The organism is Psychrobacillus lasiicapitis (genome assembly GCF_006861795.1).
Taxonomy (GTDB): domain Bacteria; phylum Bacillota; class Bacilli; order Bacillales_A; family Planococcaceae; genus Psychrobacillus; species Psychrobacillus lasiicapitis.
This window is the reverse complement of the sequence record NZ_VDGH01000005.1, coordinates 57672-115342: the sequence shown is the minus strand read 5'-3', so window position 1 is coordinate 115342 and position 57671 is coordinate 57672. Positions and strand designations below refer to the sequence as shown.

At 35.5% G+C, this 57671-nt stretch carries 52 protein-coding genes and 2 tRNA genes (3 of these 54 running past the window's edge); 49 read left to right on the top strand and 5 right to left on the bottom strand.

The window, feature by feature from the left end:
- A protein-coding gene (locus tag FG382_RS09710) for an aspartate kinase (RefSeq protein WP_142538707.1) crosses the window boundary here: on the top strand, positions 1–1119 show its 3' portion. The gene continues 102 nt to the left of window position 1, outside the view; the window shows 1119 of its 1221 coding nt (coding positions 103–1221); its start codon lies off the left edge, out of view; the stop codon is at positions 1117–1119.
- Positions 1120–1630: 511 nt separating this feature from the next.
- Here FG382_RS09710 and FG382_RS09705 read toward each other — a convergent pair.
- Positions 1631–2044: a YslB family protein gene (locus tag FG382_RS09705; RefSeq protein ID WP_142538706.1), complete on the bottom strand. Its 414-nt coding sequence runs from the start codon at positions 2042–2044 to the stop codon at positions 1631–1633.
- 289 nt (positions 2045–2333) lie between these two features.
- Between FG382_RS09705 and FG382_RS09700 the strand changes: the two genes are divergently transcribed.
- The 16 genes from FG382_RS09700 (at position 2334) to FG382_RS09630 (ending at position 14923) form a co-directional block, all read left to right on the top strand.
- A complete protein-coding gene (locus FG382_RS09700) occupies positions 2334–2945 on the top strand; it encodes a succinate dehydrogenase cytochrome b558 subunit (protein ID WP_142538705.1) in 612 nt (203 codons plus the stop codon).
- Positions 2946–2993: 48 nt separating this feature from the next.
- The gene (sdhA, locus tag FG382_RS09695) at positions 2994–4751 is read left to right on the top strand and encodes a succinate dehydrogenase flavoprotein subunit (RefSeq protein WP_142538704.1); all 1758 of its coding nucleotides are present in this window, start codon (positions 2994–2996) and stop codon (positions 4749–4751) included.
- A gap of 2 nt (positions 4752–4753) precedes the next feature.
- Positions 4754–5530, top strand: coding sequence for a succinate dehydrogenase iron-sulfur subunit (gene sdhB / locus FG382_RS09690; protein WP_142538703.1), 777 nt, complete (start codon positions 4754–4756; stop codon positions 5528–5530).
- A gap of 102 nt (positions 5531–5632) precedes the next feature.
- Positions 5633–6082: an acyl-CoA thioesterase gene (locus tag FG382_RS09685; protein ID WP_142538702.1), complete on the top strand. Its 450-nt coding sequence runs from the start codon at positions 5633–5635 to the stop codon at positions 6080–6082.
- A gap of 65 nt (positions 6083–6147) precedes the next feature.
- Positions 6148–6372: a helix-turn-helix domain-containing protein gene (locus FG382_RS09680; protein WP_093266715.1), complete on the top strand. Its 225-nt coding sequence runs from the start codon at positions 6148–6150 to the stop codon at positions 6370–6372.
- Between the two features lie 77 nt (positions 6373–6449).
- A complete protein-coding gene (locus FG382_RS09675; protein ID WP_142538701.1) occupies positions 6450–6908 on the top strand; it encodes a MarR family winged helix-turn-helix transcriptional regulator in 459 nt (152 codons plus the stop codon).
- Between the two features lie 9 nt (positions 6909–6917).
- Positions 6918–7715: a glutamate racemase gene (gene racE / locus FG382_RS09670; RefSeq protein ID WP_142538700.1), complete on the top strand. Its 798-nt coding sequence runs from the start codon at positions 6918–6920 to the stop codon at positions 7713–7715.
- Positions 7716–7787: 72 nt separating this feature from the next.
- Entirely contained in the window at positions 7788–8549 is a 762-nt protein-coding gene (gene rph / locus FG382_RS09665; RefSeq protein WP_142538699.1) for a ribonuclease PH, read from the top strand.
- Positions 8546–9148: an XTP/dITP diphosphatase gene (locus FG382_RS09660; RefSeq protein ID WP_142538698.1), complete on the top strand. Its 603-nt coding sequence runs from the start codon at positions 8546–8548 to the stop codon at positions 9146–9148. The genes rph and FG382_RS09660 overlap by 4 nt, the downstream gene beginning before the upstream one ends.
- Before the next feature lie 8 nt (positions 9149–9156).
- Positions 9157–9651 carry a metallophosphoesterase family protein gene (locus FG382_RS09655; RefSeq protein WP_142538697.1) on the top strand — a complete coding sequence of 165 codons (495 nt, stop codon included), beginning with the start codon at positions 9157–9159 and terminating at the stop codon, positions 9649–9651.
- Positions 9652–9822: 171 nt separating this feature from the next.
- A tRNA-Arg gene (locus FG382_RS09650) sits at positions 9823–9896 on the top strand.
- 166 nt (positions 9897–10062) lie between these two features.
- On the top strand, positions 10063–11037 hold the full coding sequence (locus tag FG382_RS09645) for a tyrosine-type recombinase/integrase (RefSeq protein WP_142538696.1): 975 nt from the start codon (positions 10063–10065) through the stop codon (positions 11035–11037).
- Positions 11038–11286: 249 nt separating this feature from the next.
- A complete protein-coding gene (locus tag FG382_RS22955; RefSeq protein WP_211356385.1) occupies positions 11287–11448 on the top strand; it encodes a hypothetical protein in 162 nt (53 codons plus the stop codon).
- A 20-nt stretch (positions 11449–11468) separates the two neighbouring features.
- Entirely contained in the window at positions 11469–12080 is a 612-nt protein-coding gene (locus FG382_RS09640) for a hypothetical protein (RefSeq protein WP_142538695.1), read from the top strand.
- A 780-nt stretch (positions 12081–12860) separates the two neighbouring features.
- Positions 12861–13139 (top strand): hypothetical protein, encoded by a 279-nt coding sequence (locus FG382_RS09635; RefSeq protein WP_142538694.1) that lies wholly within the window; start codon positions 12861–12863, stop codon positions 13137–13139.
- 302 nt (positions 13140–13441) lie between these two features.
- A complete protein-coding gene (locus tag FG382_RS09630; protein ID WP_142538693.1) occupies positions 13442–14923 on the top strand; it encodes a TOTE conflict system archaeo-eukaryotic primase domain-containing protein in 1482 nt (493 codons plus the stop codon).
- A gap of 444 nt (positions 14924–15367) precedes the next feature.
- On the opposite strand, the gene FG382_RS09625 is transcribed toward FG382_RS09630, so the two are convergent.
- Entirely contained in the window at positions 15368–15922 is a 555-nt protein-coding gene (locus FG382_RS09625) for a restriction endonuclease (RefSeq protein ID WP_142538692.1), read from the bottom strand.
- A 608-nt stretch (positions 15923–16530) separates the two neighbouring features.
- Here FG382_RS09625 and FG382_RS09620 point away from each other — a divergent pair.
- The 11 genes from FG382_RS09620 to FG382_RS09575 all read left to right on the top strand — a co-directional run bounded on the left by FG382_RS09620 (position 16531) and on the right by FG382_RS09575 (position 29589).
- Positions 16531–18543 (top strand): DUF7743 domain-containing protein, encoded by a 2013-nt coding sequence (locus FG382_RS09620; protein WP_142538691.1) that lies wholly within the window; start codon positions 16531–16533, stop codon positions 18541–18543.
- Between the two features lie 281 nt (positions 18544–18824).
- On the top strand, positions 18825–19451 hold the full coding sequence (locus tag FG382_RS09615) for a recombinase family protein (RefSeq protein WP_142538690.1): 627 nt from the start codon (positions 18825–18827) through the stop codon (positions 19449–19451).
- A gap of 274 nt (positions 19452–19725) precedes the next feature.
- A complete protein-coding gene (locus FG382_RS22620; RefSeq protein ID WP_170206489.1) occupies positions 19726–19890 on the top strand; it encodes a hypothetical protein in 165 nt (54 codons plus the stop codon).
- A gap of 461 nt (positions 19891–20351) precedes the next feature.
- A complete protein-coding gene (locus FG382_RS09610) occupies positions 20352–22361 on the top strand; it encodes an STM2767 family DEAD/DEAH box helicase (RefSeq protein WP_142538689.1) in 2010 nt (669 codons plus the stop codon).
- 10 nt (positions 22362–22371) lie between these two features.
- Entirely contained in the window at positions 22372–23025 is a 654-nt protein-coding gene (locus FG382_RS09605; protein ID WP_142538688.1) for an STM2766 family helicase-associated protein, read from the top strand.
- 306 nt (positions 23026–23331) lie between these two features.
- Positions 23332–24252, top strand: coding sequence for an HNH endonuclease (locus tag FG382_RS09600; protein WP_142538687.1), 921 nt, complete (start codon positions 23332–23334; stop codon positions 24250–24252).
- Positions 24253–24398: 146 nt separating this feature from the next.
- The gene (locus FG382_RS23515) at positions 24399–24953 is read left to right on the top strand and encodes an excalibur calcium-binding domain-containing protein (RefSeq protein WP_142538686.1); all 555 of its coding nucleotides are present in this window, start codon (positions 24399–24401) and stop codon (positions 24951–24953) included.
- Between the two features lie 381 nt (positions 24954–25334).
- Complete coding sequence (locus FG382_RS09590) at positions 25335–26522, top strand: HNH endonuclease (protein ID WP_229677400.1); 1188 nt, start codon at positions 25335–25337, stop codon at positions 26520–26522.
- 628 nt (positions 26523–27150) lie between these two features.
- The gene (locus FG382_RS09585; RefSeq protein WP_142538685.1) at positions 27151–28122 is read left to right on the top strand and encodes a DNA/RNA non-specific endonuclease; all 972 of its coding nucleotides are present in this window, start codon (positions 27151–27153) and stop codon (positions 28120–28122) included.
- Between the two features lie 289 nt (positions 28123–28411).
- Entirely contained in the window at positions 28412–28720 is a 309-nt protein-coding gene (locus FG382_RS09580; RefSeq protein ID WP_142538684.1) for a hypothetical protein, read from the top strand.
- Positions 28721–28758: 38 nt separating this feature from the next.
- On the top strand, positions 28759–29589 hold the full coding sequence (locus tag FG382_RS09575) for an HNH endonuclease (RefSeq protein WP_170206488.1): 831 nt from the start codon (positions 28759–28761) through the stop codon (positions 29587–29589).
- Between the two features lie 635 nt (positions 29590–30224).
- Here FG382_RS09575 and FG382_RS09570 read toward each other — a convergent pair.
- Positions 30225–31649, bottom strand: coding sequence for a hypothetical protein (locus FG382_RS09570; protein ID WP_142538683.1), 1425 nt, complete (start codon positions 31647–31649; stop codon positions 30225–30227).
- A 272-nt stretch (positions 31650–31921) separates the two neighbouring features.
- Between FG382_RS09570 and FG382_RS09565 the strand changes: the two genes are divergently transcribed.
- The 11 genes from FG382_RS09565 (at position 31922) to FG382_RS09515 (ending at position 42809) form a co-directional block, all read left to right on the top strand.
- Positions 31922–31995, top strand: a tRNA-Arg gene (locus tag FG382_RS09565).
- A 275-nt stretch (positions 31996–32270) separates the two neighbouring features.
- Positions 32271–33869, top strand: coding sequence for an amidohydrolase (locus FG382_RS09560; protein WP_142538682.1), 1599 nt, complete (start codon positions 32271–32273; stop codon positions 33867–33869).
- Positions 33870–33920: 51 nt separating this feature from the next.
- Positions 33921–35387: an alanine/glycine:cation symporter family protein gene (locus FG382_RS09555; protein WP_142538681.1), complete on the top strand. Its 1467-nt coding sequence runs from the start codon at positions 33921–33923 to the stop codon at positions 35385–35387.
- Between the two features lie 183 nt (positions 35388–35570).
- Positions 35571–36044, top strand: coding sequence for a VOC family protein (locus FG382_RS09550; protein WP_142538680.1), 474 nt, complete (start codon positions 35571–35573; stop codon positions 36042–36044).
- A gap of 87 nt (positions 36045–36131) precedes the next feature.
- Positions 36132–36314 carry a KGG domain-containing protein gene (locus tag FG382_RS09545; RefSeq protein WP_142538679.1) on the top strand — a complete coding sequence of 61 codons (183 nt, stop codon included), beginning with the start codon at positions 36132–36134 and terminating at the stop codon, positions 36312–36314.
- 224 nt (positions 36315–36538) lie between these two features.
- The gene (locus FG382_RS09540; RefSeq protein WP_229677399.1) at positions 36539–37633 is read left to right on the top strand and encodes a zinc-binding dehydrogenase; all 1095 of its coding nucleotides are present in this window, start codon (positions 36539–36541) and stop codon (positions 37631–37633) included.
- A gap of 58 nt (positions 37634–37691) precedes the next feature.
- The gene (gene ahlS / locus FG382_RS09535) at positions 37692–38528 is read left to right on the top strand and encodes an AhlS family quorum-quenching N-acyl homoserine lactonase (RefSeq protein ID WP_142538678.1); all 837 of its coding nucleotides are present in this window, start codon (positions 37692–37694) and stop codon (positions 38526–38528) included.
- A gap of 28 nt (positions 38529–38556) precedes the next feature.
- A complete protein-coding gene (locus FG382_RS09530; protein ID WP_142538677.1) occupies positions 38557–40008 on the top strand; it encodes an aldehyde dehydrogenase family protein in 1452 nt (483 codons plus the stop codon).
- Between the two features lie 208 nt (positions 40009–40216).
- Complete coding sequence (locus FG382_RS09525) at positions 40217–41344, top strand: zinc-dependent alcohol dehydrogenase family protein (RefSeq protein WP_142538676.1); 1128 nt, start codon at positions 40217–40219, stop codon at positions 41342–41344.
- Between the two features lie 206 nt (positions 41345–41550).
- A complete protein-coding gene (locus FG382_RS09520) occupies positions 41551–42000 on the top strand; it encodes a KGG domain-containing protein (protein ID WP_142538675.1) in 450 nt (149 codons plus the stop codon).
- Positions 42001–42251: 251 nt separating this feature from the next.
- Positions 42252–42809 carry an integrase gene (locus FG382_RS09515; RefSeq protein WP_142538674.1) on the top strand — a complete coding sequence of 186 codons (558 nt, stop codon included), beginning with the start codon at positions 42252–42254 and terminating at the stop codon, positions 42807–42809.
- 556 nt (positions 42810–43365) lie between these two features.
- Here the strand turns inward: FG382_RS09515 and FG382_RS09510 are convergent.
- Together FG382_RS09510 and FG382_RS09505 are read right to left on the bottom strand one after the other, a co-directional pair.
- Positions 43366–44133 (bottom strand): HAD-IIB family hydrolase, encoded by a 768-nt coding sequence (locus FG382_RS09510; protein ID WP_142538673.1) that lies wholly within the window; start codon positions 44131–44133, stop codon positions 43366–43368.
- Positions 44102–45325: a glycosyltransferase gene (locus FG382_RS09505; protein WP_142538672.1), complete on the bottom strand. Its 1224-nt coding sequence runs from the start codon at positions 45323–45325 to the stop codon at positions 44102–44104. Before FG382_RS09505 ends, FG382_RS09510 begins: the two co-directional genes overlap by 32 nt.
- Positions 45326–45474: 149 nt before the next feature.
- On the opposite strand from FG382_RS09505, the gene FG382_RS09500 reads away from it, so the two are divergent.
- Complete coding sequence (locus tag FG382_RS09500; RefSeq protein ID WP_142538671.1) at positions 45475–46659, top strand: CDP-glycerol glycerophosphotransferase family protein; 1185 nt, start codon at positions 45475–45477, stop codon at positions 46657–46659.
- Between the two features lie 73 nt (positions 46660–46732).
- On the top strand, positions 46733–47737 hold the full coding sequence (locus tag FG382_RS09495; RefSeq protein WP_142538670.1) for a hypothetical protein: 1005 nt from the start codon (positions 46733–46735) through the stop codon (positions 47735–47737).
- 136 nt (positions 47738–47873) lie between these two features.
- Positions 47874–49154 (top strand): trigger factor, encoded by a 1281-nt coding sequence (gene tig, locus FG382_RS09490; protein ID WP_142538877.1) that lies wholly within the window; start codon positions 47874–47876, stop codon positions 49152–49154.
- A gap of 325 nt (positions 49155–49479) precedes the next feature.
- Positions 49480–50748, top strand: coding sequence for an ATP-dependent protease ATP-binding subunit ClpX (clpX, locus tag FG382_RS09485; RefSeq protein ID WP_142538669.1), 1269 nt, complete (start codon positions 49480–49482; stop codon positions 50746–50748).
- 177 nt (positions 50749–50925) lie between these two features.
- Positions 50926–53250, top strand: coding sequence for an endopeptidase La (gene lon / locus FG382_RS09480; RefSeq protein WP_142538668.1), 2325 nt, complete (start codon positions 50926–50928; stop codon positions 53248–53250).
- Entirely contained in the window at positions 53247–53828 is a 582-nt protein-coding gene (gene yihA, locus FG382_RS09475; RefSeq protein ID WP_142538667.1) for a ribosome biogenesis GTP-binding protein YihA/YsxC, read from the top strand. The genes lon and yihA overlap by 4 nt, the downstream gene beginning before the upstream one ends.
- 353 nt (positions 53829–54181) lie before the next feature.
- Positions 54182–55546, top strand: coding sequence for a glutamyl-tRNA reductase (gene hemA, locus FG382_RS09470; RefSeq protein WP_142538666.1), 1365 nt, complete (start codon positions 54182–54184; stop codon positions 55544–55546).
- A 264-nt stretch (positions 55547–55810) separates the two neighbouring features.
- The gene (locus FG382_RS09465) at positions 55811–56641 is read left to right on the top strand and encodes a cytochrome C assembly family protein (protein ID WP_142538665.1); all 831 of its coding nucleotides are present in this window, start codon (positions 55811–55813) and stop codon (positions 56639–56641) included.
- A 102-nt stretch (positions 56642–56743) separates the two neighbouring features.
- Positions 56744–57671, top strand: the 5' portion of a protein-coding gene (gene hemC / locus FG382_RS09460; RefSeq protein WP_142538664.1) for a hydroxymethylbilane synthase. The gene runs 2 nt beyond the window's last position; the window shows 928 of its 930 coding nt (coding positions 1–928); the start codon lies at positions 56744–56746; its stop codon straddles the right edge of the window (only 1 of its three bases is visible, at position 57671).
- Positions 57666–57671 carry the beginning of a uroporphyrinogen-III synthase gene (locus FG382_RS09455; RefSeq protein ID WP_142538663.1) on the top strand. 759 nt of this gene lie beyond the right edge of the window, so 6 of the gene's 765 nt are visible here — the first part of the coding sequence; it begins with the start codon at positions 57666–57668; its stop codon lies beyond the right edge, outside the window. The genes hemC and FG382_RS09455 overlap by 8 nt, the downstream gene beginning before the upstream one ends.

The following is a 57671-nucleotide window of genomic DNA, read 5'->3' as shown; positions in this document are numbered from 1 at the left end:
GATATTGTTGTAGTCGTATCAGCTATGGGTAAAGCAACAGATGAGTTGGTAAATTTAGCGAATGAAATAACAGAAAATCCTTCCAAACGCGAAATGGACATGCTTCTCTCGACTGGAGAACAAGTGACCATGTCATTACTAGCGATTCAATTAAATGCACTAGGTCTAGATGCCGTCTCTCTTACTGGTTGGCAAGCAGGACTCGTGACAGATAATGTACATAAAAATGCAAGAGTAGAGAAAATGGATGGCTCTAAAATAAGCGACTTATTGAAAGAAGATAAGATCGTAATTGTTGCTGGCTTTCAAGGGGTTTCAACTGATGGGGAAATCACAACTCTTGGAAGAGGTGGGTCAGATACAACGGCAGTTGCAATTGCAGTCACGATTGAAGCGGATGTATGTGATATTTATACAGATGTAGAAGGGGTATACACATCGGATCCAAGATACGTTACAAATGCTAGAAAACTAGAACAATTAGAATACGATGAAATGCTTGAGCTTGCAAATCTAGGTGCTGGAGTACTTCATCCGCGAGCAGTCGAATTTGCAAAAAACTATAAAATACCATTAAGAGTACGTTCAAGCTCTGCAGAAAATGAAGGAACAATTTTAAAGGAGGAAGTAGATGTGGAAAATAATTTAGTAGTGCGTGGGGTAGCATTTGAATCGGATATTGTGCGTTTAACGATAGAGTATGATGTGCCGTTTAATGGTTCACTAGCATCAATTTTTACGACTCTTGCGGAAAATCATATAAATGTTGATATTATTGTGCAATCCATTGTAGATGGAGTAAGACCTGCTGTTTCATTCTCTATTAAAAAAGAGTCTTTAGCAGAAGCAATTACAGTTCTTGAAACCCATAAAAAAGCGCTCGGCTTTACATTTGCGGACTTTGAGGTAGGCTTAGCGAAAGTTTCTATCGTTGGTTCGGGAATGGTATCCAATCCTGGAGTTGCCGCGCAAATGTTCGATCGACTTCGCCAAGAAAATATTCCAGTGAAAATGGTAAGTACATCCGAGATAAAAGTTTCTGTTGTTGTCCCTCAAGATGAGATGATTCACGCTGCCAATGCGTTGCATGATGAATTTGACTTGGCAATCAAACAATAACAGATTAAGCAACTAGGCTTTTAGGGTCGTGACATTGTTACGGCCCTTGTTTACTTTGCTTGGAGTGTCTGCTTAGATTCAAAGAGTCGCTATTAACTTAGGTTGATCTAAGTAAATTCGTTCCAGTAAATATAATCAATAAATGGCTTAACAAAACAAAACCGACTTTGAACGCGACAAACTCCGTCTCGAACACGACAAAATCATTAGCGCCTTACTTTAAGTAGACTTGTTATATGAAAAATTGGTTGCTTTCATCAGTATTTTGGTTGCCCTTGTGCTAATTTGGTTGCTCTCAGTATAGAAATGGTTGCTTTCAACTGCAGTTTAGTTGCTTTTAGCCGTTTTTAGGAATTATTTATTCAGCGACTATAAAATTTTAGCGTTTAACGCGGTAGATTCTTGTGAGAAGATTCGTCGCTCGCCCGCAGAAAGCGAAGTGCAGTCAGTTTTAACCATGTATTCACATCCAAAAAGAAAAGCATTGGATGGCTTGATAGCCATTCAATGCTTATTTAGTAACTTTTACATCCCATTTCACTTGAAAGGAAACAGTTCCATTTTTATTTGGTTCTTCGTCGTAGCATTCTGTTAAATAACCGCCGATTTTCTGTTGTTGCTCGGCTAAAAAGCCTGCTTCTAATCGGTGGCTTCTTGTTTTTCCGCTTTGAGGTAAATTGAACGTATGTAAGGTATAAAATGCAGAATCTTTTGTTGTTTTCTCTAACTCTAGTGTTCCCCAACCAGCTTGTTGGAAGAATGTAATGGCTTCTTCCATCGAGTAAAGAGGGAACTTGCGAGCAAGATCTTTTCCAGCCCAATATAAAATATCTTTTTCATGTTTTCCGAGAATAGAAGCAAGCACGTGGTCTCTTAATAATTCATATCCAAAGGAAGTTACATGTGAATGTTCCTTATCATTCAAGTAGCAACCCTTCTTTCAAAAAGTGAGTATCATTTGTCCTCGTCTATTTTATCATAAATAATTTCTTGGTGGTAATGGAATAGTTTGTGAAAAAATAAACGAATTATTATTCAAAAATGTATTTAGAAGATTATTGAAAAGTCTAAAGATGCCTTGACGCTCTAAAATGATGAGAGTACAATAGATATGTCATAAATTCGTAACATGATGATGTGAACCACGTATAAAAACTACTCTATTAGAATAGTTTTTATGCAGAGCAAATGTAAATTTGAGGGGGGTAACTGTTTTGTCGAAAGATCGCGAATTTTATTGGCGCCGCTTACATTCTCTATTAGGAATCATTCCAGTTGGATTATTTGTGGCGCAGCATTTAGTAGTAAATCATTTTGCTACTAGAGGAGAAGAGGCTTTTAATAAAGCATCTGGTTTTATGGGAAGTCTTCCGTTTGTTATTTTATTGGAGATTTTCATCATTTATTTACCATTAATGTTCCATGCTTTTTACGGTATATATATTGCGTTTACCGCAAAAAACAATCCACAGAGATACGGGACGCTACGAAACTATTTATTTATTTTACAAAGAATTACGGGAATTTTTCTTGTTGTTTTCATCGCATGGCATGTATTTGAGACAAGGTTTCAAGCGGCGATTGGTGCGAAAGAAGTTAATTTTAACATGATGGCGGAGATTTTATCAAATCCATGGATGTTAGGCTTCTATATCGTAGGAGTTATTTCTGCAACATTCCATTTAGCTAACGGTATTTGGTCATTCTTAGTTAGTTGGGGAATTACACAATCACCACAATCCCAACGAATTGCTACATATGTAACATTAGTAATCTTCTTAGCGTTATCTGTAGTTGGTGTACAAGCTCTTTTAGCATTTGTATAAGAACTTTATATACATTCAACTACCATAAAATCGAGGAGTGAGAATAGCATGGCAAAAAGTAAACTTATTGTTGTCGGCGGTGGTCTAGCTGGATTAATGGCAACAATGAAAGCAGCCGAAGATGGCACGCACGTAGATCTATTTTCATTAGTTCCTGTAAAACGCTCACACTCTGTTTGTGCACAAGGCGGTATTAACGGGGCTGTAAATACAAAAGGGGAAGGGGATTCACCTGCAGTACACTTAGATGATACTGTATATGGTGGAGACTTCCTAGCAAACCAGAGACCAGTAAAAGCAATGACTGATGCTGCTCCTGGAATTATTAGCTTATTTGACCGGATGGGTGTTATGTTCAACCGTACGCCAGAAGGTTTATTAGATTTCCGTCGTTTCGGTGGTACATTAATGCACCGCACAGCATTCTCTGGTGCAACGACTGGTCAACAATTACTATATGCTTTAGACGAGCAAGTGCGTCGTTTTGAAGTAGATGGTCTAGTTACGAAGTTCGAAGGATGGGAATTCCTTGGAATTATAAAAGATAGCGAAGGGGTTTGTCGCGGTATTAAAGCACAAAACCTTCAAACAATGGAAATTCGTGCATTCCGCGGAGATGCTGTTATTATGGCAACTGGTGGTCCTGGAATTATTTTCGGTAAAACGACTAACTCTATTATCAATACTGGTTCTGCAGCTTCTATCGTTTATCAACAAGGTGCTTACTATGCAAATGGAGAATTTATTCAAATTCACCCAACTGCAATCCCAGGTGACGATAAACTGCGCTTAATGTCAGAATCAGCACGTGGTGAGGGTGGACGTATTTGGACGTACAAAGATGGAAAACCTTGGTACTTCCTAGAAGAAAAATATCCTGCATACGGTAACCTAGTGCCACGTGATATTGCAACACGTGAAATTTTCGACGTATGTGTTAACCAAAAACTTGGTATTAATGGGGAAAACATGGTTTACCTGGATCTTTCACACAAAGATCCACACGAACTGGACATTAAACTAGGTGGAATTATCGAAATCTATGAGAAGTTCACTGGTGATGACCCTCGTAAAGTTCCGATGAAGATTTTCCCTGCTGTTCACTATTCAATGGGTGGACTATGGGTAGATGAAGATCAAATGACTAATATTCCAGGTCTTTTTGCTGCTGGTGAATGTGATTATTCTCAACATGGTGCGAACCGTCTAGGAGCAAACTCTCTACTATCAGCTGTATTCGGCGGAAGCGTTGCTGGTCCAAATGCCGTTAATTACATGAGTAAATTAAAAACTCATGCGATCGATATGGACGATGCTATCTTTGAAGCTGAAGTGAAACTTGAGCAAGAAAAGTGGGATAAGACGCTTGCGATGAAAGGTACAGAAAATGCTTACTTGATTCATAAAGAATTAGGTGAGTGGATGACTGATAATGTAACAGTAGTACGTTACAATGACAAGTTAGAAGAAACAGACAAAAAAATCCAAGAATTGCTTGAACGATATGAAAATATCAATATGGATGATACACAACAGTGGTCTAACCAAGGTGCATCATTTACTCGCCAGTTGAAGAATATGCTTGTGTTAGCTCGTGTTATTACACTCGGAGCTCTTCAACGCAATGAAAGCCGTGGAGCTCATTACAAACCGGAATTTCCAGAGCGTAATGATGAAGAGTTCATGAAAACTACAATGGCTAAATTTGATCCGGCAACTGGAGCTCCAGTTATTCATTATGAAGAAATTGACGTATCGCTTGTTGCACCTCGTAAACGTGATTATTCTACGAAGGGAGAAAATTAATCATGGTAACAGCAACTGAAACTAAAAAAGTTCAAATTGAAATTTTTCGTCAAGATACTCCAGAATCAACACCATATTGGGAAAAATTCGAAGTGAATTATCGCCCTAATATGAACGTTATTTCTGCCCTAATGGAAATTCGTCGAAATCCTGTCAATGCTGACGGGAAAGCGACTACACCAGTAGCGTGGGATATGAGTTGTTTAGAAGAAGTGTGTGGAGCTTGTTCGATGGTTATCAATGGTAAACCACGTCAATCTTGTTCTGCATTAATCGATCAATTGGTTCAACCGATTAAACTAGCACCAATGAAAACATTCCCTGTAGTTCGTGACCTTCAAGTAGACAGAACTCGTATGTTTGATTCATTGAAAAAAGTTAAAGCTTGGGTTCCTATCGATGGATCTTATGATCTTGGTGAAGGACCACGTATGCCAGAACGTAAACGTCAATGGGCATATGAATTATCTAAATGTATGACTTGTGGTGTTTGTTTGGAAGCTTGTCCAAACGTAAATAGTGGTGCATCTTTCATGGGACCAGCCCCACTATCACAAGTACGTTTATTTAATGCACATCCAACTGGTTCAATGAACAAAGATGAACGCTTAAATGCTATTATGGGAGATGGAGGCCTTGCAAACTGCGGTAACGCACAAAACTGTGTTGTTGCATGTCCAAAAGGTATTCCTTTAACTACTTCTATTGCTGCATTGAACCGTGATACAACAGTTCAAATGTTTAAAAACTTCTTCGGAAGCGACCATATGGTTGACTAATATATAATGTGGAAATCTGCGTAGAATGAAATGTTCTATGCAGATTTTTTCTTTCTCTGTTACAATAAATGAATAAAAATTCATTTATGGGGGAATGTTTTTATGCGAGCTAATTACATAGAAGATGTTGCGAGTTGGGAACAGGAATTTTCTTTTTTTGTGGAAGTAAGTGTACGTTTTTCAGAAACGGATATGTATGGACATTTGAATAATACAGTAACGTTTGCTTATTTTGAATATGCACGAATTGAATATTTCAAACATATCCATCTCATGAGCGACTGGTTGAATCCCAAGGGAGAAAAAATCCCAGTCGTTGCGGATTTACAATGTGATTATGTCAAACAAGTATTCTTCGACGAAAAACTCCGGATATATGTAAAAGCAAATACGCTAGGTTCTTCTTCTGTAGATATACATTACATGGCGAAAAATGAAAAAGGTGAAATTGTCTTTACTGGCAGGGGTTCTGTCGTCCAAATTGACAAAAAAACAGGTAAAGCTTCCAAGTGGAATGAAAAAGAACGAGAAGTTTTTCAAAAACAGTGCTAACTAGCCGTCACCTACTATCCCGGTGCTACATACGTTAGAAGGAGAGTGGATAGGGGGCTAAGGCATTGTACGATAACAATCAGCATCGATCAATCTTGACGAACAGAGAACGTCAAATTTTTCAGTTACTTGTAGAAGATAATTCTACAAAAGAAATTTCAATTCAGTTATCAATTAGTGAAAAGACGGTCAGAAATCACATTTCTAATACGATACAAAAACTAGGAGTATCGGGAAGGTCACAAGCAATTGTGGAACTATTAAGACTAGGCGAACTATCGTTGAATTAACCTCAATCCTTGCCATTTTCCTCAGAACACGTCACAATAATAAATATGTAGAATTGTTTTGAGGAGTGAAGGATTAGATGGCAGATGATAGAAGAAATACGGAACATAATCAAGAAGATGTTGCTTTTTTAGAAAAAGAGCTTCGACATATATCAGGAATCATTAAGCAAAGAGGCCGTCAAATTTTAAATGCATATACAATCACACCACCGCAGTTTGTGGCCCTTCAGTGGCTGCTAGAGCTTGGAGACATGACTATCGGTGATCTTTCCACTAAGATGTATCTAGCTTTTAGTACTACGACTGATTTAATCGATCGTATGGAAAGAAGTGAACTAGTTCAACGAGTGAGAGATGAACAAGATCGCCGTGTAGTGCGTATACATTTACTTGCGGAAGGTGAACGTATTATTGAAGAGGTTATTGATAAAAGACAGCAATACTTAAAAGATATCCTTGGTCAGTTTAACGAAAAAGAAGTAGCAAATTTATCGATTTTACTAGAAAAATTGCATCAAGAGATGAAAAAGAACTGAGGAATTAACGTGAAAGCCCCAATTGGTGTTATAGACTCTGGAGTAGGTGGTTTAACAGTTGCAAAAGAAATTATGCGACATCTACCTAATGAAGAAATTATTTATATAGGAGACACAGCAAGATGTCCATATGGACCAAGGTCAAGTGAAGAGGTGCGCAAGTTTACATGGCAACTCGCTACTGCGCTTGCTAAAATGAATATAAAAATGCTCGTTATTGCCTGTAATACGGCAACGGCTGTAGCACTTAATTCATTGAGTAAAAAAATGCCTTTTCCTGTTATAGGTGTAATTTTTCCAGGAGCAAGGGCAGCGATTAAGGCAACAAAGAAAAATGAAATCGTAGTGCTAGGTACAAGCGGTACGATTAAAAGTGGAGCGTATGAAGAAGCAATAGCAGCTTTGAATACGTCTAGCAAAGTTATTCCACTTGCTTGCCCTACCTTTGTTCCACTCGTTGAAAGTAATGAATATGAAGGCGAGTTTGCAAGGAATATGGTAATGGAGACATTATTGCCGTTAAAAAAGGAACAATTCGATACAGTTATTCTCGGGTGTACGCATTATCCGTTACTACAAAAGCATATTGAAGAGGCAGTTGGCCCGCATGTAAAAGTACTTTCCTCTGCCGAAGAAACTGCCCAGGATGTTAATGAGTATTTAGATTATCATCATATGCATCATCCAATTGAGGAGAAAAAAATACCTGTTTTTTATACAACGGGATCGGTCCCGATTTTTAAAACAATTGTGGAAAAATGGTTAGATTTACAAAATGCAGATGTACGAACAATTTCATTCAAATGACCCTGTTAGCTTGAGACGACTTAAATAACGGGGTCTTCTTTTGCGTAAAGGAATGGACTAAAGGAGAAATTTATGATTAGAACTGATGGAAGAAAAGTAAATGAACTAAGAGATGTAAAAATAGAAACTGATTATTTAATTCATCCGGAAGGCTCTGTATTAATAACGGTTGGACGAACAAAAGTCATTTGTAATGCGACGATTGAAGACCGTGTGCCACCGTTTTTAAGGGGACAAGGGAAAGGATGGATTACTGCAGAGTATTCCATGCTGCCACGCGCCACAGAATCCCGTAACCAAAGAGAATCATCTAAAGGGAAAGTGACGGGACGTACGATGGAAATTCAACGACTAATAGGACGAGCATTACGCTCGGTTGTCGATTTAGAAATAATCGGGGAAAAAACAATTTGGATCGATTGTGACGTCATTCAAGCAGACGGTGGTACAAGAACTGCAAGTATTACAGGTGCATTTGTTGCACTGACGATTGCGCTAGGGAAATTATATGAGCAAAAGCAGCTAGCCTATTTTCCTGTACGTGAATATTTAGCTGCAACAAGCGTGGGAGTAATAGAAAATGTTGGAGTCGTGTTAGATTTAAATTATGAAGAAGACTCTGCTGCCGCTGTTGATATGAATATTGTCCAAACGGGTAGTGGTGAGTATGTAGAACTTCAAGGTACTGGTGAAGAAGCGACCTTCTCTAGAAAACAACTTATGGACTTATTGGATTTTGGTGAAATCGGTATTAAACAATTAATGGATGTGCAGCAAAGTGCACTTGGCGAATTAGCAACTAAAATTGGTGAAGGAGGTACTGAAACAGTATGAAAAAAATAATTATTGCAACGAAAAATAAAGGAAAAGCAAAAGATTTTGAAGCGCTCTTTGGTCCACTTGGATATGAGGTACTAACACTTCATGACGTGGCAGATGATATGGATGTAGAAGAAACGGGAACAACTTTTGAAGAAAACGCATTACTAAAAGCCACGGCCCTCGCTAACCGTTTACAAACAATGGTCATAGCAGATGACAGTGGACTTGAAATCGACGCCCTAGACGGACGCCCAGGCATCTATTCTGCGAGATATGCGGGGGAAGAGAAGAGCGATGAGGCAAATATTGATAAAGTGCTAGAAGAGCTTAAAGACATCAAAGAATCTGAAAGAACAGCTAGATTCGTTTGTGCGATTGCGGTAGTTTCTCCAACAAGTGAACCATTTACAGTAAGGGGTACTTGTGAAGGAGTCATTGCTTCAGAAAGAAAAGGCACGAATGGATTTGGTTACGATCCAATCTTTTTTGTTCCTTCCGAAAACAAAATGATGGCTGAACTAACGGCGGAAGAAAAAGGGGCTATCTCTCATCGAGGCAATGCGCTCCAATTACTTGCAGCTAATTTAGATAATTTAGTCGGGAAAGCGTAAATATACCGATGAAGTTATTAGTGATGAGTGACACGCATCGTGACATAGCGACAATGGAACGGGTAATGGAGCATTGGAGAGAAGTGGACGCAGTAATTCATTGTGGTGATAGTGAATTACCTGCTTCTTCTTTTGAAAGTAAACCTGTTCATATTGTCCGAGGAAATTGTGATTTTGATGAGGGGTTTCCTGAGGAAGAAATAATTGAACTAGGGAACGAAAAAATATTAGTGGTGCATGGTCATAAGCATCAAGTGAAAACAACGCTGATGCCACTTAAATATCGCGCCGAAGAAGTGCATGCTTCGATTGTTTGTTTCGGACATTCTCATTTACTTGCTGCAGAATTACAAAACGGCCTTTTGTATATTAATCCAGGAAGCTTACATATGCCCCGTGGGCGTAAAGAGAAAAGTTATGCAATTGTAGAAAAAGTCGAAGATACATGGCTTGTAAACTTTTACTCGGCGGAGCATAAGATTCTAGAAAGTATCAGTTTTTGATTTTATTGAACACAGGGATACCCCTAAGAAAATGACGCAAAAACCCTTGAACGAAATTGACTTAAGTTTAATTAAAAAAATAATATAATTTTTTTAGAAAACGTTGACTTTGTTCAAATATAATTATATAATAAATCTTGTCTTTCCTATCTGTGTGGTGGGGGAGTACTTGTCTCAGTAGCTCAGCTGGATAGAGCAACGCCCTTCTAAGGCGTCGGTCGGGAGTTCGAATCTCTCCTGGGACGTAAAAGAAAAGGTTATGAATCCTTGGGAAATAAGGGTTCGTAAATGAATGGGGATTAGGTCAGGGCTTCGGTCCAAGAGACTTAGTCCCTTTTTTTATCCCTGTCATTTTATGTAAATTTATACCGAAACTATCTTCTAATTCAATTGAATGGAGGATTTTTTGTTATGACAAAGAAAACAGGGCTGTTTGACGTGAATATTGATTTAGATAGTATTATGTTAGTTCCCGAGCAAACCGGTTCACAGAGGGTTAATTCAAGAACTATTGATGAAGCATCAGGAATCATTGTTCAGCAGATGACAGCGAGTGGCTACAGGCATCGGACTATCAAAGATTATGAGACTATTATAAGAGGCTTCAGGAAAGTTCAAGATGTTCAGTATCTGTCGGATATTACGCTTAATACAATCTATGGATGGCTTGAACAAATGCAAGTGTCGAACCAAACAAAGCTGACTAGACTTAAGGCTTTAAAATCATTTTTAAGCAAGTGTTTCAATAATGGGTGGTATGAGTCTAAGTTTTGGCAAATGGTGTCTGTAAAGGTCGATAAGAAGGTTAAAAAGGGAGCAGATGAGAAGGATATACAAATCTTATTGTCATTGTTAGATTTAAATACCTTCGTAGGCTTACGTGATGCAGTAGCGGTACTTACTATGTACAAAACAGGCATTCGAATCAATACTTTAGGACAGCTAGAAGAGAAGCATATCGATTTCAATAACATGGTTATTTATATGGATGGGGCTATTCTAAAGAATCATCAGTTTTTAAAATTGCCTCTTGATAATCAATTACTTAAGTTGCTACAAATACTAATTCAGCAAAACCAAAAGATACGGAGTCACTATAATGAGCAGAATAAAAATGTTTTCATTTCAACAAAAGGAACATCGTTAAATACAAAATCAACAAATAACGCAATCTCAAAGCAATTGACAAAGTATAGTAAAAAATATGGCTTAACAAACATCAATGCACATGCACTTAGACGAGCTTATGCCAAGAATTTGTTGAACAAGGGAGCGAATGTAGCTCTCATTAGTAAAGCACTAGGACACTCAGATCTCGGTGTGACTACTCAATATTTAGATTTAGATGTAGAACAGGTCGCATCTGATTTAAGGGAATACCTATAATATTGTTGACTGGATTCTTTTTATTTTCTATTTGAATGACTTTTTCGAAGTAGTTATGAAAGATGCTAATAAAGTTGTAGATATACTTATAGCTACTCATTCCTGTCAATAATTACACCGTATGAAAGGGGATAAATGATTGTAAAACACTCTTTATAGACATAATTATTACGTGTGATTCTTTGGGAGATATATTTTATTTGTGTTCTCTAAGTTAATGGAGGGTATTGAAAGTTTTTCCAATCAACATTGTATAATAAATTCGAATTTCGAAGCAGAGAAGAGGTTGTAGCTAAAGAGGTAAAGGCTGTAAATGGTAGCTTCGTTTCCAAAAACAAAACTGTAAAAACAGAAAGAATGGTTGCAATCAATAACAAAAATAACATGTTAATAATCATTTCAAATGATTAAACATAAAAGGAGAAATGTGTATGAAGATGAAGAAATCACTTAACGTAACATTGCTAGCTATGGTTTTAGCATTGATGACTGCTTGTAGTGAAGTAGGAGTTATTGATGAGAATGGCGCAGAAGAAGTAAGTAAAGAGAGTCAGACAGAGATTGTCGAGGTTTCTAAAAAGGAAGCAGTAGAAGTAGAGGAGCCAATTGAATTAGAACCTGTTGTGCAAGAAGAGCCAGTTGTACAAGAGGAAATGAGTGTATCTGATTATACTGATGCTATGTCAGAAGCAACTAGCTATATATCTAACAACATTGATGCAGTTACTACATTGGTAACGATGGCAGGTACTAATTCTCAAATTTCAGGCGCAAGCGAATATCTATCCAAGCTAGATGAAGTTGAATATGCGCTTAGAGATAATTTAGAACAAGTTCAGAGCATAATTCCACCAGAGAGATTTGAGTTGTCACATGAGCTAATAGCTAAAGCTACAGAGGAATATCTTAACGGTACGATAGCTTTTAACGATAGTATTCTAACTAAAGATGCAGAATTGACAAGCAAGGCGTTAGAGCATTTTGTTATAGGTAAACAAACAATGCATGAGGAATTTGTACAAATAGGAAATGATTCTAAATAAGCAGTATGGCGAGATGGGTTATTCATTTGCCCGTCTTTTTATTTTGGCTCGTTACTTAAACCAATAACTAATACAATGATTTAAAGACTAATACATATAATATATTAGATATTGTCTTTTATTGTTGATTTAAGTAACTAGCCAAAATGATAAAAGGTTTTTGACAGGTGCAACAAATAATGAAATTTTATAGGTTGCACTTAAATATCAAACATCAAAAACACTTTTAAATGTTAGGGGTGTTTTTGTATTTAAAATAAGATTTGCAACGTGTAAATCTAAAAAGTTGTCGATCGTCGCATCAGTAATTAGTTTATCCACGTATGAGATTAATGAAAATACTCTTAATAGACATGTCTTTCACGTACAGTAACTTATAGAAGAGTTTTTTTGCAGGACATATTAGTATTATATTGATATATCCGACGAAAAACCCCTTAGAAAAATAGCCCTATTATTGTATGTTGGTATGTGTGCTGGCGAAATTTTGAATACAAAATAAAAAAGCCTCTCTATGAATAGAGAGGTTATCACAACAATCTAATTTGACAAATAGAAGATAAAATGGTATATTTGTAATACTTCTCAAAATAATGAAGTTTGACACAAGTATTGCATCTTAATATAACTATACATCAAGCCATTATCTTTTGTCAACAGATTTATAAAAAAGATTAATTAATATTTGTAGGGGGGTTAGAAAACTTAGTTATTATTTTTTTGAATTTGTAGTCTGCGTATTTAGAGAGGTTAATTAACAATAAAAAGGAGAATGATATTATGGGACGCTATATTGATTGTGGAGAAGATTTAGTTTATAAATATACTTTAAACGAACCATCTAATTTGTACTTGATTCATGATATGTTAAAAATAGGAGGATTGAAGCGCTATACAGCTGGGGAGAAGTATGGGAATGGTTGTGATGTCTTACTACTAACTAAAAAAGATATTAAGAAGTTGAAAAAATATTTTGATTTGAGAGTCAAACAGATTGAGAGAGATAAAAAATGGGTCTTTCTGACACATCAAGTGAAGAAGAAAATTTTCTGCGAATGATTAATCATCTTATTTTTTATGTTGAAAGCCATCCATATAAAGAAGTATACGAATTTGATGGCGAATTGTAATGTTATAGTATTTGGGGAAAATATCATCATAAGTTTTTGATAAAGCATGTAGTTGATATCAGAAATTAGGATTAATTAAGTAGAGAATATACTTTTATCAGTTTAGAAGGGGTTATTCCAAAAACATAAAACAAAAGAAATATTAAGAGAGAAATGAAAAGGAACATACATAACAATTAAACATATATGGAGTTACCTCTTTTATCTTTATAAAGAGAAAAGAGGAATAATATGTCTAATAAAAATAAGGATATAATAAAAAAAATAAATGAGCTGTTTATTATGGCGAGGTATCAGTATTTGATTCTATCTGAACATGGTAATTATCAAACTTTTAACAGTTATAAAAATGAAAAGGTATTTCCTTTAAACGACTATGTTGTACAGAGGCATATAGATGGAAAAGCAACATTAGGTGTCTTTTCTTCTACCTATCACACAAAATTTATATGTTTTGATATAGATGTTAAAGATAAGGTAAAAGCTAAATGGACCGTTTATCGTCTAGTAAATGCACTAATGGAACTTGGTATACAGAATGAGGAAATTCATATTTCTATAAGTGGCAACAAAGGTTATCATGTTGATTTATATTTCAATGAACCAATTAAAAACGAATTGGCTCACGAGTTATATTTGTTGACCATGAATAAATCAGAATTGTTAAAGATTGATTATGGAGAGGTAGAGTACCGACCTAATGGAATGAGACAGGGGGTAAAACTACCGCTAGGAATTAACTTTAAAAATAAGCGTAAACCCCGTTGTTGGTATGTGGATTATTACAAAGGTTTAAAGCCAATTCGAAATGTGCAATATATTCTCAAGATTAAACAAATGGACATTGGGACTATTTACAATATCTTAGAGCGTGAACGTGATATGGTTGAAGAAAAAGAAGTTAGAGAGGTTGAAGAAGTAAGAGGATTTATTGATAGCAAGTATACACCCTTAAAAATATATAGGGAAAACATAGGTGAACAGGAAACGATTGAAGCAATCGAAAAATTGTTACATACAGGATTAACCACAACAGGCATGAGACATAATTCATTATTTAAATTAGCAAAATATTTTCGTCATCAAGGCTTAACGGAAGAAGAAAATTACAAGAAATTGGTTGAGTGGCTGAGTGAACAAGATACAAGGTGTTATACAACTAAATGGGAAGATTGTATTAAAGATATACAATCTAGCGTCAAGTACATCTACGAAAATGAGGTAAGTTTAACGATAGAAGAAAAGGATTTATTCGTTACATATGAGGAAATGAGACAGATATTGCAATTGAAAAGTAAAAATGAAAAGCTGTTGACCTATTGCTTACTCATACATAGTAAAAGATATGCAATGAAGAATGGCAATTTTTATATGGTATTTAGGCAAATGAGCGAAGCGAGCGGTTTAGCAGAAAAAACAACACGAAATTTGATTGATGTACTTGAACAAAACGGAGTTATAGAAATAATTGAACGTAATCGCCATGTACGAAATGAGCATGGTAAGGTAATAAAAAAGGAAAAAAAACCAAACGTTTATAAAATGAATATTGAATATGAAGAAGAAAAAGATTCTTCATTTAAAGTAGTGTGTAATGGTTTGAACTATTCTGATTCCTTTAATTCTTGCATTATACACTTCTTTGATAAAAAGACTTTACAGAAGATGTTACCTAGAAGACAATATGAGAATCTTGTAAAGCAAATTAGTTAAAGTTGGATGCTAACGCACCACCAATATATTAATAACCTATTATAGGTAAAAACGTACAAGTGAAATCTTTGATTAGCTTTAAGTGAAAACTTAAATAGAACAACGACCCCCAAAAAGGGGAAACATAATGCTAATCAAGGATTGCACGAACTAAATTACATTAGTTAGAGGAAGTATCAAATGAAGGTGCTTCCTTTGCTTTTATACTTAGGTATGAGAATTACTGTTGGTTTGAAGGCTTTATGAAATATCGTAATAGTTTATTTAGGGAGAATGTTTGCTAAAAGACGTTATTGATTCTAGCAGGCTTAATGTCATTACTGCGAAATCCTATATATTAATAACCTATTATAGGTAAAAACGTACATATGTATAAAAGAAGTATTTTACCTCAATAGAACCTTGTTGTCTAAAATGGAGAAGTTAGTTGGTAACTTTAGCTAGTCATTTAACTTTTTTCACGATTGAATTGTATATTTCTTCGAAAAAACTCTCTATTCCACTGAACAATTCTTCTAAGAATGTTTTGTTTTTAGCTTCATGAACCCAGCTTTCTTTTTCCCCTAGCCAATACTGGGCCAATTCAAAACCATTAATTAGCTTAATATTTAGACCCTCTGCATATTTCTTGGCATTATCGTTATAATCACTCGTAGTAACGAAGTAGCCACCAACAGCATTTCTTTTTACTATGTTTGAATGGAGAATTGAAATTGGTTCGTATTTAATTTTATCAGTAGGGTTATAACATTTAACTTGGGCAAGGTACGTATCTTTGTTCTTAAGTGTGTGTACTATATCTACTCCAAAGTCACCAGATGGTTGTGTAACAGTAGCTTTACCACCAAGTGTATTTTCCATTACTAGTGCAACAAAGCTTTCGAACATTATTGGGTTTTCTTTTACATTGCTTCCGATCTGACTCAAATTATCAATGCTGCAAAAACGATGATACATACCTAAGGCTAATGTTTCGTATATTTTATCTTCACTGTTCATTCTGCTTCAAACCCCTTTAACAATCTATAGTATCTATAGTTACCTAATATCTGCTTCTTTAATCTGATTGCTCTAGAAATAGGTGTATTTGTAAGGGGAGATAAAGGATGATTTTGTTCTAAGAAGGGTACATGGATAAAATTGATGTTTTAAACATCTCTAAACAAATTATGCCTAGTATGTATTTACAATTAAAATATTAACGGTAAAATTAACCTATTACTAAATATTCTCTATATTCTAATAAGTTAATAACTGGTATTTTTGTAGTGTGAAGGTTACTTGCAAACAGATCAATTCTTGGTAAATCTCTTTGTCGATGAACTTGTACAGTAACATCAAAATATTTCCCAAAAAGCTATATAATTTTGTGGACTAGAAGGGGGAAGATTTATCTTAAGTGAAGAGGTACTTTTAATTCAGAGAAAAAAATTAACTTATCTTTTGTGCATAGTCAAAAAGCCGGTTATGGAAGTTCTAGATAGAAATTCTGGTTTAGATGAGCTCAGGGGACTAAAAAAAACTTGTAATTAATAATGATTATATTGATAGAGAATATTTTAGTGAAGTAATACATCATTTAAAACAAAGACAATAGGAGGAAGATTGTGAAGAAGATATTATTACTAACGATGACGATGATTTTATGTATAATCTATACACTAATATTGCCAGTTGATAGTGTATTTGCTAACGAAGATGTAACTCCACCAGTACTAGAAAGTATTGAAGTAAGTCCGCTTACTGTAAAAGTTGGAGAAACTATTACAGTAAAAGCGAAAGTAACGGATGATATGTCGGGAGTAGCGCATGTAGGTATGGTTTATAATTCACCATCATCACAAAACAAAATGATGATATTTAATCTTTCCCAAAACAATGAAGGATTTTGGGAAGGAAAATATACTGTACAGTCATATGATGAGAATGGAAAATGGACTTTTGATTATATGGTAATAAGTGATAAAGCATTTAACCATCTACCTGTAAATAAAGAAAATAATGTACTCGATGAAGATCTTACCATAATTACCATTGAAAATGATACTGGCGGAGATGTAACACCACCCGTACTAGATAATATTGAAGTAAGTCCGCTTAATTTAAAAGTTGGGGAATATGTTACGGTAAAGGCGAAAGTATCAGATGATATGTCTGGTGTAGAGCATGTCTCAATGAATTATTCTTCTCCATCATCAAATAGTAGGAGATCTGTCAGACTGTATAAGGAAAATGAAGGGCTTTTTGAAGGGATATATTTCGCCCAGTCAAATGATGAAAGTGGAAAATGGATTTTGGATTCTATTTTTATCGAAGATAAAGCAGGAAATGATCTTTATCTACATAAAAATAATAATAATTTACCTGATGAAGATCTTACCAGTTTCACTATAGAGAATGAATCTGGCGGGGATAAAACACCCCCAGTCATAGAAAATATTGAAGTAAGTCCACTTAATGTGAAAGTAGGAGAAACTGTTACGGTAAAAGCAAAAGTAACGGATGATATGTCTGGTGTAAACGAAGTTTTGTTTTATTATAAAAGTCCTTCAGAAAATAGTTTTGCGTCTTTAACTCTTAATCATGATATAGCCGGGGATTATTGGATGGGGAGTTATAAGGTCAGGGAGGGTGCTGAGTTTGGACTTTGGAAATTACAACAAATTACTTTGAATGATAAAGCAGGAAATGAGCTTGTTTTATTTGATGGATACAATAATTTACCACAGGGATATATCACTGACTTCACAGTTGGTAATATTCCACCTGAAGATTTGACCCCACCAGAATCGCCATCGGTGAATGATGTAATAGAAATTTCTAAGACTATTACAGGTACGGCAGAAGTGGGGTCGATAATCACAGTTAAAGTTGGAAATAAAGTAATAGGAACAGCAATTACTACTAGCGAAGGGAAATATACCGTAGAGATAGAGAAACAAAAAGCGGGCACAATACTATATTTAACGGCAACAGATGCTGCTGGTAACCAGAGTAAAGCAACAGAAGTAATAATTAAAAAATATATTGCTCCAGATGATAACCCTAATTCTAACCCTAACCCTAATCCCAATCCGCCACCTATTGAGAATATTGTGGTGATAGATAACGGAAAAGAAAATCTGCAAAAGTGCTATCATGAGAGTTTAGTATTTAATGCTATAGGGTGCTTGAAACTAAAAAATATAGTGCCAGTTTACAAGCAATTAAACAATCGTTTAATAAAAGTAGATTACTTAAAAGTGGACAACTACAACTTGGTTTATGAAGAGATTCCGCAAATGCTCGGACTTGGAGGAAATACATGGATTGAACGTACAAGTGCCATTAACTATGAAACGCCATCCAAAAAAATGTTAATTAAAAATGCTCAATTTGGGTCTAAATCGTCAGGAATAATGTGGAAGGGATTAGAATTGAAGTCTGGCCAGATTGGGAAAGTAACAATTCTAGAAGATATTGTTGTTTGGGAAACAATTAATAAAAACAAAAAATCATCTCGTGTTTTGAAAAAAGGACAGCAATTTAGAGTATATCGATATGTACCAAGTACCTATTACATTGGTGATGGTCGATATGTAGTAAAAGATGAACAAGTCATTTTTCAACAAGTGGACTGAAAAATATTACTAAAAGCCGACTGATATTTATTCATCAGTCGCTTTTGGTGTGTTCTACTACTTTAGTTATTTTCATTTCCAACATTTTACTAGTCTAAAAAATGCTGACCTTACGAATATAGTTGTTTAGAAAGGTATACCTTTAAGGATATTTAGATTACACCGATATTAGTGTTTTTAAAGTATAATAAATTATTTTATAAACGTTTATAAAGTCTGTATACTTTTACAAACTATTTGGTTATAATTAGATTACAGATAACCAAAGGGAGCAGAGAAAAATGAATAAAAAGACCTTCTTATATGTAAGGGTTTCGAGCAAAGACCAAAATGAAGCTAGACAATTAAAGGAAATAAAAGAATTAGGCATAAATGAACGTGACATATTTATTGATAAGGAAAGTGGGAAAGACTTCAATAGACCACAATATCAAGCATTAAAACAGTGTTTGCGTGAGGGTGACTTACTATACATTAAATCTATTGATAGATTTGGTAGAAACTCAAAAGAGATAAAGAAAGAATGGGAAGATATTACTCAAAATATAAAAGCAGATATAAGAGTGTTAGATATGCCTTTGCTTGATACTACTCAACACAAAGATACGTTAGGGACATTTGTAAGTGACTTGGTTTTACAGGTGTTAGCATTTGTGAGCGAGCGTGAACGTGAAAACATTTTGCAACGCCAAGCGGAAGGAATTGCGGTGGCAAAGTCTAAAGGTAAACATTTAGGTAGACCTAATTTAAATCTGAATACAATATCCAAGCAACAGCTTCAAACGCTTGAACAAGGCTATCCAAAATGGAAAAGTAAACAAATTACTGGAGTTGAATTTATGACCTTATTAGAGCTGAAAAAGAACTCCTTTTACAAAATCATTGGGGAATATGAGAAATCATTGTAGGTATCCGAATAGAAATGTTTATAGAGATATTGGTATCAAATTTCAAAGATATAAGAAGTACAGATTTGTTCGAAGGCAAGTTTATCGATAAATTATTTGAGAGTGGGGTGTAATCTGACCAGATAGATAAGGCTGAATGTCAGAAAAAGCTATAGCAGTACAATCCCTGGACTCACTATTGATTTTAGGTTTATTATTCGGTCAAGTTGAAAGAGATATGATAGTGTAGAGTACTACAGAGGGCAGAGAACGAGCGAAAGAATAAGGTAAACACATGGGTAGAAATGCAGGGTTTTCACCTAAAGCTATTCGGAAGGCAATTGAGCAATATAAAAATAGAGCGGATAACAAAATGAGCGTATCAGATATACTTAAGTTAAACGGAATACCGAAAGCAACTTTTTATGTAGAGTTAAAAAAGCAGTCAGTAAGTGAGTAAACAAATGATGAAAAACGGTATTATCACCCGGGAGGGTTATGACCAATTTAATGTAGTTAAATATGCTGTAGGCCTATAGCTGTACCGCCACTACACTCTCTAGTGGTTTTACGAGTGGAATACTGGGGTTGTGTAAGAGTAAAACTGCATGTAAAACAATAAAAAGATATACGTTTAATATAGTATTCAAAAAACTTCAACCAGCTCCTAAACAGGGTTGAAGTATTTTTTCTTTTTATTCGAGAAAGTTGGAGGTATGGCTAGATGTTTTAATAGTGGACTGTCAAAAGAACATGAATGGTTAATAATAAAGTATATTAATTACTTCCAATAAAATGGCGAAGTTAAATGGTGGAATATTCAAGTAATTTAAATGTGTATCTGTATTATTCTGATTAGAGATGATATATTTGTTTAGATACTATTGATTCTAAAATCTATTATATAAAGGATGAAAATGTGTGGATAACAGTTATTATTTTGAGCAATTAGATTTAGAAAAGGTAAGTAATCCTAGAATCCGTTCTATTTTAAGTGACTTAGAATTATTTGCAGAACGGGAAAAAAGACAGGTTTATGTTATTGATAAGCCTATAGGTGAAAGGAAATATCAATATTCTTATAAAGATGCATTAGTAATTTTAATACCAGAAGTTAAGTTATTATTCATTAATGTTGGTGGAGATAATGATTCATTTGAAGAATTTGCAGGAGACTTTATAGAAGACTTAGGGATTATTTCGGATAAATATGATTATAAAAGCTTTTTAGGTAGACCTAGAAAATGGCAAGAAGAATTAACAAAAGAAATAAATTTTGGGGATAATGATAGTATTATCTCATATATAGAGAGTAATATCTTACTTGATATAAATGTAAGAAAAGGTGAGCTTCTAATCTCTCTATTAACTGGGAGTATAAACGATATTGATCGTGTTAAAGGTGATCTACCTAGTAGCTCTTTAGAACAGATTAAGAGAAATATTATTTTATTTGATGGCGAGCAGACAAGGTTTATCTTTGAACAAATGGATAAAAAAAGAGTAACAATTCAAGGTTTAGCTGGAACAGGAAAAACAGAACTGCTCCTACATAAACTGAAGGATATTTACATTAATGAGGAAGATTCAAAAATATTTTTTACATGCTTCAATACGATTTTGGCAAAAGATTTAAAAGACCGTATTCCTAATTTTTTTGACTTTATGAAGGTTAGAGAACAAATTAAATGGAATGAACGGCTTTGGGTAGAACGTAGTTGGGGGTCTCAAGCAGATAAAAATTCTGGTGTGTATAGTTTTATATGTAATCATTATAAAATTCCTTTTCAAAGGTATAGTTGGGCGGTCTCTTTTGAATCAGTGTGTAAAAATGCATTGGAAAGGCTAAATGAACTAGAACAAGAAGGAGCGTTTGAGCCGTTTTTTGATTACATTTTAATAGATGAAAGCCAGGACTTTAATGACACTTTCTTCAAATTATGTGAAAAAGTTACTAAAAAACAAGTCTACATAGCTGGTGATATATTCCAAAATATTTATGATTACAATGGAATAGCCAAAGATAAGCCCGATTTTCTTTTAAATAGAGTTTACAGAACAGACCCTAAAACTCTAATGTTTGCCCATGCAGTTGGTTTTGGTATTCTAGAGCGACCAGTTGTAAGGTGGTTAAGTGATGAGGAGTGGCTGGCCTGTGGATATACTATTGAAAAGGAGGGGGAGTATTACAGTTTTTCCAGAGAGCCATTAAAAAGATTTGAAAACCTTGAAGATAATATTACTAGCATTAAATTATCTACAGCTGAGGAAGATAATTATTTGGATAAAGTAATTTGGGCAATACAAGATATTAAAGAAAAAAACCCGACCGTTGAAGCTGGTGATATTGGTGTTGTTTTCCTCGAGAATAATAACGGGAACTATAACCTAGCAGAAAGCTTAATTATAAAAGTTGATCAGATGTTTGGTTGGTCAGCGATTAAAGGATATGAGGTGAAGGATAAGAAAAAGAATACTTTATTTATAAGTAATCGTAACAATATAAAAGGGCTAGAATTTCCATTTATTATATGTATAACTACTACACCTCTTAATAGTAGTACAACTATACGTAATTCATTATATATGATGCTGACAAGATCATTTATTACTAGTTATTTAATTCTTTCTGAAAGTAATGGTGTCCTAAATAATCGTCTAGAAGTCGCAGTGAATGAAATAATTGAAACAGGACATCTAACAGTTAAGGAACCAAAATCTAATGAGATTATGGATACTTCTAAACTAATGTTGGAAGCTAATATTAATAAATCTCAATTTGACATTATAGAAGAAATATTAAAAAGTTTTGGAATTGAAGACCCTGATAAAAAGGGGAAAATTCAGAACCTTGTTAATGTAATGGCAAAAGATAGCGTAGATGCAGATAAAATTTATGCGTTAATAGCAAAAAATATAGAGTTGCTTTAGGTGTATGATAATGAAAGAATTTAAAGTAAATATGACAAGAAGATTCGTCCAATTAGCATCTGAAATAATTAGAACTAAAAACGATATTATCATGCTATTGTTAGAGGCTATTCCATTACTTTCATTCGGTGAGATTGTAGAAAGACCAGATAATAATTATATTGTTCTAAGAGTTGACAAAATGAAACGGTTATTTTTTGTAATTGATGACAAAATCTATTCTTTTAACTTTCCTTTTAATGTTGATGTGCTTCCAGAGGTAAAAAACCCTGTTATTTACGATTCTATGACTGATTTAGAGATAACAGGAGTAAACCATGCCGTAATAACAACAACTTTCCAAGAAATTTTTAATGGAGAAGAGAATCAAGGTATATTAGATTTAGATTCAGACGTTATGCGAATATTAGAGAGTTTTGAACAGCAACCTAATAAAGATCAAATCTGGCAAATATTAAAAAAGTTGCTTGTATTTGAATCTGGTTACTTGCGTTATGATTATGATGTGAAGCTTGAAAATGGTAGGTTGCATCCCTTGCATCATCTTGACATTAATTACACTACAGGAAATACATTCAAAGTTGGGATCAATAACACAATAAATTGTGTAGATTTCATTGATATTCTAGATACAGGCACAAATTGTTACTATATTTCTAAATAATATTTAAATTCATTCAGTGCTAACCCTAACCTAAAGGCATTTGAAATTGTCTTATTTAGATGTGTTATTCCAAATTAGAATCGAAACTAGCAATTAGGAAGTTGTACTATATTTAGGGAAATATGTAAATTATAAAGGAATCCTTTATTGGATTCCTTTTTAACTTGTAAGTATTTGCCATATAATTATTTTTAGGAGGTCTTTAAACTAAGTTGGTAACTAAGTCTCCGTATCTCTTGAGAGTAAAATCGTAAAAATTCATTGTAATAATACATATAAGATATTTGAATTGGGAGTGTTCTATAAATGAAAAGCTTCATCGTTATGCAAGGTCACACATATCAAGAGGAGAAAGAATTAGGGATTATATGGTCGCCACAAAAAGATAGAAGTGGAAATGTGCCACATTCATGGTTAAGGATGACTGAGGTTGAGACTGGGGACCGTATTTTTCATTATGTAAGAGGGTATATTGTGGCTATTAGTATTGCTAAAACTGGATGTAAGACAGCGAGTAAGCCCTCAAGTATGCAAACTCATGAACGCTGGAACGATAAAGGATATTTAGTGGAACTGGAATACCATGAACTTGAAGAGTCAGTAAAGATACGTTCTAAATTTGAAGATATTTTACCGCTCTTACCAATTAAGTATTCACCGTTTCAAGCGGATTCAAATGGTAACCAAGGATATCTGTATCCTTGTAATGAGGAACTTGCAATAAAATTGTTAGAACTAATCAGTGACCTTAATATTTACCAAGTAGATGAAGAACAGCTGGAATTAGCTATTGGTACAGTACGTCGTACGGAGCGTAATACTTTTATCCCAATGATTGCTGAAACTGAAGCAGAAGTGAAAACAAAGATTCGTTTAGGACAGCAAAAGTTCCGTAAAAACTTAATGCCTTTATGGGAGCATAAATGTGCAATTTGTGATATAGAATTACCCGAATTACTTCGTGCGAGCCATGCTAAACCTTGGAAAGATAGTATTGATATAGAAAGAATTGATCCATACAATGGATTGTTATTATGTTGTAATCATGACGCTCTTTATGATAAAGGTTTCATTTCATTTGATGGACAAGGTAGAATGCATATTTCCACGCAAATACCGGAGGATAGCTATTTGAAATATGGACTAGTTTCTATATATAAGATTGTTATTTATGAGGAGAACAAAGAATATTTTAAGTGGCATAAAAAGAATATCTTTTTAAATTGAAATAACCTAATGAAGGTGGTATGAAGTTAAAATTAACCTAAAATATACCCTACAACTTGTTGTAATGATTCTTTTTTCTTTTTCTAATAATACTATAGACTTTAACTCTTCCAAATTGTACTATATAAGGAAAGGGGGAGATGTAAATGTTTTCAAAGTTGATCAAAGTTTTGTTGTTATTAGTAATGATATTAGGGATTAGTACCTACACCGCCGATGCAACTAATGCGGCTTCAGTAATGTGGGGTAAAACAGAGTTAAAGTTAGGGCAGATTGGTAAAGTAACTATCTTAGCGGATACAGTTCTAGTGGAGTTAGAAGATGATGGATCTTTAACCACTGTTCGTGCAATAAAAAAAGGTGAAGAGTACAGAGTATATAGCTTTAAGAATCATCCAGATGGCACTTTATACGGAGTAGGTGGAGGTAGTTTTGTACAAGCTGGTGATAAGGTAAAATACGAAACTCCATCAAAATCAAAAATGGAGTTGCTAAAATATATGATAGACAATCCAACACCGGTTCAAGCACCAGTGGTAACAACAAAAACAAAAGCACCAGTTGCAAAAGCACCTGCAGTACAAACTGGATTTAAAAATTGTACGGAGTTAAGAAAAGTATATCCAGGAGGAGTATCAAGCAGCCATCCAGCCTACAAATCGAAATTCGACCGTGATAAAGACGGTTGGGGATGCGAGTAATAAGGGCATAGAAAAAGTACACACTTGATCGTTAGAAGAAAAGGATATCGTAGAGATTGATATATTGGATGAAGGATATGAAATAAACGTCTAGAAAAACGGAACAGAAGAGGCTAAGAATGAAGTTAGTACTTTGCTTGAAAGATTGAAGTATACGAAATAAAAATACTATTATATGTCCCGCACTTAGGAGTGGGGCTTTTTTTGAGCCTTTTGGTTTGCATCTCTACTTATCTAAAGAGTATCGTAGATGTGACTGTAACAGCAAAATTTGAAGTTAATTAAATGAAAGAAGAATAAAAATCAGAGCTTCTATAAGATTATTAAAGAGTATGAGAATTTTTTTAGTATATTGCTTTTTTATTAAAAGGGGGAATCAATATGGCTAATAAATTATATGTAGGGTCAAGTAAAAAAATATCAGATCCAATAAGAAGAGATTATTTGAGCAAAAACAAGGAATCCTTATATAGTCTGTTGAGCACTGTAAGGTTATTTACATTAAAATATCCAGAAGATACAAGATTTTTTAGATATTATATTGACGATATGTCATATTATCAATCCTTCTTTTATAAAGAACGGTCAAATACATTAACAGAATCTGAAATTTTGAAGATAATCGTTTTCCTGCAATCGACATTACAAATTTCAAATAGAGTAGACCTTAAAAACGATGAATTAGTGGACTATATGTATGAACTTACGAGCAAATGTATCAAAACCTATTATAATGAAATTAGAGAAGGAAATAAGGAAACTAGTATATTTAAAGCTGATGAGTTGTATAAAACAACTAAAAACATTTTTTACTCTTGGAACATTCTAAGTAATGATGTTGCTAATAAGCAAATGGATAAGTCTTTAATTTTATATGGATTAACAGGAATACCTAATGAAGTTAGAGACTTTTTCAAATTTTCTAATGTATTTTCTGGTGAGAGAAAGAATATAACTATTCTTTCTAATAAAAGAGCGTACCAAGCGTATTTAGAAGCGGATAAAGCGATTAGACCTCGGACTCGCCTGTTTTTAAATGCCGAATTTAGAAAAGTTATTCAAAATAGCTATCCTAAAATTTACGAACTGTATAAATTGGGTGCAAATGTTAAGGATGAGGAACTACCTAAACTTCAATTAATCCGTATTCAAGATGAGCCATTAGTTTTAGAAGTGAAGTTTTGTAATGAATATCAATATGAACGCATTGAATCGGATAGCGATCTGGAAGAAAAGGAGTACTACACGGTTCATAAAGAAGGTAAAGCTCTGGAGTATTATATGAAAAAATATGAACGTAACCCCAAAAATAGAATTAAAGCTATTGAAATACATGGATTAAATTGCTTTGGTTGTGGATTTAATTTTGAAGAAAAGTATGGACATTGGGGGAAAGACTTTATAGAAATTCATCATATTAACCCTTTAAACACATTGGAGGAAGAAGTAGAGATTAATCCAGTAACCGATTTAGTTCCATTATGTTCAAATTGTCATCGAATGGTACATAGAAAAAAAGATGAGGTATTAAGCATAGAGAGATTAAGAGAACTAATAGGAATAAATTGACCAAACGGGTTAAGGCGAATGTTCAACATGGCTATATCCCATCTATCTCTCTTGACCTTACTGTAGGATGAAATTCAGACATATGACTTATACTAGTAAATTGGGGATGAACTATATTACAAAATGGATCATAGACATGATGAAACATAGTAACTGCCATTCTCGCCATCACCGAAAAATAGCAGAGATTATAATGTACTCAGAATAGCTATCGCAAAAAATAGTATTACGAATAATAAAACAAAGTTTCTATTGAACCACTTTTTCACTTTACTCAAAATATCGAAAAATCTAAAAATTCCTTTAAGCATTCAAACCATCTCCATTTCATTTTTTCTTTTTGATTTTCATAAAGCAGGGTGGCGTCTGTCAAGAAAGCCCCCTATGCTCCTATTAAGCCTATAATGCCTATAAGATAATAGTATATTTTCTAAACGTCATATCCCTTGTGGCAGTAGGCTAAAAGTTTTTTGCCTATCGATGCAACCACTAGATAGTAAGGTACTCTAGTGTTCCTTCTTTAGTTTCCCACTTAAATATACTATTATCAATAGGTAAACAACGTTGAATTATCTTAACAATGCGAGATTTTTAGAATGAACAGTAACTATTATAGGAGAGTCATAAAATGAAAAAGAAAATGAACTATTTAATCTTCCTTTTAACAACCATCTTTATGGTTGGTTGTACCAACGTAGAAGATACATCCAATACAGATGTAGAAACAAATCCACAAGAAGTAACCACAGTTGAAACAAATATAAATAGTTATAGTGAAAAAGATGAAACTATCACTACGGTTGTTGATGAACCAGTAGTAGAGGAAACACCACCCAAACCAAATAATGAACTGTTCTCAGGATACAGGCTTATTGAAGTGGATGGTGGTGATTTGTCTGGATATCGTGAATCTAACGTCGTCGTTGACATTGGTTACGGGGACCGTGAATATTGGGCATTTACTAATGAATACGGGCAATTGGTTCGTGTCATTGCTGACGAAATCGTTCTACAAGATGACAGTACCGAACCCGTTACATCATCTGGCAGATACTACACTGATGAAGCAAAAGTTCCTGGGGTCGAGAGAGCAGATTTAGATGAAGGACATATTATTGCGGATTCTCTTGGTGGGGTATCGAACGCTTATAATATTACGCCACAAGATAGTACGCTTAACCGACATGGTGATCAAGCATATATGGAAGATGCTATTCGTAAAGCTGGTGGAGCTACTAATATCGAAGCAATTATCACATATCCTAATACGGAAACGCAGATTCCTTCTCATTACAGGTACACTTACACTTTAAAAGGGAATAAAATTGTAGATGAGTTTGATAACGGCAACCCTGATGAAATAAATAAATCTCTAGGATTAACTGAAAGTAAATCAACTAACTCAAATAAGTCAACGAGTTCTAATAAGTCCAATGCGTCGAATGGCACTGAAGATATTTCTAGTGTTGATACAGATGGAAATGGACAAGTGACGATTAAAGAAGCAAAAGCAGCAGGTTATAGCATGCCAATAACAAGTGATCATTGGTTATATCCATATATGGATGATCGGGATAATGATGGTATGGTTGGGGAATAAGTATCTAGGAACTTTGAGGTAAAATAAATGAACTAAAGGATATTTCCCTCGTATTGTAATAACTGGCAATTTTGTGTCAATAAAAGAACTAAATATTATTGACTAACGGGTGGTTTAGTTCAACAGTCGATTCCTTGGAATCGGCTTTTTTTATGTTCATAAATAACCTTTGCGTTGTAAATCCATACTTAATAATATATTTAATAGAGTTAATTTTCAGTAAGTGTATTGACGTGGAGTTCCCTCTATTTTATAGTGATGGTAATAAAGGTCAGGGAGGTTTATTTGAATGAAAACGTTTCGTACTCTAGAACAGTCAAAAAAAGATTTACAGGAGATTCAGGAATATGTGGCACTCATTGAGAAATATCAACCTGAAAATTTTGTGCAGCAAGTAATTCATGCATATGTAATTCATGGAAGCATTGCCAAAACAGCGGAGGTTTTAAATGGTCTAGGATATACCATTGAGCAAGGTGAGGTATCTGCCTCTATAAAAAGTACACCAGTTAAAGGTGATTTATTACATAAGAAAGTAAAGAGTCTATATTTAAAGAAAACACGGTCAAGTCGCAGGGTTGCTAAAAGTTATTTCTAATAGAAGGAATGGTTATGCCGATTAATAGGAGTGAAATAATGAAGTTTAATCCGAATATTAAAGTGGGTCAGGTATTAAATAATGAAGAAATAGCTGGAATTTTTAAAAGTACTATATATATGGGCATGAGAAGGTCACTTAAAACTAACACTTTAGTCCTCGTATCTGATCATACTAAACTCTATGAGGATAGATGGGAAGGAGATATTTTTCATTATACTGGAATGGGCAAAAATGGACCTCAAAGTCTATCCTTCCAGCAAAATAAAACATTAGCAGAATCGAATAATAATGGAATTGATATATTTCTCTTTGAAGTTTTAAAACCTCAGGAGCATATATTTATTGGCAATGTTGAGTTAGCAGGAGATCCATACCAAGAAGAGCAGTTCGGAGAGGATAAAAAATTAAGAACTGTATGGATATTTCCGCTTAAACTTATTAATGGAAAAAAGCCTATAAGAATACCAAAAAGGTTAATTGATATTAAGGAATCCGAACGGGAAAAACTGGCGAAGAAATTAAGTGATGAAGAGCTGACGAAAAGAGCAAAAAATGCAAGTAAAAAAGTAGCGAAAAGATCTGTTACTGCTAAGCATTATGAAAGAAATCCCTTCGTAGCTGAATATACAAAGAGGTGGGCTAAAGGAAACTGTCAATTATGTGAAAAGCCAGCACCATATAAAAACAAAAAGGGAGAACCACATCTTCACTCCCACCATGTTATTTGGCTTTCAAAAGGTGGAGAAGATAGTATTTATAATTCAATTGCATTATGCCCAAATTGCCATGATAAAATGCATGTGTTAGATCTGGAACTTGATGTAAATACCTTAAAAGAAGCTTTAAATAGACATTTTAGATCGTAAATAGAAAATAGTGTGAAACCCCCTTCTTATAATTAATAAGTAGGGGCTTCATTGTTGTCAAAGTAGATAATATCTCTTTAAACGTTTATGTATAGAAGAGGTTTTTTGCCGGATATATTATAATAAAACTAATATATCCGGCAACAAACTCCTCTAGGAACCAGAGCTTTAAAAGCAGTTAAAGTCTGTTTTGGAGAATTATTAGATACTTACGAGGAAAATGGCATCGTGTACAGTCATAAAATGAATATTGATAAATTTGAAGAACATACAAAGGTATTCGAACCAATATACTTGGGACATTTCGAAAATACACCTTGTAACTGCTATAACGAGGGAAATAAACGTTTTTTTAAATGGCATATGGATTACCACATGATGAAAATTCCTGGTAAGTAAAGGTTCTTGAGCAACTCTTTTGGGTTGCTCGTTTTTGTAATTTTTGGTTAACTGCATTCAAATTAAATTATGGTATAAAAAATGGTGACAATGTCGGGAAAATGGAGAACATGTTTGGTAAGTTACTCTAAATAATAGTGGTTGTCTTCCATGTAATTAAGATGACTATTTTCATTATGGTAAATTCTATTTTTAACTACAGAATAGATAATAATACAAAAGAAAGGGAGTCCGTTTTATTTGGGACTCCCTTTCTTAGTTTTGATAGTATTAGAAATAAGATAACTTTCAAAATGATAATTTATTTTTTCACTAAAATTAATTATCTTGATGATTCTCATTTTATTCCAAGTATTTCTAAGTAGAGCTGTCTGAACATACAAATATGAATCTGCTTTATTTAGTGTTCTATCAGCACCTAAGTATTGTGCAATGGATAGAAGAATTAATATTCCGCTAAGTATTACTTGGGAAGAATGTAATATAGCTAATAGGATATTTTGATATGCACCAAAAGATATATTGAACATGCCGAGACTAGTACTAAATAATATGCTCTCAAAAAGAGTTGGTGCTATTGTAGGTTTAGTAAAATCTACATATAGCTCAGGTAAATAATATTTTAAAGGTAACTCAACTAAAATTTGAAATAATAGAAAATAGGCAGTTCCATATATTAAAAACAGTTCTATTAGAGTATGTATAGCAAGTGAAAGTCTTCCATTTTGACGAATTAGTGATGATTGGAAACCATTTACATATACTGGTTTACTATGAGATGGATTACAAAATTGTTTGGAATTAACTTGAACTACATCTTTATAAAAAGCGTATGCTATTTCAATTCCTCTGGAAATTAATCTTAGCACTATAATGGTCAAAAGAAATTCATAATATTTTGGAGAAATAAATGCTACTAAGCCAAGTAATAGAGATGTAATCACCAAATTTGTCCAATTGGACCATTCTATAAAAGCTTTTCGTTCAATACGAATCATACTCCATTGATAGGTATTGGCTTTATAATAAGAGTCTCTAAAAATTTCCGAATCTTCTAAGTGTAATAGAGGGTGTTTATCGGTAAGTGTTACTTTTAAGATACGCTCTTTAAAAATGCGAGCAAAATATAAATCAGGAGAAAAAATAAATGCAATAATTTTTTTTAAAAGTCTATAAACAGCGTGAAGTGATATTAATGAAAATAAAGCTAATCTTCTCAATTTATTTTTTTTGAAAATTGAACAAAAAAATCGGAATACTATTTTAAAAAATAAGCAGACTATTTTGTGGGAATAATCTGTAATGGTCTTATTGGATTGCTTTATCTTATTTATATTGGACAATTTCTGTGCATAAGAAATAAAGTAATAAGGAATAGAGTGAGTTAAAAGGGCTGTTAAAATAGTGATGACCACAGAAATACATAAGTGGATATAGAGATAATTATAATCAAGTTCAGAATAATCAAATGCAGTAAGTAGTATGGAAAAATCATAGTTAGAAAATGATTTATTAAATAGAAAATCTTTGGTAAATAGAATTACTAGTATAGCAATAACAAAAATATTTTTTAGCTTATTAATAATCGTAATTGACTCTAAAAAAAAATGACGCTGAAGATGATAAATAGTGTATTTAAATTTAACTTTTTTTCGTTGCAAATTTAATATCCCCCATAATAATTGCTATAATTTTTAATTATAACAGATCGCTATGATATCTAATGAGAGTAATATTAATCTTTTATTATTAGATAGAATATAATTCATTTGAAATAGTCAAAGAATATTTGGAGCAGTAGAAAAATAAAGCTTCCAACAATTCTTTCTTTGTGATACTATATTAAATGTAGTTAGTTTCGGTCTAAAAACGTAAAATGAACGAATCCCTAATTCACCGAAAATAACCTTCAATCCCTTTAAGGGGAGTACTTGTCTCAGTAGCTCAGCTGGATAGAGCAACGCCCTTCTAAGGCGTCGGTCGGGAGTTCGAATCTCTCCTGGGACGTAAAAGAAAAAGCAGTAAATGTTGTAATTCAACATTTACTGCTTTTTTTATTTTGGTAAATGTTCATAGTCCCTCTACCCAACTCAATTGGTTCTATTCCTATTTTATTCCTCATATTCTTTTAAAACACAAAAGGTTAGAAAATTCAAAATATATTGTGAGGTAGCTAAAATTTCCTTTATAATATAGACATGGAAATCTAATATCCATTTTGTACAACATGAAACATAGTCATTCTATTATTTAAAGAAAAAGGAAAGGGGACCTACCTTACTATGAAGACAATTTATACTAACGGTAATATTTATACGATGAATCCTGATGAACCTGTAGTGCAGTCCATTGTTGCACAGGATGGAAGAATTGTAGACATGGGCACGAATGAAAATATGAATCTCCAATGGGGAAGAAATGAGACAAACATTATCGATTTGGAAGGAAAAACGGTAATTCCGGGTTTGATAGATAGTCATCTACACATTTCTAGTGTTGGCATAAATTCGCAAGAGTTAGATCTTACTGGTGTAGAGTCAAAGGATGCCCTTTTGAAAGCAATTAAAGAAAAGGCAATTTCATTGCAACCAGGTGAGTGGATATTAGGTCGCGGGTGGGATGAAAATATTTTCCCGGATAAACAAATACCTACTATACAAGAACTGGATCATGTAGCCCCGTTTTTCCCACTTTTCTTACCTAGAATATGTGGACATGCATCCTTAGCCAATAGCAGAGCCTTTACGCTGAGTGGCTATCGTTCCGAAATGACAATTCCTTATGGAGGCACAGTTGTATTGGATCCCTCTACTAAGAGACCAACTGGACTGTTACTTGAAACCGCTTCAACAATCATAACAAGCCATATACCTAAAAAAACCTATAGCCAGTTAAAACATGCTTTAAAAACTGCATTGCATGATGCAGTATCTCTAGGATTGACGGGAATTCATACAAATGATCCGAATTATTTAGGTGGTGCATTTCAAACCTACAAGCTTTTTGATGAACTTGTGAATAAAGAAGGTATTGGTCCTAGAAGTAACCTGTTGATCGACTACGATTATTTAGAAGAACTGATTGCATTAGGTATGTATGCGGGGTACGGAAATAATAAAGTAATGATTGGGGCTATAAAACTTTTTGCAGATGGGGCTTTAGGGGGAAGGACAGCACTACTTTCACGTCCATATGAGGACGCTCCTAATAATTCAGGAAATGCAATGTACGAAAACGAGGAGCTCTACCATATTTTCAAAGATATTAGAAAATATGATATGCCAGTTGCAGTTCATACAATTGGTGATCAAGCATTAATAAATGTTTTAGATAGCCTAGACCAATTCCAACCGGCAAAAATACGCGATCGTTTGATACATGTGTCTGTTTTGAATGAGGAGTTAATCAGCAGATTGAAAACCCCTCATCGCATTGCAGATGTGCAACCGAAGTTTGTCTCTAGTGATTACCCTTGGATTACGGAGAGATTAGGAGAAGAGAGAGCTAATTTCTCTTATCCATTTAAAAAACTTTTGCAGGCAGGTGTATGGTGTGCAGGTGGTTCAGATGCGCCAATCGAGCCATTAGACCCTCTCCTTGGTATTCATGCAGCTGTTACACGTAAAAAAAGTGGAGAAACACATAATGGATACAATGAACAAGAGAGATTATCGATGTACGAAGCTATTCAACTTTTTACGTTAGGGGGTGCTTATGCAACAAACGAGGAGAAAGAAAAAGGTACTCTTGAAAGAGGGAAGCTGTGTGATATGACGGTATTGTCCCAAAATCCTTTTATAATGGAGGATGCAGATGAACTTTTGAATACGAACGCAGAGATGACAGTGATTGGTGGAGAATTGAAGTACCGAAGAGGATGAGAAGAGATTAATGAAAGCGGTGACAACAATAAATAAAGGAGGAAGAGGAAAGTGGATGCCATACTTGAAACGATTGTCGGCTGGTTATGGGGATTACCACTTATTTTCACTGTTTTATTCGTCGGTTTATATTTCACGATAGGTAGCAAGCTATTTCAGTTCGGTTATTTACCACATATTTTTAAACAGACTTTTGGAAAAGTGTTTTCCAAAAGAGACAAATCAGAGGATTCAAAAGGAATATTAACACCATTTCAGGCAGTGAGTACAGCAATTGGAGGCAGTGTTGGTGTTGGAAATATCGGAGGTGTTGCAACTGCCATCGCAATTGGCGGGCCTGGAGCTGTATTTTGGATGTGGCTTACAGCGTTTCTAGGTATGATCACCAAAACCGTGGAAGTAACATTATCCGTTTACTATCGAAATACGGATGAACAAGGAAATCCATATGGCGGACCTACCTACTATATGGAAAAGGGGCTCGGTGAGGAAAAGAATTTTAAGTATTGGAAAGTGCCTGCAATTCTTTTTGGATTCGGAATTTTTACGACGTTTTTCATCACACTACAAAACTATACAATTTCCGAGGCATTAAGTTCCACATTTGATATTGGAATGATACCCGCTTCATTTATTTATTTAACGCTCATATATATCCTTATCTATGGTGGGATTAAACGGATTGGTGAAATAGCAAGTAGACTAGTTCCTTTTATGTGTATGTTTTATGTTTTAGCAGGATTATTTATTATTCTCAAAAATTACTCTGAAATTATTCCAGTATTCTCTTTAATTTTTGATAGTGCATTTTCTGGGATGGCAGCTGTTGGAGGTTTCACTGGAGCAGTTATTGCCCAAGTAATTCGTATGGGGGTAGCACGGGCTGTGTATAGCAATGAGGCTGGCTGGGGAACTTCTCCAATGATTCATTCTACTGCTAAAACGACTCACCCTATTAAACAAGGAATGTGGGGAGCTGTCGAAGTTTTTGTTGATACAATAATCGTCTGCTCTATTACTGCTTTTACAATTATTATCACTGGCGTTTGGTCATCCGGCTTAGATGGTGCAGCATTAACATTATCTGCATTTGAAATAGGTATTGGGGAAATCGGGCGCTACATTATAACGGTCTCCATCTTTCTATTTGGTCTTACAACTTCTACTGGATGGTATACGTACTATGAGATTTTGCTAAGGCATTTGTTTAAAAATGAAAAGAAAATTACGTTAAAATATAAAATACTTGCTTTATTCAAGTGGCTATATCCGATCCCCGGCTTGTTAATGGTAGTTTATGCAGTTATGTATAATCTTCCTGGAAAAGCAGTTTGGTATTTTGCGGATATTACAACAGCCATTCCCACATTCATTAACTTAGTCGTGATTTTAATACTGAGTAAAAAGTTCTTTGAATTACTTCGAGACTATAAAGCAAGGTATTTAAATATAGGCACCATTGATCCGAATTTTAGTGTATTTTATGAAGAAAAAGGGAAGAATCGTAAAGATAAGTAGAGGCTTCATTTATTAATTAGGAATAGTAAGATTCAATTTCTGTAGGATCTCGTTCAAGCTTGGAAAAAGTTTGAATGAGATCTTTTATATTTTCATAAGGTTTATGCCACTAAAACTCAGTCCAAAAATCATTTGTTTATCATTTTACTTAGAAGGGGAACCCTTTTAATAGGAGGGATACAGATGATAGCCATTACACATATAGGTTTGTCCGTGCCAGATATCGAAGAAGCGATTAAATGGTACGAAGAAATTTTGGAATTTAAGTTAATAGCAGGTCCTTATTCTTTTAATGCAGAAGAAGAAAACAAGTATAATATGACCAATGATTTACTTGGTGACCATATTATGAAAATGAGAAATGCACATATGATAGCGGGTAATCAAGTAGGAATCGAGCTGTTTGAATTTCAAGAACCTCGAATGAAAAACAGAGAAGCAAAAGAATATGAAGGCTTCTTTCATATTTGTCTATTAACAGAGAATATTGAACAACTTGCTGAAAAAATAGAAAATTCGGGTGGTAAAAGACGTAGCGATATATGGAATGTCTGGAAAGGCAAGCCTTATTATTTAGTATACTGCGAAGATCCTTATGGGAATATAATTGAACTTTATAATCATAGTACGGAAACTATGTATGCCAACAAAGATTGAATTTCTATGTTTACTTCTATTTTGGCTGGGAATATAAAGAGTAAGCTTGATTTCAAGCTGATAAAAATTTAGAGGAGGAATTTAGTAATGGCTAATAAGCAAAACAATCGCAACAAAAACAGCAACCAAAATATGACTGTCGAAGAAGCGGGACGTAAAGGCGGAGAAGCTACCTCTAAGAATCATGGTCGCGAATTTTACGAGGAGATAGGTCGTAAAGGCGGAGAGGCACGTAGTAAACAACGTGACAATAATAAAGACAAAAATTAAACAGTAAAATAAAATATTCCTTAAATAGGAGCAACACGAAAAAACACTCTTTTGTCATGAAAAAATGACGAAAGAGTGTTTTTTCTTTGAAGCATGTAAAAATCTCTCCATAAATTTTTCTCGAAATGAAGAGATATTTTGGAAAGTCTTTGAATAGATTAAGAAATAGCCAATTTTCCTTATTTGTTTTGGCCATTTTTTAATAAGAGATCGGGGGTTTTTAGTTGAAGGGAAAAGTTGCAGTAATGACAGAGCCGGAACAGATGATTTTTGAAGAGTATGAATTACCGAAGGCGGCAAAAGATTCCATTCTAGTCCGTGTCAGAAGGACGAATGTTTGTGGATCGGAATTGCATATTTGGAAAGGGTTACATCCTACGAAAAAATCCGGCGTTATGGGGCATGAAATGGTGGGTGAAATTGTTGAGCTAGGTGAGGGTGTTACTACTGATTATGCAGGACAACCTGTTAGTGTAGGTGATCGTATTGCAGCAGCTTATTTTTTAACTTGTAAAAGATGTAAACACTGTTTACAGGGATATGCGAACTTATGTGAAAATGCATATGAATATTGGAGCAAAGAGGCGCATGAGTATCCACATTTTCATGGGTCATTTGCTACGCATTATTATATTCATCCCAATCAATACTTTTATAAAGTACCAGACAATGTTCCAGATGAAGTAGCAGCTGGTGCAAACTGTGCCCTGTCACAAGTATATTTTGGCATTGAAAAGTCAGGGCTAAAATATGGAGATACAGTCGTGATTCAAGGTGCTGGTGGACTTGGATTAAATGCTACGGCAGTTGCAAAAATGTTTGGGGCTAAAGTGATTGTTATTGATACAGTACCTAATCGTCTTGCCTTAGCAAAAAGATTCGGCGCTGACGAAATAATATCGATGGACAAGTATAAAACAGTTGAGGAACGTGTGGAAAAAATATTGTCGCTGACAAACGGAGTCGGTGCGGATGTTGTGATGGAACTTACAGGGGTTCCTGCAGCTCTAGCAGAAGGTATTCATCTCATTAAATCCGGTGGAAAATATATTTCTATTGGTAATATTTCACCTGGCAAATTAACTGAGTTTGATCCGGGATTAATGACAAGAAAGAATATTTCCATATTGGGTTTAATCCGTTATGAGCCTTGGTATTTATATAAATCGTTAAAGTTCTTAAGCTCGAATATTGACATATATCCATTTAGTGAGATTCTCGCTTGTGATTTCACCTTAGAGGATCTGACGAAAGCTCTAGATGCTTCCTTTAATCGTGGAGTGACGAGAGCATCTATTGAAATTGAACACGTTAATTGAAGTAAAGGATTTTTTCTCAATTAAATGAAGGAAATAAAAAATATTGGAGGAATATATAATGTGTAATTCTAAAAAAGTTTACGTGCTGGATACAGGTACAATGAAGATGGATAAAAACTATATGATTTCCATGCACAACCCTGCGAGTGTAGCTAATCCGAGTCCAAAAGCAGAATTTGTGGAGTTTCCGGTTTTCGCTGTATTAATCGACCATCCGGAAGGGAAGATTTTGTTTGATACAGGATGTAATCCGGAAGGTATGGGAGACGATGGGCGTTGGCCAGAAGGGATTCAGCAACTTTTCCCGGCGTTTCAAAATGAAGAATGTTATCTGATCAACCGATTAGAACAGTTAAAGGTACGTCCTGAAGATATTAAGTATGTAGTAGCTTCTCACTTGCATTTAGATCATGCTGGCTGTTTAGAGCTGTTTACAAATGCTGAAATTATCGTACATGATTCCGAATTACAAAATGTGATGAAGACATTTGCGATGACTCGTAATATGGGGGCTTATATATGGGGAGATGTTATGGCGTGGATTAAAAATGAGCTACGCTGGAAAACGATTAAACCAACTGAAAAAGAAGTGGACTTAGTGGAAGGGATTAAAATTATTAACTTTGGGCCTGGGCATGCATATGGCATGCTAGGGTTGCATATTGAATTGCCTGGTACTGGGAATTTATTATTAGCTTCAGACGCCTTGTATACGGCAGAAAGTTTAGGGCCACCGGTTAAACCACCAGGAATTCTCTATGATTCGGTTGGTTATAATTCCACAGTTGAACGGATTAGAAGCTTCGCACAAGAGAATAACTCGACCATTTGGTTTGGTCATGATGAAAAACAATTTAAAACATTGATTAAATCTACGGAGGGGTACTACGAATAATTATCTTATTTTAGGAGGTAGAGAACATATGCTAATAAACGGTTCTTTCATAGATTCAGAGGAGTTAATAGCAGGTGAAAGAGATGTAATTGATGTTCTAAATCCATACAATCAAGAAAAAATAGGACATATTTTCTGCGCTACTAGGGACGAAGTAGTCCAAGCAGTTGAAAATGCACATGAAGTGTTTCAGCATACGATGAAGAAAATGCCGGCGCATAGAAGAAGTCAAATCTTACGAAACACGGCAGATTTGTTAGAGTTAAGAAAAGAAGCATTTGCAGAGCTTTTAACATTAGAAGCAGGTAAACCCATCGTAGAAGCTCGAGGCGAAGTAGCTAGGGCGATTCAAGTTTTACACTTCGCTGCAGAGGGAGCGAAAAATCTTCACGGGGAGCAAATAGTGCTGGATAATGCAATCGGTGGCGAGCAACAATTTGGTTTTTCCAAGCGTGTTCCACTTGGAGTTGTCGCTGCAATAACGCCTTTTAATTTCCCATTAAATATGGCATTGCATAAAATTGCGCCTGCAATCGCAGCGGGAAATACAATTGTTATAAAGCCTGCGGAAAAAACACCATTTTCTACCGTTGCCTTATATAAATTATTTCTAGAGGCTGGGTTACCGTCTGGTGCGCTGAACATTATTCAAGGTCCAGGGCAGAATTTAGTAGAGCCACTTGTGACCCATCCACTTGTCAAAAAAGTAACTTTTACTGGTAGTGGAGCAGTGGGGTGGAAAATCCACGAGATGGCTAAAGGGAAAAAAGTGACACTTGAATTAGGCTCCAATGCGCCGAATATTATTTTTGATGATGCGAATATAGATAATGCCGTATCTTCCATACTAATGGGTGGCTTTACATTCGCGGGTCAAGCATGTGTTTCGGCACAACGTATTTTTGTTCATGAATCCGTTTATGACGAGTTTTTAAACAAGCTTACTGAAAAGGTATCTGCTTTGAGAATGGGAGATCCTAAAGAAGAATCGACTCAGTTAGGACCGATGATTACTGAAGAGGCGGCCAAAAAGGCAGAATTATGGATTCAAGAAGCTGTTGAAGCGGGAGCGGTTATTTGTACGGGTGGAACAAGAAACGGTACTTTCTTAGAACCAACGATTTTAGAAAACGTTGATTTGGAGATGAAGGTTGTTTGTCAGGAAGTTTTTGCTCCTATCATCGCTATAGTGCCATTTGATACGGAAGAAGAAGTCGTTAATTATGCGAACGATTCACGCTACGGGCTACAAGCAGGTGTATTTACAAATAATATTAATCTTGCAATGAGGGTAGCAGAATCCTTAGAAACAGGCGGAGTATGGATTAATGAAGCTTCTGTTAAACGATATGATCATATTCCATACGGTGGGGTAAAAGAAAGTGGTATCGGCAAAGAAGGAATTCATTATGCGATTGAAGAGATGACGGACCTTAAATTTATCGGAATGAAAATTTTATCCCGCATTAACGGGCAGTAAGATTCCTACTTCAAGATGTAAGAAAAGCGAAAAGATAAGTGGGAGATCAACTGCCCGTAAAAGCCCGATTGGTTCAACTAACAATCAGTGGGGGATGACGGGGACTAAAAGCGCGACATCCATGTCGCACCGTCCCCACTAGCACGTCCTGTGCGTCGAAAAACCCCCACTGATTGAAGTTTCACTTTATCATAAAGGAGTGAGTTTTATGAAAGTAAAATCTGCTATTTTACGTGAATCAGGTGCAGAGCGACCTTATGCATCTAGTAAACCCATTAAGATTGAGCAAGTAGATTTAGATTCTCCTGGAGCTGGAGAAGTATTAATACAAATAAAAGCCGCAAGCTTATGTCATTCCGATTTGTCCGTGATAAATGGTAGCAGACCACGCCCGCTTCCTATGGCGCTTGGTCATGAAGCAGCAGGAGTCGTGGTTGAAACGGGAGAAGGTGTAACAAACTTCCTGCCTGGTGACAAGGTTATTTGCGTATTTGTACCAAGCTGTGGTCAATGTATTCCTTGTGCAGAGGGCAGACCAGCGTTATGTGAACCTGGTGCACAATCGAATGGTGCTGGTACACTTCTCGGAGGGGGCATACGTATTCATAATGGCGAAGAGAGCATTGGACACCATGTTGGGGTTTCCGCCTTCTCGGAATATGCGGTGGTTGCGCAGAATTCCTTAGTTAAAGTAGATAGAGATTTGCCTTTTGAAAAAATGGCTTTATTTGGCTGTGCAGTAATAACTGGAGTAGGTGCTGTAGTAAACACGGCGGAAGTTACTTTAGGTAGTAAAGTGGCAGTTATAGGGCTTGGTGGTATTGGATTGAGCGCATTACTTGGCGCAATTGCAGCAGGAGCTAATGAGGTCATTGCGATTGATATTAATGAGAAAAAGCTGGAGCAAGCAAAAGAGCTTGGGGCTACTGCTATATTTAATTCGAATGATCCAGATGTTGTGGAGCAAGTACGCGCTTACACAAATGGAGGAGTAGACTATGCATTTGAAACAGCAGGAGTTGTTGCTGCTATGGAAGTTGCATACGGGGTAACAAAGCGCGGAGGAGTAACCACGACAACTGGATTACCCCATCCTGAACATAAATTTGCATTCCCTTATGTCACATTAACTGCTGAAGAACGTACGTTAAAGGGATCGTACGTAGGAAGCTGTGTTCCCAAAAGAGATATTCCAAATTATATCAACTTAATGGAACAAGGCAGACTACCAGTGGATCGACTTCTTTCCAATATAATTTCTTTAGAAGAGATCAATGAGGGATTTGACTTACTTGCTACAGGAGATGCCTCGCGTATTATTATTAAAATGGATTGAGTTAAAGAATATATACTCTTCATGCGTAGGGATGAGATTTTATTACATCCCTACGTTTTTTTTGTGTGAGAGTTTTTACTTATGAAATAAGATTAACTAACAACCGTGAATTAATAAAAACTACATGTTTAGCTTTATAGAAGCTGGGAATATAAAGAGTGAGCTTGATTATAAGCTTGATAAAAATCAAAAGGAGGAATTTAATAATGGCTAACAAGCAAAACAATCGCAACAGAAACAATGATGAAAAAATGACTGTCGAAGAAGCGGGACGTAAAGGCGGAGAAGCTACCTCCAGAAATCATGATCGTGAATTCTACGAAGAAATTGGAAGAAAAGGTGGAGAAGCTACTTCGGAAAACCATGACAGAGACTTTTACGAGGAAATCGGTCGTAAAGGCGGAGAAGCTACCTCAGAAAACCATGATCGAGACTTTTACGAAGAGATTGGCCGCAAGGGTGGAGAAGCTACTTCGGAAAACCATGACCGAGATTTTTATGAAGAAATTGGATCAAAAGGCGGAGAAGCGCGGAGTAATCAACGCGACAACGACAACAATGATAATGACGATGGCAAGATGAGTAGAGAAGAAGCCGGACGTAAAGGCGGAGAAGCACGGAGTAAACAACGCAATAACAAAGATGATAATGATTAAGTAATAGATTGATATAAAATACTACTTAATAAGTAAGAAAAAAGACACGCTTTAATCGAAAATCGATTGAAGCGTGTCTTTTCCTGTTTCTTCTCACTCTGAGTAACGTAAATTGACGTAAACTCAGTACGTCTTCATTGAAATAAAAATAATATTGTTATATATTTATTTCTGTTGAAAAAAATCATGAAATTTATCATATACTATAAAAAGGTTTTATATATCAGATGCGAGGAGAAGCAGATCAATAAATGAAAAATAAATACAATGAGAAATATATTCAACGTTTGATCAAATCCACTATGCAAGCTGTCGGAATGGACGTTGAATTGAAACAAGATAACTCTGGAATAAATATGAGTTATAATTTTATTGGTGATTATGTTGGATTTGACGTGGACCGTTTACTAGAAGCAAGCAAAGAGATGCAAACACCGATTTCTCTTGAATTATATATTAAAATAATTACTATGCATGAATTAGGTCATGCAATTGACCGTGATGCATTATTAAATACATTATCTCGGACACTCGAAATTTTTGATACAAAGAAAAGCCATTCATTATATGAGCTTTATAATAATATAGAATTACTTGCTATGCTTATTGAAGAACATGAGATGAATATCGTTTTTGAAGAGACAGCATGGGAAAATGCCCAGAACCTTAATAAGGAATTTCAAATGGTCGATGAGGAGATATTTGAAGCTGTCAAAGCTCATAGCCTTGAAACATATAAAAGCTTATATGAAGAAGATTTGCATTTATACGAGGAGCTTGTTGCTTTACAAAGTGTACAAATTGCATAGAAAATATATCGCCAACCGGATATTACATTTCTGGTTGGCTTTTTTGTATTTAAGAAATTTCTTCGAACTTGATTTAGTGAAACTGCGCGGTAGTGAGTTGAATGAAGTATCCGCTGGGATTTCGTCTTCAGGGCAGGCGCTTTCTGCGGGGGGAGCGATAAAGCCATCACCGACGCTACGCGTACGATGTGATGGCTTATCTGTCTCACTCATCCCGCAGGAGTCGCCGCCCTTCCGCTTCAATCCAATAAAGCAAACTACTTCCTTGATGTCACTAGCTATTAGGGAAATGTGAAATATTATGGAACAAAAGAAGATGTGATACCAATAACTAGTTGAAAAAGACGAGCCGAGCTTTATCCTAATAAACGAGCTACTTATTTGGTGATAGCCTTGTCTAATTTGGTTTGATTATTATGGAGTGGTAAACTTGATAAATTTATTATTTTGATACCTGCAGACACCAAGTTAGCAGCCCATCCATAATGATTGAAGCCATGCCGGCGGAAAGCGTCCGCCTGAAGCGAAAATCATCGTAAACTCCTAATAGGACACCTTACCTCACAGTTTTCTTATTACAGGCGACATTGGCACTTGTGCTGTTCTTATTAAAAAAATGTAGCCAAGCCTCGTGAATACCTCCTGCAAAATGCTTGGAAGCTCGGTAAAGAAGAGGATGGCTTGTCATATCGATTAGTTCTCGCTGGGCATTGCCTACGACGACAGAAGGGTAGCCGAGAGAGAGCATCTCTACATCATTTCCCGAATCTCCTGCTACAAGTACCTGAACTTCCTTATGAAAATAATTTTGAAGGGCATATAATAATGCTTCTCCTTTACCGCTATTCGGAGGAAGTATGTCCACATCGCGATTGGAACTGAAAATGAGCTTGTGAGGAATATTCTCTTCGCGTAATGCTTGTTCCAACTCGCTAACCATTTCCTCATTTTGATGGACAGTAAAGGAAATACGATTATCATTTGGGAGAACCTGTCTTTTGAGAAGAGGGAAATTCTCCGCAATTTGAATGATTTTTTGAGGATGCCAATCACTTTGCATCTTTTCTGTCCATAGCTTCTCTTCGTTTAAACTAGGAGAGGTATAGATAGCAGTCCCTACATCTGTAATTAGCATATCTGGTTGCGGTAAATTCTCCTCTGTTATTAAGGAAATGGCAGAGGCTAGATGCCTGCCTGTAATATAAATGATGGCTATATCAAGATTAGAATCCTTGTAGTAGCTTAGTAATGTTTGTAGAGCGGTGTTATCACCGACGAGTGTCCCGTCAAGATCAGTTGCCAAAACGAAAGTGTTTTCTTTCACCAATTACCACCTCATATAAACTATCCATCCGTTTGGCTAAAATGGACCAATTGAATTCTCGATTTGCATAAACAGCGGCACTTTTGCCGAGTTTTTTTGAATAATTTTTATTGGATATTACTGTTTTCATAGCATGCGCTAAATTATTTTCATTTCCTTTTTCAATATGCAATCCTGTAACTCGATTTTTTACTATATCTGTTAATCCACCTACTTTGGAGGCGATAACAGGACAGCCACAGGCTTGTGCCTCGGCAGCAACCATACCAAATGATTCATAAAAGGAAGGCACTACCACAGCAGTAGCGCTATTAAATATAGAGGCAAGCTGTTTTTGAGATTTTGCTCCTAAAAAATCTATTCTACCCTCTAGACCTCGAATGGCAGATTTTAACTTTTTATCCCTAGGTAATTTGTTGCGAAAGTCAACACAATTTGATTCACCGCCTGCAATAACAAGCTTTGTAGTTGGGTGAATATCGTATTTTTCTATGAGCAGACGGAAAGCATCTATTAATGTGTAAATTCCTTTTGTAGTTTGCAATCTTCCTGCAAATGCAAAGTAAGGATGCATGACTTCCTCTTTTTTTAAATGAAATGGACGAAAAGCACGATCAACCCCGATAGGAATTATCTTTATTGGAGAAGGATTTTCAACAAATTTATTTATCAAACTTTTTTCGCTTTTAGTTGTTGCAACAATATAATCAGCAGAACTTAATATCATTTTTTCTGTATAAAGTCTTAAAGGTTCCTCAATTCCCGTTGCTGATTCTTTTGCAATTCCTAATGAATGATTTGTATGAATCCAGGGTATATGATATACAGCCTTTAAAAAAGAGCCTAACAATCCTGATAGCCAATAGTGTGTGTGAATTAGATCATATGCTGAAATTGGTAAGATTGTCGTCATCTCTTCATAAAATGCTGGTAATAAATTATATAGTTCATTTTTAGGAACGAAGCTTCTATTTCCCGCTCCTATTCGGATAACTCGACAAGAATGGCCAAAGTTCTCTATAGGAGGGTCTAGTGGATTACTCCAATGTGTAACCACATCCACAGTGTTTCCTTCATTTTGGAGAGCTAAAGCGAGTTGTTTCACATAATTATTTTGCCCGCCAGCTTGTTCGCTGCCTAAGGGCGCCAATGGATCTCCGTGATCGGAGATAAATAAAATATTTTTATTCATTATACTGTTTCCCCTTTCCTATGTTTTGAAACTAGCAAATTAGGTTATTAAGTTATTAGATTACTATTCCCGAATTCTGAAAACTTAAACGTATTTTTATTTTGTTTTGTAGAATTAGGAAAAATAATGTTGTAAAAGGGGGTAAACCAATGGAATTGAAGACTAAGGGGACGTTTGATCCGTTAATAACATTTGCAAAAGTAACGGCAGCATTTTTCTTATCTAAGTTTTCTCTCAGCAAGCAGAAAAAAAGTATTGTTTTAGTCGGAGGGAACTTAGGGGAGAAGTACGAAGATAACGCATCTGTGTTTCATCGTTATTTAATAGAACATCATGGTGAAGAGATGGATATCTATTGGATGTATGATCCGAAAACATCTTATGTGAAAGAGCAACGTATCCCAAATGCTGTGGCTTTAGGAAGCTTTCGAAATTATTTGCTATTTTTTAAAGCAAATTATTCGATTCACGGTCATTCGATTGCTTATGACATTGCACCTTCCATCGACAAGTATATATTCTTGAACAAGAAAACGATCATGATCCATATTAGTCATGGAATTGAATGCTTTAAAAAGATTCTTATTCAAAAAGAAGACGTCCCGTTACTAGCTCGATGTAACTATTTCAACTGTGCATCCGAATATGAAAAAAATATAAAGCTTCATGAATGGGGAATTCCAGAAGAGAAGCTTATCGTGACAGGGATGGCAAGGTTCGACCGGTTTGGTCCAAACAGGCCTTCAAAAAAGGTAAAGCATATTCTGGTAATGTTCACCTGGAGAGAAACGTTATTCGATTTATCAGAGCAGGAATTTTTAGTGAGTGATTATTTTCAATCCACATTGAAAATCTTTCAAGATAAACGAATGGAAGCACTTATCTCTTCTGGACAGCTTCACCTTAAAGTAATGTTGCACCCTTTTATGAAGAAATTTGAACACCTTTTTAGAGATATTGATATTAGCGGAGGAGAAGTGGAGTTTTATAGCTTTGATGAAATATCTATCGGGAATGAGATTATAGAAGCAGATATGTTACTTACTGATTATTCTAGTATTTCATGGGATTTTTTATATATGAACAAGCCCATCATCTTTTTTACCTTTGACCAAGAGGAGTTTTTAAAAATGAGAGGTTCTTATCTAGATTTGGATAAAGACTTGTATGGGTATAAAGCCAATACAATAGATGAAGTGATAGAATTCATGACTCATATAACAGAGCATGATCATACAGAAAATCCCTTTTACACTATAGCTTCCAATTACATAGACTACTTCGACAGAAATAACTGTAAGAGACTTGCTGTGGAAATTTTCAGAAAAAAGTAAGCGGGATATAGTAAAAAGCCATAAACTGATATAGTATAATAAGTATATATTAAGACAAAGGTAGGCGAGTAAAATGAAAAAGAAACAACATGTTCCTAAAACGAAAGAAAATATTATTTTCTTTCCGGGAATGGTTGAAAAGCTAATACACGACGGATTAGCTTTTGCAGAAGCAAATAATCATCTAGAAGCGGCTAAATGCTTTGATCAAGCAAAGGAACATATTGAACTAGACGACACGATATTAATTGTATACATACTTTCTCTATTAGAAACTAATCGTCAACCAGAAGCAAAACTTATTTGTGAGGATCTACTAAATAAAAAGTCACCTTTGTTCGAACAAATAGTGGAACTCTACTTAACTATCTTACTCGACCTAAAAGCTTATCATGAAGTGGACAGCGTGTTAAATAAATTACTTGTAGATAAAAGATTTTCGAATGAAAGAAAGAAAAACTTTTTACAGTTAAAAGAATTGAGTGGGCGACTTGCTAAAGAGCAAGATAGCTTTCTTGGGAGTGGCACTGAGCCAAACCCAAGTGCTGACAAAGAGAAATTTGCGATTGAGGAGTTTGAAAAGTTAAACTTTTCGAAGCAAGAAGCGTTGATACAAGAAGCTTTCCACCAAGATATAAAAGAAGTGATCACTAATATTATTGAAATTATCCAAAGTAAAAAAGTATCTCCTACTATTCAAACCCTTGCTCTTTTACTACTAGGATCTAATGGCGTGACAACTAATATACTTATTGAAAAGTTTGGTTTAAAACAAATAGTCAATCCAGTTTCCCCGCCTACTCCAAATGCGATGGAACGAGTAGAGTCTGTTACTCAACATATTAATAGTATTTTAGAGAAAGACCCTACTAAATTGCAGTTAACGACAGGACTAGTACATAGCCATGCATATGCATTATTTCCATTGGACTGGGAAGCATATAGCGATGAAGATGTTGCGCAAGAATATGTAAATTTTGTTGAAACTTTATTCGGAAACCAAAGTGTTCCGCCAAATGAGTTGAATGAATTCATAAAATTATTGGAAGAATCAACAGATGTAATAGTGGATGAATAATGTTGAAAGTCTATTCAACTATGCTATAATATACAAGTTGTCAATATAATTAGTGTATAATCGCCCTGTATGTAAAAATACAGGCTGCTAAATTATTGTAAATTAATTTTTGGAGGTAGAATATATGTCAATGGATTTGTCAGTAAAATGGGAAAAACAAGAAGGCAATAATGGTTTATTAACTGTAGAAGTAGCTGCAGAAGAAGTTTCAAAAGGTTTAGACCAAGCGTTTAAAAAAGTTGTAAAACAAATAAATGTACCTGGTTTCCGTAAAGGGAAAATGCCACGTCAAATGTTCGAAAAAATGTATGGTGTGGAATCTTTATTCCAAGATGCATTAGACGTTATTCTTCCACATGCTTATGGACATGCTATTGAAGATGCTGGAATTGACCCAGTAGATCAACCTGAAATCGATATCGTAACGATGGAAAAAGGACAACCTTTAGTATTTACTGCAAAAGTTGTTGTCAAACCAGAAGTAACTTTAGGTGATTACAAAGGTTTAGAAGTAACTAAATTAGACGAAACTGTTACAGACGAAGAAATTGAAGAACAACTAAAAAGCCAACAAACTCGTTTAGCTGAGTTAGTTGTAAAAGAAGATGCAATCGTAGAAGGCGATACAGCTGTAATCGACTTTGAAGGTTTCGTTGATGACGTTGCATTTGAAGGTGGAGCAGGAACAGACTACCCACTAGAAATTGGTTCTAACTCTTTCATTCCAGGATTTGAAGAACAATTAGTAGGTGTAAAAACTGGAGAGTCAAAAGACGTTGAAGTAACTTTCCCAGAAGAATACCATGCTGCTGAACTAGCAGGTAAACAAGCAGTTTTCAAAGTAACTGTGAAAGAAGTTAAAGGTAAAGAACTTCCTGAACTAAACGACGAGCTTGCAAAAGAAATAGACGCTGAAGTAGAAGGTATCGATGCTTTACGTGCAAAACTAAAAGAAGTTACTGCTGAAGAGAAAAAACAATTAGCAGCACAAACACTTCGCGACAACTTAGTAGAAGCGGCTGCAGCTAATGCAACAATCGACATTCCAGAAGCAATGATTGCGTCTGAGACAGATCGTATGCTTCAAGAATTTGGTCAACGTTTAGAGCAACAAGGGATGAACTTAGATCTTTACTACCAATTCTCTGGTCAAGACGAAGCAGCATTACGTGCTCAAATGCAAGAAGATGCAAACAGCCGCGTAAGAGTTTCTTTAACACTTGAAGCAATCGCTGAAAAAGAAGGATTGGCATCTACAGAAGAAGATGTAAATGCTGAACTTGAAAAAATGGCTGCACAATTCAACATGTCTGCTGAAGATATTAAAAAAGCTCTTGGTGGTACTTCAGTACTTGAAAACGACATTCGTTTCCAAAAAACAGTTGAATTCTTAGTAGACAACGCTAAAATTTCATAAATTACATTAGAAATGTGCAAGTTCCTGTGTAGTAGTCATGCAGTCTAAGTTAGCGACAATGTGGCGCTTCGAATGCATGATCTACACACTGTTAGAATATTATTTGACCCGAGCGGCTAGTCCTTGGAACTGGACAGATTATGGATAAAAGGGTTTATACTTTCTTATTCAGGCATGGAAGCGTTATAATATAAAACAAGGTACAGCAGATGTCTGTGCCTTGTTTTATACCATACATAGGTTACACGGTTATAAAACATAAACGTATTATTTGATTACTTAATGAGAATCTTGTAAGATAATTGCTTGAATAGGGGTGAATATTTTGTTCAAATTCAATGATGAAAAAGGGAACTTAAAATGTTCTTTTTGTGGAAAACCACAAGAACAAGTTCGCAAGCTAGTTGCAGGACCAGGAGTCTATATTTGTGATGAATGTATCGACTTATGTTCTGAAATTGTAGAAGAAGAGCTTGGGATCGAAGAAGAAGTAGAGTTTAAAGAAGTTCCAAAACCAAAAGAAATTTTAAGTATATTAGATGAGTATGTAATTGGGCAGGAAAGAGCAAAAAAATCACTAGCAGTTGCTGTATATAACCATTACAAACGCATCAATTCAAATAGCGTAATCGATGAAGTGGAATTATCTAAATCGAATATTGTACTGATTGGACCTACAGGTAGTGGTAAAACATTACTAGCACAAACATTAGCGCGTATCTTAAACGTACCATTTGCAATTGCAGATGCGACTTCTTTAACAGAAGCGGGCTATGTTGGGGAAGACGTTGAAAACATCCTTTTAAAACTTATCCAGTCTGCGGACTATGATATAGAAAAAGCAGAAAAAGGGATTATATATATCGATGAAATAGATAAAGTAGCGCGTAAATCTGAAAATCCTTCTATTACGAGAGATGTTTCAGGTGAAGGTGTTCAACAAGCACTTCTCAAAATATTAGAAGGTACTGTTGCCAGTGTTCCACCGCAAGGCGGTCGTAAGCATCCACATCAAGAGTTTATACAAATCGACACAACGAATATTTTATTTATCGTTGGTGGTGCATTTGATGGAATCGAACAAATTATTAAACGCCGTCTAGGTGAAAAAGTAATTGGTTTCGGCGCAGATCCGAACAAAGTGGAAATAGAGGCGGGTTCTGTTCTTAGCCAGTTAATCCCAGAGGATTTATTAAAATTTGGGCTAATTCCAGAGTTTATCGGTCGTTTACCAGTACTTGCAAGCTTAGAACAGTTAGACAATCAAGCGCTTGTACAAATTTTAACGGAGCCTAAAAATGCGCTTGTTAAGCAATATCAAAAAATGATCGAGTTAGATAATGTAAAACTAACATTTGAAGATGATGCATTAATTGAAATTGCGAAAGAAGCGATTGAGCGTAAAACAGGAGCTCGTGGTCTTCGTTCTATTATTGAAAATATCATGTTAGACGTGATGTACGAGTTACCGTCTCGTGAAGATATTGTAGAATGTGTCATCACGAAAGAAGCTATTACAGAAAAAGCTCGTCCAAGACTGTTGTTAGAAGACGGCACTGAAGTAGAAAAAGATAACGAAAAAACATCTGCATAATTTGATGTTGAGAATATAAGCTGGCTTCCAACCTGCGCGTGCTTAGCGCAAGCAAGGATGTCGGCTTTTTCTTCTTACGTTTCCTTTTGGTGAAATTAGGGAAGAGCGGAATAGAAACATTGAACCGTATTTTTATCATACGATTCGGACAGAATAAGTTGGAGGTGACTTCCCGAAATGGCAAACAAAAATACGACATACTATCCAGTTTTACCTCTTAGAGGGTTATTAGTATTTCCAACAATGATTCTTCATGTCGATGTAGGACGTGAACGTTCAATCGCAGCTTTAAACGAAGCGATGTTACGTGAAGAAAAGTTGTTTTTATCTGCACAAAGAGATATGACGATCGAACAACCGACAATGGAAGATTTATATGATGTTGGGGTTATTGCAATTGTAAAACAAATGGTGAAGCTACCAAATGGAACGATGCGTGTTTTAGTAGAAGGATTGCAACGTGCGATTTGGGATGATTATAAAAAAACAGATACATTTGATGAAGTAAGTGTTTCTGCTTACATTGAACCAGAAAAAGCAGATCAGGAAGACGAAGCACTTATGCGTACGTTACTACATAATTTTGAAAATTATTCAAAGGTATCCAAGAGCGTATCAGAAGAAACATATAATTCGGTTGTAGATATTGAAGAACCAGGACGATTGGCAGATATGGTTGCTTCCCATTTACCATTGAAAATTTCAGGAAAACAAGAACTTTTAGAAATAATGGATGTAAAAGAGCGATTAGAGGTATTGATCGCACGATTATTCAATGAACAGGAAATACTCAATCTTGAACAAAAGATTAATACGCGTGTCAAACATGCGATGGAACGAACACAAAAAGAATTTTATCTACGTGAGCAAATGAAAGCGATCCAAACCGAACTTGGAGAAAAAGAAGGTAAAACTGGTGAAGTAGCAGAGTTGAAAAAGCGGATTGATGAAGCCGGTTTACCTGAATCGACTAAAAAAAATGTATTAAAAGAGTTAAATCGTTATGAAAAATTACCATCTCAAGCGCCTGAAAGTGGAGTTATTCGAAATTATATCGATTGGATTGTTTCTATTCCTTGGTCAAAAGCAACAGAGGATCAATTAGATATTAAACGTTCCGAACAAATATTAAATCGAGACCATGAAGGATTAGAGTCGGTGAAGGAAAGAATTTTAGAATATTTGGCCGTTCGTCAATTAACGAAATCATTGCGGGGACCAATCCTTTGTTTAGCAGGACCTCCTGGTGTAGGGAAAACTTCACTTGCAAAGTCTATTGCTGAATCATTAGGCCGTAATTTTGTTCGTATTTCGTTGGGTGGGGTTCGCGACGAATCAGAAATTCGTGGGCATCGTCGAACTTATGTAGGTTCCATGCCTGGACGCATCATTCAAGGAATGAAAAAAGCAGGCACTATAAATCCACTATTTTTGTTAGACGAAATCGATAAAATGTCGAACGACTTTAGAGGAGATCCTTCTGCTGCTATGCTAGAAGTATTAGATCCGGAGCAAAATAATACATTCAGTGACCATTATATTGAAGAAACGTATGATTTATCTAATGTATTATTTATCGCTACTGCGAATGACTTAAGTACAATACCAGGGCCATTGCGAGATCGAATGGAGATTATTTCCCTTGCAGGTTATACGGAATTGGAAAAGCTTTCAATTGCCAAAAATCATTTATTGCCAAAGCAAATAAAAGAGCATGGCTTAACCAAATCTCAGCTTCAATTGAAGGATGAGGCAATTATAGATATCATCCGCCATTTTACGCGAGAAGCAGGGGTAAGGGGTTTAAATCGAGTACTAGCAAATGTTTGCCGAAAAGCGGCACTCCAAATCGTTTCTGCTGACAAAAAACGGATAACTATTACATCAAAGAATTTAGAAGATACAATCGGTAAACGAAAATTCAGATACGGGCTAGCAGAAACAGAAAACCAAATCGGTGTGGCTACAGGTCTAGCATATACAACGGTTGGTGGCGATACATTGCAAATTGAAGTATCTCTATCTGCTGGTAGCGGGAAACTTCAACTAACTGGTAAACTCGGGGATGTCATGAAAGAATCCGCGCAAACAGCGTTATCCTATGTTCGTTCGAAAGCAGATGAATTTGGGATTGATGCATCATTCTACGAAAACAAAGATATTCATATTCACGTACCAGAAGGAGCGGTTCCAAAAGATGGACCGTCAGCGGGAATTACAATTGTTACCGCACTTGTATCCGCGCTGTCGAAACGTCCTATCAAACGTGAAATTGGTATGACAGGGGAAGTAACACTAAGAGGTAGAGTATTACCAATTGGTGGATTAAAAGAAAAAACATTAAGTGCACATCGCGCAGGGCTAACAACGATTATTTGCCCTAAAGACAATGAGCGTGATATTGAAGATATTCCAGAAAGTGTTCGTGAAGTATTAACATTTCATTTTGTTTCCGATGCTCAAGAGGTGCTTCAATTAGCATTGGAGGAGACAAAAAAATGAAAATTAATAACGTCGAGCTACTTATAAGTGCTGTAAGACCAGCGCAATATCCAGAAGGTGGATTACCAGAATTCGCGTTAGCAGGACGTTCGAATGTTGGGAAATCGTCTTTTATCAATAAAATGATTGGTCGAAAAAGTATGGCGCGCATTTCATCGAAGCCGGGAAAAACGCAAACATTAAATTTTTATAAACTAGAGGAAGATTTACTTTTTGTGGATGTACCTGGGTATGGTTACGCGAAAGTATCTAAGACAGAACGTGCGGCGTGGGGAAAAATGATTGAAACATATTTCACATCCCGCGATGTATTAAAAGCAGTCGTGCTACTTGTAGATTTACGTCATCCCCCAACTGCGGATGATTGCATGATGTATGACTTTTTAAAGCATTACAATATACCATGTATCGTAGTTGCTACAAAAGCTGATAAAATTCCTAAAGGTAAATGGGATAAGCATAAAAAAATTGTCAAAGAAGAACTGCAGATGGAAAAAGGTGATCCGCTTGTCGTATTCTCATCCGAAACAGGTCTAGGCTATGACACGGCTTGGGCGGAGATTGAAAGCAGAATATAATTACCGAAAGATAAAGTGTAGCAGGAAGTGATTATGTCACTTCCTGTAGTGCTATTAATCAATACATCGGATATTATATATAACAGCATCCCGATCGAATAGGGGATTAAAAAAGATTATGTAGGGTAATATATCTCTACGTAATCTTTTTTAATGTTGTTTTCAATTCGCTAATTTTCTGCATATTTCGCATTCAAGCTATTGCCTTGTAATGGGCTAAGTTGTTTGTTAATATTATTTTATAATCATTCTAAATAAGATTTCATAGCTTGTTCACAAATGGCTAAAAACATGGGGAAAAGCTATGATATAATAGGACTAATGAAATGAACGTGAAAGGGAGACATGATTCCATGCATACAATCGTGGTAGGTGTCAATTATCGTACTGCACCAGTTGAAATTCGAGAAAAGCTCTCATTTGTCGAAACAGAGCTTCCGAATGCAATGCGAGCATTACAAGGACAAAAAAGCATACTTGAAAATGTCATTGTATCTACATGTAACCGCACAGAAATATATGCGACTGTAGATCAATTACATACAGGCAAATACTATGTAAAGCAATTTTTAGCAAATTGGTTTGATATCCCATTAGAAGACTTATCTAACTATTTATTTATCCATGAGGATAATGAAGCGAATAATCATTTGTTCCGAGTTACGGCAGGTATAGATTCCATGGTGCTTGGGGAAACCCAAATATTAGGACAAGTGAGAAAAAGCTTTCTAAATGGTCAAGAAAATGGTACAACGGGGACTGTTTTCAATCAATTATTTAAACAAGCAGTCACATTTGCAAAACGTGCACATTCAGAAACAGCCATTGGTGAAAATGCAGTTTCCGTTTCTTATGCTGCAGTGGAGCTTGGAAAGAAAATTTTCGGTACGTTAAAACATAAACATGTAGTCATTTTGGGTGCTGGAAAAATGGGAGAGCTCGCTATTCAAAACTTGCACGGAAGCGGTGCTGAAAAAGTAACAGTTATTAACCGTACTTTTGAAAAGGCGAAAGAGCTTGCTAAGAAATTCGAAGGAAATGCAAAACCGATGGACGAACTGCAATGTGCTTTGTTGGAAGCGGATATTTTAATCAGCTCAACAGGTGCAACAGATTTCGTCATCGATTTTGAATTAATGCAATTTGTAGAACGTTTACGTAAAGGCAAACCGCTATTTATGGTAGATATCGCGGTGCCACGCGATTTAGATCCACGTATTGGGGATTTACCAAATGTCTTTTTATATGATATCGATGATTTACAAGGTATTGTGGAAGCAAACTTGGCAGAACGCGAACGAGCAGCAGGGCAAATTAAGCAAATGATCGGAGCCGAAGTAGAACAATTTAACGATTGGATAGCTACGCTTGGAGTTGTCCCTATTATTTCGGCACTTCGTCAAAAAGCAAACAAAATACAAACCGAAACAATGGTTTCAATTGAAAACAAAATGCCTGGTTTAACTGAACGTGAGCGAAAAATCTTAAACAAGCACACAAAATCCATTATTAATCAGCTTTTAAAAGATCCGATTTTGCAAGTGAAAGAATTATCCACAGCTAAAGAATCGGTGGAACAACTTCAATTATTCCAACAAATTTTTGGGATTGAAGAAGAGGTGCAAAAGGAAATTATCGACCAAGCTGAAAAAGCGAAAATCAATTTAAAACAAACAATTATCCAATCCCAAAATTTAAAAGAAAATTTATCATTTTAACGAAGTAAAAGGAGGCGTTTTATATCTATATGGAAACTAATAGATATTTTAAACGCCTTTTTTTGTATGTAGATACAAAAGTAAGAGTGTTCTTACTCAGTATCGTTCTAGCTTTAGTGCCTTGTTCTTCAGAAGCTGCTCGCAAATAAAATTGCTGATTGGTGGAGGGGAAAACTGTGCACGGGAGTACTTCGAGGTTGTGGACTTAGATTGTATTCCTTTTAATAGGCGCTAGGGCATTTCTTATGTAGAGGGAGATTTGATATGGCAGATTTGACGATGACAAGGCTGCACGAGATAATGGTCGTCCTCCAATCCGTTAGTCTTGTTTTTTATTTTATCGATTATTTGAATAAGGATCGTCATGCACACCGAATTGCGGTGCGGCTGCTCTTTATTGTTTGGATATTGCAAACGGTGTTTTTAGTGTTGTATATAGTCGAAACAAAGCGATTTCCGATACTCTCTTTGTTTGAAGGAATATATTTTTATGCATGGTTAATCATCCTATTATCCTTAGTACTGCAGCTAATATTCCGCTTAGATTTACCCGCGTTCTTTTTGAATGTGATTGGGTTTATTTTTATGACGATTCATACCTTTGCGCCAAATCAGATTGAGCAGTCTGCGGTTGGTGATACGCTGCGATCTGAGTTATTATTTATTCATATTACATTTGCTCTATTGGCATATGTCGCTTTTTCTTTATCATTTGTTTTTTCGACATTATACTTGATTTTATATCGTGTGCTAAAAAAGAAGAAGTGGACAAATCAGTTTTCTAGATTGCCATCTTTAAAACAAGCGGAAACAGGAATGACATTATCTATTTTAATAGGGATTCCTTTATTGTTTGTAAGTTTAGTTCTTGGGTTAGAATGGGCATATGTATCCCTAGAAGTATTTTCTATCGCTGATTTTAAAATTATCAGTTCTTTCTTTTTATTGGTGGTATATATGGTCGTTTTAATCATTAAAAAACAAGCAAAATTTATTGGAACAAACTATGCTTGGGTTCATATATATGCATTTTTATTTGTTTTGATCAATTTTTTATTGGGTAGTCAGTTTTCTCAATTCCATTTATGGTATTAACGAGTTAAGAAAGACAACCAACGCTTATAGCAAGCGCAATAAACACTTTATTATTTAGATGCAATTATGCCAAGGCGTAATTGATAGAAAGGTAGCGAAATGATGCGTAAAATTATTGTAGGTTCAAGAAGAAGTAAGTTAGCTTTAACACAAACAAACTGGTTTATACAGCAAATGAAAGGTATGGGTGCTCCTTTTGAGTTTGAAGTAAAAGAGATTGTTACAAAAGGGGACCAAATTTTAGATGTGACGCTATCTAAAGTTGGTGGAAAAGGACTTTTTGTAAAAGAAATTGAACAAGCATTATATGACAAAGAAATCGACTTTGCAGTACATAGTATGAAAGATATGCCTTCCGTATTGCCGCCAGGATTAGTGATGGGCTGCACACCAAAACGAGTAGATGAAAGAGATGCATTTATCTCAACGAATCATGTGAAATTTGCAGACTTACCAGCAGGAGCAATTGTTGGGACGAGTAGCTTAAGAAGAAGTGCTCAACTGCTATTAATGCGTCCAGATATCGAGATTAAATGGATACGTGGAAATGTGGATACAAGACTTCAAAAGCTGCAAGACGGCGAGTATGATGCGATCATTTTAGCAGCAGCGGGACTAAAGCGCCTCGGCTGGAGTGACGATGTAGTGACGGAATATTTGTCACACGAAGATTGTGTTCCTGCAGTAGGACAAGGATCTCTTGCGATCGAATGTCGCGAGGACGATGCAGAATTGCTTGCAGAGCTTGCGAAGCTTTCGGATAAAGAAACTTGGGATGCTGTACATGCAGAGCGTGCATTTTTAGCTGCAATGGACGGTGGATGCCAAGTGCCTATAGCAGGACATGCGATTATTGATGGCGATAAAATAACGATGACCGGACTAGTTGCGGCGCCGGATGCATCTGTCGTGTATAAAGAAGTAGTAACGGGAACGGATGCCGAAACAGTAGGGAAAGAAGTAGCGCGCCTAGTTACAGAGCAAGGAGCATATGATTTAATCCAACAAGTAAAGGCAGATTTAAATGACT

Coding starts and splice junctions, on each gene's coding strand:
- FG382_RS09605 (WP_142538688.1), top strand. CDS start 22,372: ATGAAAGAATTTAAAGTAAATATGACAAGAAGATTCGTCCAATTAGCA.
- FG382_RS09585 (WP_142538685.1), top strand. CDS start 27,151: ATGAAAAAGAAAATGAACTATTTAATCTTCCTTTTAACAACCATCTTT.
- FG382_RS09560 (WP_142538682.1), top strand. CDS start 32,271: ATGAAGACAATTTATACTAACGGTAATATTTATACGATGAATCCTGAT.
- FG382_RS09545 (WP_142538679.1), top strand. CDS start 36,132: ATGGCTAATAAGCAAAACAATCGCAACAAAAACAGCAACCAAAATATG.
- FG382_RS09465 (WP_142538665.1), top strand. CDS start 55,811: ATGGCAGATTTGACGATGACAAGGCTGCACGAGATAATGGTCGTCCTC.
- FG382_RS22620 (WP_170206489.1), top strand. CDS start 19,726: ATGGGTAGAAATGCAGGGTTTTCACCTAAAGCTATTCGGAAGGCAATT.
- FG382_RS09640 (WP_142538695.1), top strand. CDS start 11,469: ATGAAGATGAAGAAATCACTTAACGTAACATTGCTAGCTATGGTTTTA.
- FG382_RS09520 (WP_142538675.1), top strand. CDS start 41,551: ATGGCTAACAAGCAAAACAATCGCAACAGAAACAATGATGAAAAAATG.
- FG382_RS09590 (WP_229677400.1), top strand. CDS start 25,335: ATGGCTAATAAATTATATGTAGGGTCAAGTAAAAAAATATCAGATCCA.
- FG382_RS09505 (WP_142538672.1), bottom strand. CDS start 45,325: ATGAATAAAAATATTTTATTTATCTCCGATCACGGAGATCCATTGGCG.
- FG382_RS09500 (WP_142538671.1), top strand. CDS start 45,475: ATGGAATTGAAGACTAAGGGGACGTTTGATCCGTTAATAACATTTGCA.
- FG382_RS09575 (WP_170206488.1), top strand. CDS start 28,759: ATGAAGTTTAATCCGAATATTAAAGTGGGTCAGGTATTAAATAATGAA.
- FG382_RS09600 (WP_142538687.1), top strand. CDS start 23,332: ATGAAAAGCTTCATCGTTATGCAAGGTCACACATATCAAGAGGAGAAA.
- sdhA (WP_142538704.1), top strand. CDS start 2,994: ATGGCAAAAAGTAAACTTATTGTTGTCGGCGGTGGTCTAGCTGGATTA.
- FG382_RS09675 (WP_142538701.1), top strand. CDS start 6,450: ATGGCAGATGATAGAAGAAATACGGAACATAATCAAGAAGATGTTGCT.
- FG382_RS09655 (WP_142538697.1), top strand. CDS start 9,157: ATGAAGTTATTAGTGATGAGTGACACGCATCGTGACATAGCGACAATG.
- FG382_RS09630 (WP_142538693.1), top strand. CDS start 13,442: ATGTCTAATAAAAATAAGGATATAATAAAAAAAATAAATGAGCTGTTT.
- FG382_RS09645 (WP_142538696.1), top strand. CDS start 10,063: ATGACAAAGAAAACAGGGCTGTTTGACGTGAATATTGATTTAGATAGT.
- FG382_RS09685 (WP_142538702.1), top strand. CDS start 5,633: ATGCGAGCTAATTACATAGAAGATGTTGCGAGTTGGGAACAGGAATTT.
- ahlS (WP_142538678.1), top strand. CDS start 37,692: ATGTGTAATTCTAAAAAAGTTTACGTGCTGGATACAGGTACAATGAAG.
- FG382_RS09525 (WP_142538676.1), top strand. CDS start 40,217: ATGAAAGTAAAATCTGCTATTTTACGTGAATCAGGTGCAGAGCGACCT.
- FG382_RS23515 (WP_142538686.1), top strand. CDS start 24,399: ATGTTTTCAAAGTTGATCAAAGTTTTGTTGTTATTAGTAATGATATTA.
- lon (WP_142538668.1), top strand. CDS start 50,926: ATGGCAAACAAAAATACGACATACTATCCAGTTTTACCTCTTAGAGGG.
- FG382_RS09515 (WP_142538674.1), top strand. CDS start 42,252: ATGAAAAATAAATACAATGAGAAATATATTCAACGTTTGATCAAATCC.
- FG382_RS09550 (WP_142538680.1), top strand. CDS start 35,571: ATGATAGCCATTACACATATAGGTTTGTCCGTGCCAGATATCGAAGAA.
- yihA (WP_142538667.1), top strand. CDS start 53,247: ATGAAAATTAATAACGTCGAGCTACTTATAAGTGCTGTAAGACCAGCG.
- FG382_RS09495 (WP_142538670.1), top strand. CDS start 46,733: ATGAAAAAGAAACAACATGTTCCTAAAACGAAAGAAAATATTATTTTC.
- FG382_RS09660 (WP_142538698.1), top strand. CDS start 8,546: ATGAAAAAAATAATTATTGCAACGAAAAATAAAGGAAAAGCAAAAGAT.
- FG382_RS09625 (WP_142538692.1), bottom strand. CDS start 15,922: ATGAACAGTGAAGATAAAATATACGAAACATTAGCCTTAGGTATGTAT.
- hemA (WP_142538666.1), top strand. CDS start 54,182: ATGCATACAATCGTGGTAGGTGTCAATTATCGTACTGCACCAGTTGAA.
- rph (WP_142538699.1), top strand. CDS start 7,788: ATGATTAGAACTGATGGAAGAAAAGTAAATGAACTAAGAGATGTAAAA.
- sdhB (WP_142538703.1), top strand. CDS start 4,754: ATGGTAACAGCAACTGAAACTAAAAAAGTTCAAATTGAAATTTTTCGT.
- FG382_RS09635 (WP_142538694.1), top strand. CDS start 12,861: ATGGGACGCTATATTGATTGTGGAGAAGATTTAGTTTATAAATATACT.
- FG382_RS09580 (WP_142538684.1), top strand. CDS start 28,412: ATGAAAACGTTTCGTACTCTAGAACAGTCAAAAAAAGATTTACAGGAG.
- FG382_RS09530 (WP_142538677.1), top strand. CDS start 38,557: ATGCTAATAAACGGTTCTTTCATAGATTCAGAGGAGTTAATAGCAGGT.
- FG382_RS09615 (WP_142538690.1), top strand. CDS start 18,825: ATGAATAAAAAGACCTTCTTATATGTAAGGGTTTCGAGCAAAGACCAA.